Here is a 57,458-nt window from a genome sequence, read left to right on the forward strand (position 1 = left end):
TGTCCTTGGCCGACACGTGCAGGATGCCGTTGGCGTCGATGTCGAAGGACACCTCGACCTGCGGCATGCCGCGCGGCGAGGGCTCGATGCCGGACAGGTCGAAGCGCGCCAGCGACTTGTTGTAGCGGGCTTGCTCGCGCTCGCCCTGCAGCACGTGCACGGTCACGGCCGACTGGTTGTCCTCGGCGGTGGAGAAGGTCTGCGAGGCCTTGGTCGGTACCGTGGTGTTCTTCTCGATGATCTTGGTGAACACGCCGCCCAGGGTTTCGATGCCCAGACTCAGCGGGGTCACGTCCAGCAGCAGCACGTCCTTGACCTCGCCGGCCAGCACGCCGCCCTGGATCGCCGCGCCGACAGCCACGGCCTCGTCCGGGTTGACGTCCTTGCGCGGTTCCTTGCCGAAGAACTCGGCCACGGCCTGCGCGACCTTGGGCATGCGGGTCTGACCGCCGACCAGGATCACTTCGCTGATGTCGCCCGCGCGCAGGCCGGCGTCGTTGAGCGCGATGCGGCAGGGTTCGATGGTCTTCTTGACCAGGTCCTCGACCAGCGACTCCAACTTGGTGCGGGTCAGCTTGATGTTGAGGTGCTTCGGGCCCGAAGCGTCGGCGGTCACGTAGGGCAGATTGACTTCGGTCTGCTGGGCACTGGACAGCTCGATCTTGGCGCGCTCGGCGGCGTCCTTCAGGCGCTGCAGGGCCAGCGGATCCTTGCGCAGGTCGATGCCCTGATCCTTCTGGAACTCTTCGACCAAGTAGTCGATGACGCGCTTGTCGAAGTCTTCGCCGCCCAGGAAGGTGTCGCCGTTGGTGGCCAGCACCTCGACCTGCATTTCGCCGTCGACCGAGGCGATCTCGATGATCGACACGTCGAAGGTGCCGCCGCCCAGGTCGTAGACCGCGACCTTGCGATCGCCACCCTTCTTGTCCATGCCGTAGGCCAACGCCGCCGCGGTCGGCTCGTTGATGATGCGCTTGACCTCCAGGCCGGCGATCTTGCCCGCGTCCTTGGTGGCCTGACGCTGGCTGTCGTTGAAGTAGGCCGGCACGGTGATGACCGCCTCGGTGACGGTCTCGCCCAGGTAGGCCTCGGCGGTCTTCTTCATCTTGGCCAGCACTTCGGCCGAGATCTGCTGCGGCGCCATCTTCTTGCCGTCGGCGGTCGCCACCCAGGCGTCGCCGTTGTCGTGCTGGGCGATGCCGTAGGGCACCAGGTCCAGGTCCTTCTGCACTTCGGCGTCGGTGAACTTGCGGCCGATCAGGCGCTTCACCGCGTAGAAGGTGTTCTTGGGATTGGTGACGGCCTGGCGCTTGGCCGAAGCGCCGACCAGGACTTCGCCGTCCTTGGTGAAGGCCACGATGGACGGCGTGGTGCGATCGCCTTCCGCGTTCTCGATGACCTTGACGTTGCCGCCTTCCATGATCGCGACGCAGGAATTGGTCGTGCCCAGGTCGATGCCGATGATCTTGCCCATGGTGTTGCTCCCTCTCGAATGCTTTAGATGTTGCGGCTGCCGTTGCGGCGCCGATGTGCGTTATTTGGGGTCCGGTCGCGGGCGGTTCAAGCGCCCCCGCCCTCGCCCGCGCGCTCCGGCGCGCTCGCGCCGGCGACGGTTCAGGCGTCCTGGGCGACCACGACCAGGGCCGGGCGCAGCAGCCGCTCGTTCAGCAGCCAGCCCTTCTGGTAGACCTGGACCACGTGGTTCGGGGCGACGCCCGGGGCCGGGACCATGCTCATGGCCTGGTGTTGTTCGGGGTTGAACGGCTGGCCGGTGGGGTCGACCGCGATCAGGCCGTTGTCGCCGGCAACCTTGAGCAGCTGGCGCAGGGTCAGTTCCATGCCCTCGCGCAGCGCGCTGGCGTCGCCGCCGGCCGCGGCCAGGCCGGCTTCCAGGCTGTCGATCACCGGCAGCAGGTCGCCGAGCAGGCGCTCGTTGGCGAACTTGCGCGCCGTGTCGATGTCGCGCGCCAGGCGCTTGCGTTGGTTGTCGAGTTCGGCGCGCTCGCGCAGCGCGTCCTCGCGGACCTGGGCCAGTTCGGCGCGCAGGGTCTCGACCTCGTTCGGCGCGGCGGCGGAAGCCGGGTCCTGCGCGTCGGGGTGGAGTTCGGTATTCGGATCGTGGTGGCTCATGCTGGGCTGGTCCTGGCGGTATATCCGCGACAGGGGCAGCTATTGGGGCCAAGCCCGGACCGTTCAAGTGCGCGCCGCACAGAAGTGCCGGCATCTGCGGCGATCGTGCGGCAACGGCGGCGACCGGGGCGGTTCGATGCCGTTTTTGGGACGATGGGCATAGCCGCAGGGGCTATCGCACCGCCATCGGCATCATTGAGCGCGAGCGGCGCAAGCCGCGACCACGCCTTCCCAGCAACGACGACATCCCGCCCTTCCCCTGTAGGAGCGGCGCAAGCCGCGACCACGGGAGTCGGCGACCGACGCGGGCCCGGCCTCGGCTGGAACCTCGGTGATCGGCGGACTTCGGCTTCGGGCATCGCGGCTCACGCCGCTCCTACCCCAAAGCGGCGATCGGCGACGGCGATGGCCTTGGGCAGCAGCGACGCGAGTCGCGGCCTAAGCCACCAATGGCGACGCCCACCCCGCCTCGCCCGCTTCCTGTGGGAGCGGCGTGAGCCGCGATCGCGAAAGCCGTCGTGCTGCGGGTATTGGCTTCGGGTTTGCCTGCCACTCTCGGCGCACTGCCGCTTCGGCATCGCGGCTCACGCCGCTCCCACAGAAAGCCAAGGCCCGCGCCCGCGGATAGAAGGCCAAATCCCCAGACGCACGCCCCCGCTCAAGCCTCGGGCTTGAACGCATCCCCCAGGGCATCCGCCGCGGCCTGCACCACCGGAATCACCCGGTCGTAGGCCATCCGGGTCGGCCCGATCACGCCCAATACACCCAGCACCTGGCCGCCGGCGGTGTACGGCGCGGTCACCAGCGACACGCCTTCCAGCGGCGCCAGGCCGGTTTCCTCGCCGATGAAGATGCGCACGCCCGGGGCGTGGATGGTGCGCTCCAGCAGCTGCAGGATCTCGCGCTTGCGCGCGAAGGCCTCGAACAGCTCGCGCAGGCGATCCACGTCGGACAGCTCCTGCACGCCCATCAGCCGGGTCTGCCCGGCCAGCACCATGTCGTCGTCGCGGTCCGGCGCCAGCGCCTGCTCGGCCAGCTCGACCGACTGCGCCAGCAACGCGGCCATTTCGGACTGCGCGCTGCGCAGCTCGTGCAGCAGGGTCGCGCGTATGTCGGCGACCGGGCGCCCGGCGAAATGGCTGTTGAGGTAGTTGGCGACCCGTTCCAGCTCGCCGGCGTCGTAGGGCCGCTTGGTCTGGATGATGCGGTTCTGCACGTCGTGATCGGCGAACACCAGGATCGCGAGCACGCGCTGCGCGTCCAGCGGGACGAAATCGATGCGCCGGAACGCGAACTGCTCGCGCTTGGGCACGCTGACCACGCCGACGAAATGGGTCATCGCCGACAGCAGCTCCGAAGCGCTGCCGAGCAAGGCCTGGGTGCCCGAACCGGTCGGCAGCTCGTTGCGCAGGCGCGCCAGGTCGCCCTCGGGCAGCGGCCGCACCTGCAGCAGCGAATCCACGAACAAACGATAGCCCTGCGCGGTCGGGATGCGTCCGGCCGAGGTATGCGGCGCGCTGAGCAGGCCGGCGTCCTCCAGGTCGGACAGGATGTTGCGGATGGTCGCCGCGCTCACGTCCAGGCCGGCATGGCGCGCCAGCGTCTGCGAGCCCACCGGTTCGCCACTGTGGATGTAGCGCCCGATCAGCGTGCGCAATAACTGGCGCGCGCGCGGGTCCAGGCTGAGGTCGGAAGAACGGCGATTCATCGCTGTCGATATAAGCGCGCCGGGCGGTGGGCGCAAGCGCGGCGATGCGCGCGCGCCGTTCATGCAGCCGGAGACCCGTGTGAGAGCGCACCCGGCTGGCTGGCCTGCGGGGCCTGGCAGCCACGCAATCGCGGCTCACGCCGCTCCCACAGGAAGCGTGCCTGCACGCACCGCTAGTCGGTCGGGTTTGCGGTAGGAGCGACGCAAGTCGCGACCGCGCCATCGAGCCACGACGTAGCTTCCGTTCGTCGCCCTCCTCCCCAAGCTCGATGCCTAACGGGTTCCGCCCTCCCGTCGGAGCGACGTAACCCGCGATCGCGCCGCCCGCACTCGAAACTCGCCTGCCGCCGCCAATCTCAACCCTGGAGACTAATCCGACACAGATTGGCGGCATTCCCTGCTAGCCCGGTCACCCCCGACCCGGCACAATCGCCGCTCCACAACGCCGCCAGCGCATGCTCACCCACCTTTCTCTCAAGCATTTCGTCGTGGTCAGCGCGGCCGAACTCTCGTTCGGCCCGGGCTTGACCGTGATCTCCGGCGAAACCGGCGCCGGCAAGTCGCTGCTGGTCGACGCCCTGGGCCTGATCAGCGGCCTGCGCGCCGACAGCGGCGTGGTCCGCCACGGCGCCGACCGCGCCGAACTGGTCGCCGACTTCTCGCTGGCAGACGCCGCGCCGGCCGCGGCCTGGCTGCGCGAGAACGAACTGGACGAGGACGACAGCTGCCAGGTCCGGCGGGTGATCCGCGCCGACGGCGGCTCGCGCGCCTGGATCAACGGCCGCCCGGCCACCCTGGGCCAGCTCGCCGACCTGGCCTCGCGCCTGGTCGAGATCCACGGCCAGCATGAACATCAGGCCCTGCTGTCCAAGGCCAGCCAGCTCGCCCTGCTCGACGCCTACGCGCGCAACGATGCCGCGCGCGCCGCGGTCGAAACCGCCGCGCGCGACTGGAGCGCCCTGCTGCGCGAACGCGACGCCCTGATCGCCAAGGGCGACGTCTCCGAACGCATCGGCTGGCTGGAACACCAGCACGCCGAACTCGAACGCGAAACCCTGGAACCCGAGGCGATCGCGCGCCTGAACGCCGATCACAAGCGCCATGCCCACGCCGCCGGCCTGATCGCCGCCTGCGACGACGCCTTCGCCCGCCTCGGCGGCGAGGACGGCCCCTCGCTGTCGCGCAATCTGCAGCAGGTGCGCGCCGAACTGCAGCGCGTGGTCGAGCACGAGGCGCGCCTGAGCGACGTCGACGCCATGCTCGACGCCGCCGCGATCCAGGTCGACGAAGCCTTGGCCCTGCTAGGCCGCGTGCGCGACGACCTCGACCTGGACCCGTCCGCCTTCGACACCCTGGAACAACGCCTGGGCCGCCTGCACGAGCTCGCGCGCAAGCACCGCGTCGCCCCCGAACAACTGGCCGCGCACCGCGACGGCATGGGCGCCGAACTGGACGTCCTGCGCGGCGCCGGCGAACGCCTGACGCGCCTGGACGGCGAGATCGCCGGCGCGCGCAAGGCCTGGCGCGGCAACGCCGACGCCCTGACCGCCTCGCGCAAGAGCGCCGCCCAGGCCCTGTCGGCCGCGACCACCGGCCTGATCGGCGAGCTCGGCATGGGCGGCGGCCGTTTCGAGATCGCTCTGGAGCCCATCGACGAAGACCGCCCCGATCCGCAGGGCGGCGAGCGCGTCGAGTTCCTGGTCGCGGCCAACCCCGGCCAGCCCGCGCGCGCCCTGCGCAAGGTCGCCTCCGGCGGCGAGCTCTCGCGCGTCTCGCTGGCGATCGAAGTCGCCGCGTTGGGCCTGGATACGGTCCCCAGCATGGTCTTCGACGAGGTCGACTCCGGCATCGGCGGCGCCGTGGCCGAGATCGTCGGCCAGAAGCTGCGCGCCCTGGGCGCGAGCCGCCAGGTTCTGTGCGTGACCCACCTGCCCCAGGTCGCGGCCCAGGGCCACGCCCACTACCGGGTCAGCAAGTCGGCCAGCGAAGGCGTCACCCAGAGCGCGGTCCAGCGCCTGGACGCGAAGCAGCGCGAAGAGGAACTGGCGCGCATGCTCGGCGGCGTCGAGCTGACCAAGGAAGTGCGCGCGGCGGCCAGGCGGCTGCTGGCGGATGTGGTTTAAGGCCGGGATTCGGGATTCGGGATTCGGGATTCGGGATTCGGGATTCGGGATTCGGGATTCGGGATTCGGGAATCGGGAATCGGGAAGAGCTTTGCGGCCCGTGGCCACTCTCGATTCGTCATCCCCGCGAAGGCGGGGATCCAGTGACTTGCTCGGCCTATCGCCGACGACGCAAGCGCCCTAGAACCTCTCGGTTCCAGACTGGGCGCCACCTACGCGCCGAGTGGAGTCAGCGCGCGAATGACGCCGCGGACGCGTCCCGTATTGGACCTAGGCCTGTCGCGGCAACACAGCCCGCACCAAAGCAAAGGCCCGCCATGAGCGGGCCCTTCTAGTCTGGCGGCACCGGCAAGCGCTGCGCTCCACCGATCCCGCACCGCGCCCCTCAGCGCTTCTTGCGCACGTACAGCACCAGCGAATGCTCTTCGATCTCGTAACCGTGCTTGGCCGCGATCTTGCGCTGCAGCTCTTCGATCTCGGCGCTTTCGAACTCGGTGATCTTGCCGGTCTCGATGTCCACCATGTGGTCGTGATGATGGCCGCGGTCGAGCTCGTACACCGACTGCCCGGCCTCGAAGTTGTGCTTGAGCACCAGGCCCGCGGATTCGAACTGGGTCAGTACGCGGTAGACCGTGGCCAGGCCGATGTCCTCGCCCTTTTCCAGCAGCAGCCGGTAAATGTCCTCGGCGGTCATGTGGCGCGGCTTGGACTGCTCCAGCAGCTCCAGGATCCGCATGCGCGGATGGGTGACCTTGAGTCCGGCGTTGCGCAGGTCCTGCGATTCCATCTGATCGTCCTTCTTTATCGTGCTGACTGGGCGGCCCGGGTCGGCGTTCGCGCGCCGGCGGCGCGGCGGCCGCGGCCGGAACGGCGGATGAACGCGTCTCGGCGCGCCCCGGCCCACCCCTTGTGGATGCGGCCTTCAGTGTATCATCGGCGCGTTACCCGCCCGTCGCAGACATAGGTCCCAGCACACGATGCGCAAGCTCCTGCTCGTCCTTTCGATCGCCTTGATCACCTCCGGTTGCGGCATTCTCTATAAGCAGCCGATCTACCAGGGCAACCTGCTCGAGAAGACCGCGGTCGACCAGCTGCAGACCGGCATGACCAAGCAGCAGGTGCAGTTGCTGCTGGGCAGCCCTTCGATCGAAGACCCGTTCCACCACGATCGCTGGGACTACACCGCGACCCAGCGCACCGGCCGCCTGGCGCGGACCGAGAAGAAGAACCTGGTCCTGTACTTCGAGAACGACGCCCTGGCCCGCTGGGACGGCGACTACTTCCCGGAGCAGGACGAGCAGATCGCCAAGGCCGCGCCGAAGCAGTTCGGCCGCAACCTGGCCAAGGAAAAGGACAAGAAGCGCCGCCGCTGAGGCCGCGCTTCTCCGGTTTCCAGCGTTTCCGGCACCGCCAAGCGGTGCCTGCCCCTTACTTGGACGAGCCGCCCTTGAGCGGACCGCGCGCCTGCGCGCGGCGCCGACGCGCGTCCTTGGGATCGGCCAGCAGGGGCCGCAGCAACTCGACCCGGTCGCCATCGCGCAGGACCGCGTCGGGCTCCGCGCGCACCCCGTACACCGCATAGGCGACCGCCTCCTCGTCCCGCGCCCAGCCCGCCGCGGCCAGCGCGTCGCGCACGCGCGCGCCCTCGGGCAGGTCCAGCGCGCAGGTCTCGAACCGCCGCGGCCAGGCGCGGACCAGCTCGATCTTCACGCCTCGTCCCCGCGATCGGCGACCCGCACGAAGTCGTCGACCATGCGGTCGGCCAGGCTTTGGAAGCCGATCGCCATCGCCGGGCCCAGCAGCTTCACCGCCGGCTCGAACTCCAGGGTCAGGGTGACCTTGCAGGCCGACTCGTCCAGGGCGTGGAACTCCCAGCGCCCGCCGAGCTGGCGGAACGGGCCGTCGACCAGCTTGAGCTCGATATGGTGCGGCGGCGACAGGGTATTGCGGGTGGTGAACCAGGTCCGCAGCGCCCCCAGGCCCAGGTCCAGCCGCGCCACCATGTGGCTGTCGCTGGCCTCCAGCACCTGCGCGTTCTCGCACCAGTCGAAGCGCCGCGGATAGGCCGCGACGTCGTTGACCAGCGCGTACATGCGCGCGGCGGAATGTTCGACTAGGGCGGAACGACGGATGGTCGGCATGGAATATTCGCTAGCGGCCGCGCAATCGGGGACAATGGCGCGATGGCTAAAAATGCAAACAACAAGGCCGGCAAGGATAAAGGAAAGGGCGGCGCCGGCGGCACCATTGCCCTGAACAAGCGCTCGCGCCACGACTACCACCTCGAGGAACGCTTCGAGGCGGGCCTGGCCCTGCAGGGCTGGGAACTCAAGTCGATCCGCGCCGGACGCGCCAACATCACCGACGCCTACGCGGTCATCCGCGCGGGCGAGATGTTCCTGTACGGCTCCCAGATCAACCCGCTGATCTCCGCCTCGACCCACGTCGTGGCCGAGGAACGGCGCACCCGCAAGCTGCTCCTGCACCGGCGCGAGATCGACAACCTGATCGGCCGGATCCAGCGCGACGGCTACACCGTGGTGCTCACCGCGCTGTACTGGAAGGGCAACAAGGTCAAGGCCGAGATCGCCCTGGCCAAGGGCAAACAGAGCCACGACAAGCGCGAAGCCAGCAAGGAAAAGGATTGGGCGCGCGAAAAGCAACGCACGATGCGGCGCCATAACCGCGACGCTTGAGGGCCGGATTCGGGATTCGGGATTCGGGATTCGGGATTCGGCCAGAGCCTAGACCGCTGAGTCACTCCCGATCCGTCATCCCCGCGGAGGCGGGGATCCAGTGACTTCAGCGCCATGCCGCGATGCAGGCCCCTACTCATCGAAGCGACGCAAGCCGGCCGCCGACACTTCGACCAGTTCACCGAGACCTACTCGGGGAGCATTGTCGCGATAGCGCTTCCTCCCCCTTTGAAAAATGGGGATCGAGGGGGATTTGCTTTTGGAACGGGGCGAACCCACGCAGGGCCCTACGGGCTTAGCTCGAACGATTCCGCACACATTAGCGACACGGCAAATCGCAAACGATGCGCAGCACCGCTAAACGTTCAAACCCCTACTCCCCCGGCAAGGTAAACGTAAACGTCGCCCCCTGCCCTTCCACGCCCTCGGCACGGATGCTGCCGCCGTGGCGTTCGACGATGCGCTTGACCGAGGCCAGGCCGATGCCGTGGCCGGGAAAATCGCTGTCGGTGTGCAGGCGCTGGAACGGCCGGAACAACTTGCCCACGTATTCCTGGGCGAAGCCCGCGCCGTTGTCGCGTACGTGGAACTCCGTCAGCCCCTGCGCATTGGTGGTGGCGCCGAACGCGATGCGCGCCTGAGCCTGGCCGCGGGTGAACTTCCAGGCATTGCCTAGCAGGTTCGCGAGCAGGTTACGCAGCAGCGGCGCATCGCCGACCACGGTCAGGCCGGGTTCGATCTCGACTTCGACGCTGCGCTGCGGGTCGGCGGTGCGCAGCTCCTCGACGATTTCTCCGGCCATCCTGCTCAGGTCGATGCGATCGAACTTGAGCTCGCTGCGCGCCAGACGCGACATCTGCAGCAGGGCGTCGATCAGCTCGCCCATCCGCCCGGCCGCCTTGCGCACCCGGCTGAGGTAGTCGCGGCCGGACTCGTCGAGTTGCGCGGCGTGTTTCTCGATCAGGATGCGGCTGAAGCCCTCGATCGCGCGCAAGGGCGCGCGCAGATCGTGCGAGACGCTGTAGGCGAACGCCTCCAGCTCCTGGTTGGCCACGCTCAGCTCGCGCGTGCGCAAGGCCACGCGCGCCTCCAGGGTACGGTTGAGCGCGTGCACGCGTGCCTCCGCGCGCAAGCGCTCGGTCACGTCCTCGATCTGGACCAGGCCGGTGATGTCCTGACCGACGTTGCCGGGCACCGGCGAATAGGTCAGTTGGACCTGACGCACCAGCCCGTCCCCGCGATGCAGGCGCCGCGTCGCCCGGTGCACGCCGTCGGTGTCGGTGCGGCCGGTGGCCTTGCCGATCAGTTCGTGGTCCTCGTTATCGAACAGGGCATCGAAACGCGTCCCCAGCAAGGCCGCTTCGTTGTTGCCGACGATCGCGACCAGGGCCGGATTGGCCTCGACGATGCGGCCTTCGCTGTCCAGCAGGGCCTTGCCGATCGCCGAATAGCGCATCGCGCTGCGGAAACGGGTTTCGCTGCGGCGATAGTCCTCGGTCATGCGCAAGGCGATCTTGCGGGCGCGCGCCTCGGTGCGGGCCAGGGTCAGCGCTACCGCGTACAACAGCAGGGAGGCGAACAACCCCAGCGCCAGCATGTTCTGCAGACTGGCCAGGCGCGGCGCCGACTGCGCCTGCGGGCTGGATTCGAACTCCAACCGCCAGCGCCGCCCGTAGACGTCCAGCGTGGTCGAGTGGCGGAACGCCGACTCCACCTCGTCGCGCCCGCGCGGGCTGGCGTACAGCAAGGTGCTGCGGGCGCCTTCGACGTCGTAGACGCGGAAGCGCGCGTCCTTGAAGGCGCCGCCCATCGAATTCTCGGCGAAGCGCTGCATGCGGAACGGCACGTAGACCCAGCCCTGCATCGAGCTGCGACGCGCGTCCAGGCTCTGCGGCCGATCGCCGCCGCGGTACACCGGCAGGTACAGCACCAGCCCGGTCTGCTTCTCGGCTCCGTCCTGGATGAGTTGCAACGGCCCGGTCAGCTGCGGTTGGCCGGACTCCAGCGCCGCCAGCATCGCGGCCGCGCGGGTCGGCTCGGAGTACATGTCGTAGCCGATCGCCGCCACGTTGGCCGCGGTCTTGGGTTCCAGGTACAGGATCGGACCGTAGTCGCGGCGCACGCCGCGTGGCCGCACCTCGAGCAGGCCGTAGCCGGATTCGCGCCATTCGGTCTGCAGATCCGGCAGACGCGAGCTGCGCACGTAGCCGCCAAAGCCCAGCCCCAGCATCGCCGAGAAGCGCTGGCTCAGGTTCATGCCCTCGACGTAGGCGCGCCACTGTTGCGGGGTCGGCCGCGCCACCGAGGCGAACAGCGACACGCCGCCGCCGGCGACCAATTCGTAATAGATCAGGCGCTGCCGCATCAGGTCGGTGATGACCTTGGTCTGGACCTGAAACTCCGATTCGGCGGTGCGCAGTTCGCGATCGCGCGCCACGGTCCAGGTGGTGAACACCAGCACCAGCGCGCCGATCAGCACCAGCAAGGCCAGCAGGTAGCTGCGACGCGGCACCAGGCCGGACAGCTGTGCCGCGGCGGAATCGTCCGAATGGGTTGAGCTCATAGCGCGAGCATACAAGCCGAGCCAGCGCCGAGGCACGTTTGCGGCACGCCCGCCGCTTAGGGTTCGGCCGCCTCGCGCCGGGACGGCGACGGCGCCTCGCGGCGCAGGCCCTCCAGCATCAAGGCGTTCACGCACTCCAGATGTTCGCCGGCGATGCGCCGGCACAGGCGCGCCCAGCGCCGCTGCTCGCCGGCGTTGCGTCCGGCCTGCTCCGACTGCGCGACGTGACGCTCGATCTCGCGCGCCAGCCACAACAGCGTGTCGCCGTTATCGCTTTCGCGTTCAGCCAGCTCCGGCAAGCTGGGTTGGCGCCGCATCGACACCGCCAGCGCGCAGGCCGCGGCCGCGATCAGCAAGGCCAGCGCCGCGGCCAGACCGGCCGCCACGGACGAGGCATCGGCCCAGTCCGCGCGCAGCGGCGACGCCGGTTCGGCCGCCGCGACCGCCACCAGGGCGGTGGTGTCGGATTCGCGTCCGGGCGCCTCGACCCGCGGATCCGGCCGGCCCATCGGCATCAGCCCCGCCCGGCCCGACGCGGCAGCGCCATCAACTCGACCGCGCTGACCCGCCCGGCGCAAGCCTCGGCCATGCGCAAAGCTCGGTTGCGCGTAGAAACGAAGCCACGAATACGCATTTGACGCAGCATTTCTGTGGACACACCGGCGGCCTTGGCCGCCAACCCGACTGTCGCGAAGCAGGCGACATAACGCTGGATCGGGTTTTCGCGGGAATTTCCGCCTTCCGCGCTTGCGGCTGGTACTGCACGAGCTGTATCGGCCACGACATCCCTATCGTCGTCTACGCCACTGCAATATACAACTTGAAATAGCGAAATACAACACCCAAAAAGTGTGATTCGTTTCCACAAGATGCGCAAGAATGAGTTGCGCTCTCCCGCGCAAGAACGAGTGGACACCCGGTGACGGACAACCGATCGAGCCTGGCAGGACGCACAGGCGGTACCGCATGAGCAATACACCCCACGACGAATTCGCCCGCCGCCTGCATCAGGCGCTGGATTTCTCCGGCTTCGCCAAGGGCCGCGCCCGCACCGGCGCGCTCGCCTCCTACTACGGCGTCAGCCGCGAGACCGCGCGCAAATGGCTGATCGGCCTGGCCCTGCCCGAGCTGGAGCGCATGCTCTCGATCGCGGTGCAGCAGCATGTGAGCTTCGAATGGCTGGCCACCGGCCGCGGCACCATCGAAGGCAAGTCGCTGTCGGTGCGCGACCAGACCACCAAATACAGCGACCCCGACGAACTGCGCCTGATGGGCCTGATGCGCAAGCTGTCGCGCAAGAAGCGGCGCGCCCTGATCGAGCTGCTGGACGGCCATTGAGCCAGCGCGGGGCCTGACCGGCGCGGATCGCACCTCCCTGCCATCGGCACGACGGCCGTTGCGTCGAGGCTGCGCCGTGCGCGTCGCATGGGGCGAGATCAGGCGCGCAGTTCCGCGCGTGGGACCGACCACGCAGCCGCGGATAGGCGCCGGCGTCGCGGGCGCGGCGTATCCGGACACGACGCGATCGCGATGCGGCTCGTGGCCTGGGTCCGCCCCTGCATCAGGGGTCCGTCGCCCGCCTATCCCAGCATCCACACCGGCGCCACATTTCGCCCGGATTTAACGCGCCCGGATCGAGTCTGTGCGGGCCGCACCGCTCGACCGCCATCGCACCGGCCACCGCACGGATCCGCTCCCCGCCGCCTACGGCTCGACCGATGTCCGCCCGCCAAGGCCGCGCCGACCGGCCCTGCCGGCACACCGTCGGCGCCCCCAACGTCAGGAGAGCGATCATGAGCGGCAAGCCCACGGTGGTGCTGGTACACGGTTTCTGGGGCGGCGCCGCCCATTGGAACAAGGTCATCCTGGAGCTCAAGCGCCAGGGCTATGGCTCGATTCGCGCGGTCGAGCTGCCGCTGACCTCGCTGGCCGACGACGCCGAGCGCACCCGCAAGATGGTCGCCCAGGTCGACGGGCCGGTGGTGCTGGTCGGGCATTCCTACGGCGGCGCGGTGATCAGCCAAGCGGGCAACCTGCCCAACGTGGTCGCCCTGGTCTACATCGCCGCCTTCGCGCCGGATGCCGGCGAAAGTCCCGGCGGCATCACCCAGGAGCACGTGCCGATCGCGGCCTCGAACCTGGCGCCCGACAGCGACGGCTACCTGTGGGTGCAGGCCGACAAGTTCCATGAAAGCTTCTGCCAGGACCTCACGCCCGACGAGGGCTACGTCATGGGCATCACCCAGAAGGCGCCGCTGGCCAGCACCTTCGGCGATGCGGTGAGCGCGCCGGCCTGGAAACACAAGCCGTCCTGGTATCAGATCTCCAGCCAGGACCGCATGATCGCGCCCGAGAACCAAAAGCGCATGTCGGCGCGAATGGGCGCGCGCAAGGTGATAGAGCTGGCGGCCAGCCACGCCTCGCTGGCCTCGCAGCCAGCCGAAGTCGCCGCGCTGATCGACGAGGCCGCCCAGGCCTCGGCCTGAGCCCGCACGCCGCGCGATCTTGCCGATCGCGCGGCGTCTCAAACCGATCTTCGGCTTAGAGCTTGCCTTCCGAACCGGTGTAGCTGACGTTCCAGACCTTGCCCTTGTCGTCGACCATGCAGGCCCACGGCGCGTCGGCGCCCGGCACCTTGACCTTGACCCCGGTGCCGGCCTGACTCCACTCGGCGCTGATCACCGACAGGGTGTTCGCCTGGACCTTGGTGGTCTTGGCGACCGCGGCCAGGCAGGCCTTCTCGGCGGCCGGATGCGATTCGCGCGCGCCGGTCTTGGGCGCGGCCGCGGGCTGCGCGGCGGCGGCGGCACCGAGCTGGCACACGCCGTTAGCGCGGTTCTTGCCGGTGTAGGACAGGCTGGGCGAGCCGTCGGGATTGATGCTGATCGACAAGGTCACGCCGCTGGTGGCGTCCTTGGCTTCGTAGTAGTTGTCGTTGAAGCGCTTGAGCTTGGTTTCCTTGCCGTTGATGTACACCGGGCCGCCTTCGTCGGCGTGCACCGACAGCTTGCCCGGGCAGGTGCCGTTGAGCTGCGGCAGGCCGGCGTAGGCATTGCAGGCGAACAGGGACGCGGCGGCGGCGGTGGAGACGAGGATCCATTTCATCTTGGGAACTCCTTGGGTTGGGGGAAGCGCGTTGCGGCAATCGAACGCACGGAGCTGATGATGCCCGTGCGCCCGCCAATGAAACCCGAACGTCGATGGCGTCGATGGCGGTGCGCGTATTCTTGCCATCTTGCCCACCTCGATCCGGTGAAAACTCGGTACGCATACCTCGGCGCCCGCCGCGAACCGCACCGGCAAGCTCACACGGCGCTCGCGCTCGCGCCCAGCAGGCCGACACCGAACAGCGACCAGTCGTTGATCACATGCGCGCCGAACGACACCCACAGGTTCTTGGTTTTGAGATAGGCCAGCGTAAGCACCAACCGCGCGCTGCCGATCACGACCAGGCACTGCAGTAGGTTCCAGCCGTAGGTGGGCAGATGCAGCGCGCCGAACATGGCCGCGGTCGCCAGCCACGCCGCCAGCAGCGCGCGCGAACGCGACCAGCCCCGCTTGCTGTGCAGGTACCATGTCAGCGCCAGCAAAGGCAGCACGGTCAGCACTTCTTCGCCCAATAGTTGCGGCAGCGTCTTGAGAAAGAACAAGGCGCGTTCGCCTGTGCCTTGCTGGGCCAGGATGGCGAAGGCCGGATTACTGGCGACACCGGTCCCTTTCATGACCAGCAGGCCGACCGCCAGGCTGACCAGCAGATTGAGCGCGGCGAAGGCGAGCATCCACAGCAGCGCTCGCCAGCCGACGCGACGAAAGACGGCGGTCCAGTGATGCGGGGCGACGATCGCCAGGCCCAGCAGCGGAATCGCGAAGAACGCGACCGCGGGAATGAATTGGCCCCAGCCGTCGCGGAACAGCGGGATGGGCGCCGCCAGCACTGCGAAGCCGATCGCGACCATGAGCAGCACGAACAGCCACTGCGCGCCCGAAATCGCGACCGGCCTCGCGTTGTAGTAAGGAAAATCGTCGTTCGGATAGTCGCTGCGGTCGGGCGTGACTTCGGTCATGAGCGGATTTCCGAATGGGCGTGGACCGAACCGAGCGAACGAACCGCGGCGCGCCAGGCGATACGCGTAGGCCTGCCTACGAGCTCCGCGGGCGACCACCGCCCTGCCCCCACCTTCGCGCGCTTAAGGTCGAACCGACTGCGGGTCATGCGGACGTCTCCCTGAGCTCGTGGCGAACTCCGTCTGGGGCGGCACATCGGCGCACCGGGTCGCGCCTGCACCGGCGGCGACCACCCGCAGGGCTTTCGCACGCCCGACCATCGTCCAACGCAAGCCGCGACCGGAAACGGACAGCGAACGCTTACGACCCTAGCGAGGTGTTCCGCGCAAGTTCAAGGCAGTCTCGCTTCATTCGGGGCGCGATCCGTGACTGGGGTCCGGATTCGGCGTTGGCGCAGCGCGCACCGGCGCCCTGGCCTCGCGCCTGTTCTACGGCAGCGTGAACTTGCGCATCGCGCGCAGCGGCCAGATCGAGGTGAAACTGGCGCCGCCGACGAGACGGAAGGCGGCCGACACGCCCTGCACCACGCCCAGCGTCTCCAGCACGCTGCGGGCGCGCCGGAAAGAATGCCGCGGATCGGCCGTGGTCATGAACACATTGATCTCTTTCGGGCTGACGTCGTAGCCCTCCAGCTCCACGGTGTCGCCCAAGGCCGCCTTCAGCTGGCTTTCCAGCGTGGTCAAAAAGGTCTCGTCTGTCAGCGACTTGCGCCACAGCTTGATGATGAGCTGGTAATCCATCCGCGCATTATAGGCCTTACTCGCGCAGCGGCCTGGCGTTCTTCAGCGAAGCTACCGGGCTTGCCAACGACCGGAGTTTCGCCCGCGAACATCGGCTCCCCGACGACCTGGCCCTGAGGCGGTCGTGGCGACCTTCGAAACACGCGCTACGCCGCCACGGCATGCCGCGGAAGATTGATCGTGAATACGCATCCGACGCCCGGCAGGTCGCGCACGCCCAGCGTGCCGTGATTGGCTTCCACGCCGCGGCGCGCGATGGACAAGCCCAGTCCCAAGCCGCTGCGATCCGCGGCGCCCTGCGTGAACGGCGTAAACAGATCTTCGGCGGCACCGGGTGCCAGCCCCCCGCAGTGGTCCTGCACGTCGATGAAGATGCGATCGGACAAGGCGTAGACGTTCAGCACCACCTCGCTGCCCGGATGCGTGAACTTGAACGCGTTCTGCAACAGATTGCCGGCGGCGGACAGCAACAGGTCGCGATCCACGTCCACCGCCAGCAGCGGATCGACGTCCGATACGATCAGGGAACAGCCGACGACCTGCGCTTCCAGCGAGGCCGATTGCTTCACCTCCGCGATGAAGTCGGCCAGCGAGAACAAACGGTGCTGAATCGGCAACCCCGCCGTCATCCGCACCTCCGCCAGCGAACGATCGATCAGATTGCCCAAGCCGACCAGCGCGCGATCCAGCACCCCGCCGGTCGCGCCCGACAAGCCCACGTTGCCTTGCTTGATGATGGAAAGGGCTAGCGTCGCGGTGCAAAGCTGGTTGCGTAGCTCGTGCGCCAGGAATCCGAGGCGCTCGTTCAGATGCATGGCCTGGCGGTCGGCGATCAGGAAGTCGCGTTGGTAGCCGAACTCGGTGACCGCATTGGCGATGGCGTTGTCCAGGCAGCGATTGAGAGTGCGGAATTCGTCGACTTCGATGGCCTGCCCGCGTTCCATCGCCAAATCCGAAATCGATTGGCAAAGATCGCCGTAATCGTGCACCACCTGCTCGGCGGTGAAGCCGTGGCGCTGCAGCTCGCGGCCGTGCTGAGTGGCGGATTCGCCGATCTCCGACAAGTTCGGCTGTCCGCCGCCGGAAGGCCCCGAGACTTCCCGGCTGCGCATCGGCGTGGCGGTCTTTTCCACCACCAGCGTCTTGATCAGCTGATCCAGGAAAGTGCTGATGCCGTATGCGAGCTCTTCCTCGGACGCACCCGGCGTCCCGCGCTGAGCGACCTTCTCACGGCACCGTGCGATCAACTCGATCCGGTTCGCAGTGAGGAATTCGTGCATCATGTCTTGACCATACGCTATATGCGGCCATCCGCCGCACCGTTGATCGCGTAAGCGCGCCTACGGGCGGCGCAGCCTGCATCCACGATGCATGGACCCACGATCGCTAGCGCGGCGATGCCGCGTGCGTTGCGAGCCCGCGCAGGCAAGCGACCGATCGATTTTCACCTTGTTGTACCGCGATAGATGCCAGGATCGAGGCCTCGGCGACTGATCGCCCTTGTTTAGGTCTCCGATGCCTCAGTTATGGAGGATGTTCAGTCATTGGTTGCGCCTGCGCAGGCGCCTATGGCGCTGGCGCCGCGAAGCGACCCAGCGCACGCTGACGTCCGAAGAACCCCTGCGATCGCAACTGTTCAACGCCGAGCAGATGGAACTGCACGGCCGCGCCCTGGCGACTTCGCACCGGCTGCACGCGCGCGCCGGTCCGGAACTGCTGCTGCGTCGCCTGGAAGAGAACGAAGGCCTGCTCGACGACGCCTCCACCCTGCTCACCCGCATGGTGCAGGACGAAATGCGCATCACACCGGCAGGCGAATGGTTGCTCGACAACTATTACCTGGTGGAAGAACAGATCCACACCGCGCGCCGGCATCTGCCCAAGGGCTATAGCAGGCAATTGCCCTCGCTGAGCCAGGGGCCCTCCAGCGGCCTGCCGCGCGTCTACGACCTGTCGCTGGAAGCCATCGCCCACGGCGACGGCCGCATCGACGCCGAAACCATCGGCCGCTTCGTCGCCGCCTATCAGTCGGTCGCCCCGCTGAAGCTGGGCGAGCTGTGGGCCATCCCCATCATGTTGCGCCTGGCGCTGCTCGACAACCTGCGCCGCATGGCGGTGCGGGTCATGCGCGACGGCGCCGACCACCGTCTGGCGCGCGAGTGGGCCGATCTGCTCAATCGCACCGCCGCCGACAACCCCAAGGACGTGGTGCTGATGGTCGCCGACATGGCGCGCTCGCAGCCGCCGCTCACCGGCGCCTTCGTGTCCGAGCTCACGCGCGGGCTGCAAGGCCGCGGCGGCGCGTTCTCGATGCCGATCACCTGGCTGGAACAGTGGGTCGTCGACGGCGGCCAGAGCATCGAGGAACTGGTGCATCTGGAAAGCCAGCAGCAAGCCGCCGACCAGGTTTCGATCAGCAACAGCATCGGCAGCCTGCGCTTCCTGGCCACCATGGATTGGCGCGAGTTCGTCGAAGACATGAGCGTGGTCGAACATCGCTTGCGCGAAGACCCCGCGGGCACCTACGCCCTGATGGACTTCAGCACGCGCGACGGCTACCGCCACGTGATCGAGAAGATGGCGCGCCTGAGCGGCGCCAGCGAACCGGAGGTCGCCGAGCTGGTACTGGGCCTGGCGCGTTCGCGCGCCGCAGCGACCGCGCCCGACGACACCCAGGCGCATGTCGGCTACTACCTGGTCGACGACGGCGTGCCCCTGACCCGGGCGGCGGTGGCCGCGTCCGGGCCCGATCGCCGGCCCTTGCGCCTGCGCCCCGCGCGCATTCCGCTTGGCGCCTACCTGGCGCCGATCGCCGCCGTCACCGGCCTGTTCGCATGGGGCCTGCTCTCGCACCGCTCCGAACTGCCGCAGCAGCCGGCGACGCTGTGGCTGTTGGCCGTGCTGGCGGCGATCGCCTACAGCGAACTGGGCATCGCCCTGGTCAACTGGATCGCGACCCTGCTGGTCGCGCCGCGGCCGTTGCCGCGCATGGACTATTCCGAGGGCATACCGGCGCAGGCCCGCAGCTTGGTGGTGGTGCCCAGCATGCTCAGCAGCGCCGACGCGGTGGACAGCCTGGCCGAGGGCCTGGAAGTGCGCTTTTTGGCCAATCGCGACCGCCACCTGCATTTCGCCCTGCTCAGCGATTTTCTGGATGCCGACCAGGCCAGCCTGCCGGCCGACGATGCGCTGCTGGCGCGCGCCGCGCAGCGGATAGCGACCCTCAACGAGCGCTATGCGCCCGAAGACGGCGACCGCTTCTTCCTGTTCCATCGCGCGCGCCAGTGGAATCCGCGCGAACGCCGCTGGATGGGCTACGAACGCAAGCGCGGCAAGCTGGCGGCGCTGAACCGCCTGCTGCGCGGCGGCGCGCAGGACGAGTTCCTGCGAGTGACCGGCAACACCGAGGCGCTGAGCCAGGTGCGTTACGTGATCACGCTGGACACCGACACCCGCCTGCCGCGCGATGCCGCGCGCGAGTTCGTCGGTACCCTCGCGCATCCCTTGAACCGCGCTCGCTACGACGCCCAGCGCGGCCGCGTGGTGCGCGGCTACGGCATCCTCCAGCCCAGCGTGGGCACCAGCCAGAGCGGACGCCGCAGCACCCGCTACGCGCGCATGTTCGGCAGCGAACCGGGTATCGATCCCTACACCCGCACCGTATCGGACGTGTACCAGGATCTGTTCGGCGAAGGCTCCTTCGTCGGCAAGGGCATCTACGACGTCGACGCCTTCGAAGCGGCGCTGGCCGATCGCTTCCCCGACAACCGCATCCTCAGCCACGATCTGCTGGAAGGCTGCTACGCGCGCGCCGGACTGGTCAGCGACGTGCGCCTGTTCGAGGACTACCCCTCGCGCTACGCCGCCGATGCGAAGCGGCGCTACCGCTGGATACGCGGCGATTGGCAACTGCTGCCCTGGCTGCTGCCCTGGGTGCCGCGCGCGCAGGGCGGCTACGAGCGCAATCCGCTGTCGTGGCTGTCGCGCGGCAAGCTGCTCGACAACCTGCGCCGCAGCCTGGTGCCGGCCGCCGCCACCGCCCTGCTGCTGTGGGGCTGGCTGTACTCGGCGCATCCGCTGGCCTGGACCGGATGGCTGCTGTGCCTGTGGCTGCTGCCGGTGCTGCTGCCGGCGGTGCGCGAAGCCTTCGTCGTGCCGGTGGATATGCCGCTGGAGAGCCATCTGCTCAGAGTGGGCAAGTCCACGCTGTTGCAATTGCAGCGCGCCGCGGTCGGCCTGGCCTGTCTGCCCTACGAAGCCCTGCTGAGCCTGGGCGCGATCGCGCGCACGCTGTGGCGGCTGACGATCAGCCGTCGCCATCTGCTGCAGTGGAATCCGTCCAGCGAGGTCGAACGCAGCCTGGGCAGCGGCATGGGCGCGGAGTTGCGCGGCATGCTCGCCGCGCCGCTGTTCGCCGTCGCCGCGGCGGCGTTGTTGGTCGCCGTGCGGCCCACCTCGCTATGGCTGGCCCTGCCCCTGTTGGGCTTGTGGCTGCTGTCGCCCGCGCTGATGGCCTGGCTGGGCCATCCGCCGCCCCAGCGCGATGCCGATCTGTCGTCCACGCAGCTGGCGTTCCTGGGCCGATTGGCGCGCCGCACCTGGGGCTTCTTCGAAACCTACGTGCGCGCCGAGGACCACTGGTTGCCGCCGGACAATGTGCAGGAGCACCCCGCCCTGGTGGTCGCGCGCCGTACCTCGCCGACCAACATCGGCCTGTCGCTGCTGGCCAATCTGTCGGCCTACGACTTCGGCTATCTGCAGACCGACGGCGTGCTGGAACGCACCCGCCGGGTCTTCGCCACCTTGGAGACACTGCCGCGCCACCGCGGCCATTTCTACAACTGGTACGACACCGAAACGCTGCAGCCGCTGCCGCCGCGCTACATCTCCACGGTCGACAGCGGCAACCTCGCCGGCCATCTGCTGACCTTGCGCCAGGGCCTGCTGGCGCTGATCGAGGCACCAGTACTGGCGCCCAGCACCTATGCCGGCTTGGCCGACACCCTGGGCGTGCTGGAGGAAACCCAACGCGCGGCCGGTCTCGACGGCGAGGCCCTGACGCGCGCCCTGGCCGATCTGCGCGCCACCCTCGATCCACTACTCGAACAGGCGCCCGTCACCGTGGGCGACGCCGGACGCGCTCTGACCGAACTGCTCGCGCACGCCGACCAGGTGCTGGCGGTTTGGCCCGCGAGCGAGGACCCGATCGCCGATCACTGGGTCCACGCCTTGGCCGCCGCCTGTCGCTCCGCGCTGGCCGAGCTGCGGCATTTCGGTCTGCTGCCGCTGCCGACCGATGGCGACGAAAGCCAGCCCATCCCCAGCCTGCGCGAATTGCAGGCCCGATCCTCCAACGCAACGGCGCAGGAGCGCGCGCGCGCACGCGTCCACGAACTCGAACGCCTCGCGCACGTCGCCGGGCAGTTCTCGTTGATGGAATACGAATTCCTCTACGACCGCGCACGCCATCTGCTGTCGATCGGCTACAACGTGGACGAGCATCGCCTGGACGCCGGCTACTACGATCTGTTGGCCTCCGAGGCGCGGCTGTGCAGCTTCGTGGCGATCGCCCAGGGCCAGTTGCCGCAGGACAGTTGGTTCGCGCTGGGACGCCTGCTGACCGAGGTCAACGGCGACGCCACGCTGCTGTCGTGGAGCGGCTCGATGTTCGAGTACCTGATGCCGCAGCTGGTGATGCCCAGCTATCCGGACACCCTGCTCGACCAGACCTCGCGCCACGCGGTGGATGCGCAGATCGCGCACGGCGCGCAGCGCGCCGTGCCCTGGGGCGTGTCCGAGTCCGGCTACAACACGGTCGATGCGCGCATGAACTACCAGTACCGCGCGTTCGGGGTGCCGGGCCTGGGCCTCAAGCGCGGTCTGGGGCTGGACCTGGTGATCGCGCCCTACGCCAGCATGATGGCGCTGATGGTGGCGCCGGAAGCCGCCTGCCAGAACCTGCAGCGGCTGACCGCGCAAGGTTTCGGCGGCGACTTCGGCCTGTACGAAGCGATCGACTACACGCCGGCGCGCGTGCCGCACGGCCAGGACTGCGTGGTGGTGCGCTCGTTCATGGCCCACCACCAGGGCATGGGTCTGCTCTCGCTGGACCATCTGCTGCGCCACCAGCCCATGCAGCGGCGCTTCGTCGCCGACGCCGAGTTCCAGGCCACCTTGCTGTTGTTGCAGGAACGCATCCCGCATACCGGCGTGTTCCATCCGCACGAGGCCGAAACCCTGGGTTCGCGCGGCGCGGCCGGCGAAACCGAAACCCAGCTGCGGATCTTCCGTAATCCCGGCACGACCCGTCCGGCCGTGCAGTTGCTGTCCAACGGGCGCTATCACGGCCTGCTGACCAGCGCCGGCGGAGGTTACAGCCGCCAGCAGGACATGGCGGTCACGCGCTGGCGCGAGGACGGCACCCGCGACCATTGGGGCAGCTTCTGTTACTTGCGCGACGTCGACAGCGGCGAGTTCTGGTCGGCCGCGCTGCAGCCGACCGGGGTGCAGGTGGACCAGTACGAGGCGATCTTCTCCGACGCCAAGGCCGAGTTCCGCGGGCGCAAGCGCGGCTACGAGAGCCACCTGGAAATCGCGATCTCGGCCGAGGACGACATCGAGCTGCGCCGGCTGCGCCTGAGCAATCGCAGCCGGCAAACGCGCACCATCGAAATCACCACCTACGCCGAAGTCGTGCTGGCTCCGGCGATCGCCGACGAACTGCATCCGGCCTTCAGCAATCTGTTCGTGCAGTCGGAGATCCTCAGGCAGAAGCAGGCGCTACTGTGCACGCGACGCCCGCGCTCGCACGACGAAGTGCCGCCGTGGATGTTCCACCTGGTCGCCGCGCACGACGCCGATATCGGAGCGATCTCCTACGAGACCGACCGCGCGCGCTTCCTCGGCCGCGGCAATACCCCGCGCACGCCGCGCGCGCTGTCGATCGACGTGGCGCTGTCGGATACCGAAGGCTCGGTGCTGGACCCGATCGTGGCGATCCGCTGCCGGATCGAACTGGCGCCCGGGCAGACCGCGATGATCGACATGGTCACCGGCGTGGGCGCGGATCGCGACGCCTGCATGGGGCTGGTCGACAAGTACCGCGACCGTCGCCTGGCCGACCGCGTGTTCGACCTGGCCTGGACGCACAGCCAGGTGGTGCGCCGCCAGATCAACGCTTCGCAGGCCGACGCGCAGTTGTACGAACGCCTGGCCGGCCTGATCGTGTACGCCCATCCCCTGCTGCGCGCCGATCCGGTGGTGTTGCTGCAGAACCAGCGCGGCCAATCCGGCCTGTGGGGCCATGCGATCTCCGGCGACCTGCCCATCGTGCTGTTGCGCATCGCCGACGCCGACAACATCGAACTGGTGCGGCAGATGGTGCAGGCGCACGCGTACTGGCGCCTCAAAGGCCTGCGCGCCGACCTGGTGATCTGGAACGAAAGCCAGGCCGGCTACCGCCAGCAGCTGCAGGACCTGATCCTGGGCATGGTCTCGGCCGACCCCGAAGGCAACATTCTCGATCGGCCGGGCGGCATCTTCGTGCGCCCGGCCCAGCAGATCTCGCAGGAGGATCGCATCCTGCTGCAGTCGGTGGCGCGCGTGATCGTCGACGATCAGAAGGGCACCCTGGCGGCCCAGATCGGCCGCCACGTGCCTCCGGAACGGGCGATCCCCGCCCTGCTGCCGGAAGCTACGGCGGAGCTGGCCGCGGTCGCCGATACGGACGCATCGAACGGTCTGCCGCCCAGGCACGACGACCAAGCCGAGGACGTCTGGCCGTTCGACGCAGTGGCTCAAGAGTTCCTGTTCGACAACGGCACCGGCGCGTTCTCCGCCGACGGCCGCGAGTACGTGATCGTTTCGCGCGAAGGCGCGCCGACGCCGGCGCCATGGTGCAATGTGATGGCCAACGCGAACTTCGGCACCGTGGTCAGCGAGAGCGCCCCGGGCTACACCTGGTTCGAGAACGCGCACGAGTTCCGCCTGACGCCATGGCATAACGACCCGGTCGCCGACAGCGCCGGCGAGGCCTTCTACCTGCGCGACGAAGACAGCGGGCGGCTGTGGTCGCCGATGCCGCTGCCTTGCCGCGGGCGCGGCGACTACCGCACCCGCCATGGCTTCGGTTACAGCGTTTACGAACACCTCGAGGACGGCATCGCCAGCGAGCTGTGGGTGTACGTGGGCGTCGAGGACGCGGTGAAGTACTCGGTGCTGAAGGTGCGCAACCTGTCCGGCCGCGCGCGCCGGCTGTCCGCCACCGGCTATGTGGAATGGGTGTTGGGCGACCTGCGCGGCAAGTCGCAGATGCACGTGGTCAGCGAACTCAACGCCGAAAACGGCGTACTGACCGCGCGCAATCCCTACAACACCGAATTCAACGGCCGCGTCGCCTTCTTCGACACCGACGCCAACGGCTGCAGCTATACCGCCGACCGCACCGAGTTCCTCGGCCGCAACGGCAGCCTGGGCGAGCCGGCGGCGCTGCGGCGCGAGCGTCTGTCCGGCCGCCTCGGCGTGGGCCTGGACCCCTGCGCCGCGATCCAGGTGCCGATCGTGCTGGCCGCCGGCGAGCAAAGCGAGACGGTGTTCCGCCTGGGCATGGGCAAGGACCACGGCGAAGCCTTGAGGCTGGCGGCCAAGGTGCGCGGCGTCGGCTGGGCGCACGATGTGCTGGACGGCGTGCGTATCTACTGGCGCACGCTGCTGTCGAGCGTGCAGGTGCAGACTCCCGACCCCAGCGTGGACGCACTGGCCAACGGCTGGCTGCTGTACCAGACCCTGGCCTGCCGCTACGTGGCGCGCAGCGGCTACTACCAGTCCGGCGGCGCCTTCGGTTTCCGCGATCAGTTGCAGGACGTGATGGCCAGCGTGCACGCCAAGCCGGCCCTGACCCGCGAACATCTGCTGCTGTGCGCGGCCCATCAGTTCCCGAACGGCGACGTGCTGCACTGGTGGCATCCGCCCCAGGGCCGCGGCGTACGCACGCGCTGTTCGGACGATTACCTGTGGCTGCCGCTGGCGGCCTGCCGTTACCTGACGGTCACCGGCGACACCGGCGTGCTGGACGAGAAGGTGCGCTACATCGAGGGGCGTCCGGTCAACCCGGACGAGGAGTCCTACTACGACCTGCCGGTGCCGTCCTACCTGCAGCAGTCGTTCTACGAGCATTGCGTGCTCGCCCTGCAGCGCGGCTGCGCCCTGCTGGGCGAGCGCGGACTGCCCCTGATCGGCACCGGCGACTGGAACGACGGCATGAACCGGGTCGGCGAAGCCGGCCGCGGCGAAAGCGTGTGGCTGGGCTTCTTCCTGTTCGAAACCCTGGAGGCCTTCGCGGAGGTCGCACAGGCGCGCGCGGACCACAGCTTTGCCGGCTATTGCCGCGAACAGGCGCAACGCCTGCGCGGGAATCTCGAAGCCAACGCCTGGGATGGGCAGTGGTATCGCCGCGCCTGGTTCGACGACGGCACGCCGCTGGGGTCCACCGCCAGCGACGAATGCACGATCGACTCGATATCGCAAAGCTGGTCGGTGTTGTCGGACGCGGCCGATCCCGAGCGCGCGCGCCAGGCCATGGCCTCGCTGGATCGCCACTTGGTTCGGCGCGACGCCGGATTGATCCAGCTGCTGGACCCTCCGTTCGACAAGACCGTCAAGGACCCCGGCTACATCCGCGGCTACGTGCCCGGCGTGCGCGAGAACGGCGGTCAGTACACGCATGCCGCGGTATGGGCGGCGATGGCCTTCGCCCACCGCGGCGATGCCGGGCGGGCCTGGGAGCTGGCGCGCATGATCAACCCCATCCACCACGCACGCGACGCCGATGACGTGCAGCGCTACAAGGTTGAGCCCTATGTGCTGGCTGCGGACGTGTACGGGGTGGCGCCGCACGTGGGCCGCGGCGGCTGGACCTGGTACACCGGTTCGGCCGGCTGGATGTACCGCCTGCTCACCGAATCCCTGCTGGGCCTGCACCGCCAGGGCGACCGGCTGTCGCTGCGTCCCTGCCTGCCCGCCGAATGGCCGGAGTATCGCCTGCAGTACCGCCACGGCAGCAGCGCCTACTCGATCCGCGTGCGCCAATGCGACGGCGGCTCGGCGTCGCTGCGATTGGACGGGGTGGAACAGGCCGACCTCGCATTCCCGCTGATCGACGACGGCGCCGCGCATGAGGTCGAGCTGCAATGGCCGCGCCCACCGGCATGAGCGTGCGCGCGGAGCTGGATGCCGAACTGGATCATCTGGCCGACATGCTTCCGCCCTGGCTGGAGAGACTGCGCCACCCGGCGCAGTTCTGGCCTCAATTCGACGCGCTGGCCTCGCAGATCCTGGCGCGCGCCGGTGCGGAAGATCAGCCGCACGTAGTGCGACGCGTGGACGCGATGCTGCTCGCGCACGGCTTGGCCAGGCACGCCGACGCCGGCGACCGGAGCACGCCCCTGCCTTGACGCGCGCGCGCGCCTTCGCCGCTGCGATTCGCAAGCGCGCTGCGCGCACGACTCAAGGGTGTCGGCCTCGCAAAAAGAAACGGGACCGCATGGCGGTCCCGCAACTCCACCGAGCTTCCGCTGCCGCGCGCTTAGCGGCCGTCTTTGTCGGCGTCGCCCGGCATCGCGCGCTCGATGTAATGCCAGCCATCGCGCACCGCATGCCTGGCCTCGTCCCAGGGCAGACGCGAGGCGTGACGGGTTTCGTCCCATTTGCGCTGCAGGTCGCTTTCGACCGCATCGTAGGTTTGCCCGCGGTACTCGCCGTAGGTGTCGTAGCCGTACTGATAGGCCGGCTGGTAATCGCTCCATTCGCGGCCCGCCACATAGGACGGCGACTTTTGGTACTCGCTCTGGAAGTGGGCGGTGTATTCGGTGGGATTGACCGCTTCGGCGATCGAATCGCCGGCCTTGGCGCCTACCACGCCGCCGACGACCGCGCCGACCGCGCTGCCGATGGGACCGGCGGCGGAACCGACCGCGGCACCTGCGATGGCGCCCGCTACCGCACCCGTGCCCGCGCCGACGCTGTGGTCTTTTTTGACATCGCTCATCTTGCTTACTCCTGTGGGGCCGACGCCCATCGGCGTCGGTAATCCACAGTAGGCTCGCGCGAGTACGAGGGCGTGAATTGCGCGCGCGGTTATATGAAGGGTTAAGACTCGACCGGCGAACGAAGGCGGCTAAGCACAAGGCGGATGGCGCGGACATGCGCGGGCGGCGCAATGGCGGCCGCGCGCTCGGCTGGGCTAGAAGATTCGCTTCTTCTTTCTCTTTCTGATTCGGCTCAACCAATCCGAATCGGGCACGACCTCGCTTCCCACGGCCGGCGGCGGCGCGAGCGATCCGATCTTGTCGTGCTCGGCCAGCAGCTCCTCCAGCCGTCTTTGCGCGTGTAGCAGCGCCTGCTCGCTGACCACGCCCGCGTCTTGAACGATGGGGCTGGAAACACGGACGTAGGCCGCCCAAAAATCGCCCTCATCCGGGTGATCGGCGACCAATTGCGGCATCCGCTCGGCCAGCTCGTCCAGACGCTTGGCGATGGATTTGGGAGTGTGCTTGCACATCGTGTGTACATCGTAGCAATCGCCGCCTGTATCCGCGCGTTACTGGCGGCCGCGGTCGGCCCGTGCGTCTCGAGTCGGGCGCATGGCGCTCAACCGGCCTCTTGCGCATCCAGCAGCGCGAGCAACTGCATCACCCGGTACGGCTTGGGCAAGAACAGCACGCCTTCCGGCATCGGCGGCAATTGCGATTTGGCGTAGCCCGAGGCGAGGATGAAACGCAGGTTCGGTTTGAGAACGCGCAGGGTATAGGCCAGGTCGATGCCCGACACGCCCTGCGGCATGCTGACGTCGCTGAAGATCACATCGATCTCGGCATGGGCGTCGATCATGGCCAGGGCCTGCGGGCCGTTGCACGCCGACAATACGGTGTAGTGCGTTTCCTGCAAGGCCTCGACCACGACCTCGCGCAACAGATCGTCGTCTTCCACTATCAGGATGCAGGACGAGGACACGGCTCAGTCCTCCAAGGCCGGGAAATACAAGGTCACGCGCGTACCCTGCCCCGGTTCGCTGGTGATATGCAGATAACCGCCCGACTGCGCCGCGAAGCCATGCGCCTGGCTCAGCCCCAGCCCGCTGCCGCGCCCTACTTCCTTGGTGGTGAAGAACGGCTGCACCGCCTGCTGCACCACCTCATCGCTCATGCCGGAGCCATCGTCGACCACGCACACACAGACGAAGTCGCGGGCCGCCGATTCGATTTCCGGCGGGCGGCGATCGGCCAGACCGGTGGCGACGGTGATGGTGCCGCCCTCGGCGAACGAGTCGCGGCTGTTGATCACCAGGTTGAGCAGCGCGGCTTCCAGCTGGGTCGGATCGACCCGGATCGGCGGCAGGTCCTGCGCCAAGGACAGTTCGATATCGACGCCCAAGCCGCAGGACCGCATCAGCACGTCCTTCATGCCCAGCACCAGCTCGTTGATGTCGCGCACCTCAGGCGCCAAGGCCTGGCCGCGGGCGAAGCTCAGCAATTGGCGGGTGAGCAGCATGCCGCGGTCGGCGGCGCGCAATGCGCCCTCCACCAAGCGGGTCACGCGCTTCTCATCGTCGCGATGGGCGCTGATCAGGTCCAGGCTGTTGACGATCACCCCCAGCAGGTTGTTGAAATCGTGGGACAAGCCCAGGGTGAGCTTACCGATCGCCTCGATCTTCTTGGCCTGCAACAGCGCTTGCTGCGCCTCAGCCAGTCTCAGCGCGGACTCGTGCCGTTCGGTGATATCGCGGGCGACCTTGGCGTAACCGATCAGTTGGCCGTCCACCCGGATCGGGTCGATCACCACGCTGGCCCAGAAGCGCGAGCCGTCCTTGCGCAAGCGCCAGCCTTCCTTCTCGTAGCGACCGTTCTCGCGCGCCATACGAAGGCCGTACTCGGGCTCGCCCGCGTCGCGATCGACCAACTCGTAGAAGCGTGAGAAGTGCTGACCGATGATCTCGGCATCGTCGTAGCCCTTGATCCGGCGCCCGCCTTCGTTCCAGTTGCAGATGTAGCCGTCGGGATCGAGCATGTAGATCGCGTAATCGACCACGCTCTGAACCAGCAGTTGGAACTGCTGTTCGGCTTCGAATGCGCGTATCGCCGGGGTACGTTTGTCGTGCATAACCCCTACTCGGTCGGTGCGCAGCAGGCGACGCTAACCTTGCACCGGTTAACGGCCCGTTACGCCGGGCAAAGCCGACCGACACCGATGCCGGCCGACAAGGCATGGCAAAGACACCGAACCGAAAGTCCGGCTCGGCGACACTGGCTATCAGTTCTTTTTCAACATCTGGTCGCGCGCCTGTTCGGCGCGCGCGGCGCCGATCGCCGTCTCGACTTGCTTGATCTCCTCTGGCGGCGGCAGCACCGCCGGGAAGCCCAGCGACTGAATCCACAGCTCGCGGGTCCAACCCTGCGTGTGATAAAGGTGGTGATCCTCATCCTGCTCGACGGCGTCGAAGGCGGCCTGCAGGATCTCCACTTCGGGTCCCTTGCCATGCTTGGCGACGTGGCCGATGAGTTCCCAGTTCAGATGGTCCTTGGTTTCGGCCAGCACCACGCATTCGCACGCGACCCGCTCGGCCGCGGTCGCATCGCCAGCGGCCAACGCCATTTCCATGGCCCTGACCAGGGAGCTGCCGATATGCGCGACCACCTCGCGACCGGGCGTCACGGCATCCGGGTCCAAGCCCAGGGACTCGAACACCTGCATCAGCACTTTGCGATGCGTGCGCGTCTGTTGCAGATACTCGCCCCACTCCGCGCGCAGATCTTCGTTCACCGCGCACCGAATGGCCGCCCCATAAATCTGAATTCCGCCCAGTTCGGTCTCGAGTGCCTGATACAGCAGTTCTTCGACTTGGACGGAATCTTGTGCTGTCTTGGCCATCGGGGTCTCCTTAAAGAGCGTCGGACGACGCAGACCCAGGCCCGACCATAGGAGCGGCGCGATGCGCGCACCGTGAATTGCGAAGCTGGTTTCGTGAACGGTTCAGACCTGGAATGCGCGGCCTGCCATCGCGTCATCGCTCGTCACTGCGATTGCACATACGCGTGACACACTCGCTCGCCTACAAGCATTCGCTTGCGAACAAGGCCCACGCGATGTCGCCCCCGCACAACCGCACGTCCCGACAACTGTCCGCCATCGCCCAGGCATCGCCCTTCGTGGCGGCGCAACGCCTCATGGATCTTTCGCTGGCGACGCAGCCGCTGTCCGGCCGCGACCTGCGCGAGTGGAACCGGATGATCGCCGAGAAGGGCGCGGCCACGATGGAAGGCTGGTGGGGCATGTTCAATGCCCTCTGGCTGGCGCCGCTATCGACGGGCGCGTGGTCGTTCTGGTCGCCGTGGTCGAGTCCGTGGCAACGCTGGTCCGGACTTACGCTAGCCGGCGACCGCATTCTGGCCGCCGGACTCAAACCGGTCGCACGCACCGTGACCGCCAACAGGGCCCGGCTCGCCAGGCGCTGAGCTCCGCGGCGGCGGTCGGACGCCGTTGCGGGGCTTACGCGAGGGTCCGGATTCACCCGCCCTGTTCTGCCGTTCGCGGCACGATCGGCAGTTGCTGGTGCAAGTGGGTGGCCGCGATCGCGGCCTGCCCCACCGCCACCGAGATCTGGTTGAGGCCGCTGACCATGTCGCCTATGGCGTACAGGCCGGCGACGCGCGTCATCTGATTCGCATCGACCACGGTCTCGCCCGGCTCGTCGGGCCAGGCGCCTGCGGACGCCACCAACGGATGCGCCTCCTGGGTACCGAGGAAGGGATAGACGGTGTCCAACACCGTCTCGGATCCGTCGCTCGCCCGATAGCGGCAGCGCGTTCCGTCGAACATAAGCTCGCCCCCGGGAGGAAGCACCAGCACGGTCTCCTCCCGATAAGGCGGCGGAAACCGATCGTCGAACGCCCGATCGATCGGCATCAGCACCAGGCGTGACGTGTAGCCCCGCAGAAAGCGCGCATGGGAGGCGACGGCCTCGCGTGGGCCGTACACGCCGATGCGCAGATCGGTGGCTTCGAACGCGTCGCAGATCGCGCACAGTCGAATCGCGCCGCAGGAGATCGCCTGCTCCGCCCAGCCCACGTCAGGCAGCACGTCGCGCACGCCCGTGGCCAGCACCACCGCGCGGGCGCGCCAACTGCGCCCGCCGGCGACGGCGCGAAAGCCCTCGCCCTCCCGCAGCAGCGCATCCACCACGACCGGCTCGATGCGCACGCCCGCCTCCAGCGCCTGCGTGCGCATGCGCCGCAACAGATCGGGGCCGGACACGCCGTCGGGGAAGCCCGGACAATTGTGGCTCTCCGGAATGCGCCTGGCCCGACTGTCGCCGCCGTCCAACACCACGCAACTGCGATGAAAACGACGCAGGTAGGTGGCGGCCGTCAGGCCCGCCGGACCGCCGCCCACCACTACGACGTCGATGATGTCCATGAGGCGGTCCTCCAGGCGTCAGGCCATGTTCCGATAGCGACGGCCACAAGCACCGGATCCTACGCCGACAGCAGTGCTCGGACGTGGCGGGCAATGGTCGGCGCGTGCCTCGACACTGCGCTGCCGAAGCGTGGCTAACTCAGCCGCACCTCGCCGACCTTGTCCTCGTAGTCCTTCTTGGGATCGATGCCCAGCAGCATCTTCACCCCGGCGAGCAAGCTGTTCTCGTTGAGCCACACCTCCGCCTCGGTGGCATCGAAGCGCAGCAGGGCCAGTTTCGGATCGTCCTTGCCGCCCTCGAACCAAGCCGCGATGAAGGGATTCCACAGGCGCTCGATCACGGTTCTATCCTGGTCGCGGCGCAAGCTGCCGCTGATGCTGGCGAACAGATCGTGGCCCTTGGAGGAAAACGCCGCGATGGCGGCATGGCTGGAGTTCAATTTCTGCACCAGCGCATTGTCGGTCGAGGTGAAGAACCAGATCGGGCCATGGTGGTCTTCGGCGATCGCGGTCATGGGGCGGGTATGACCGGACTCCACGCCATCCAGACCCAGCATTACCGTGCGATCGGAAGACAAGGCTTTCCACAGCTTTTCTTTCAGATCTACCGTGTCGCTCATATCCAACTCGTATTCAGGCGCCAGCTTCGCGTGGCGAGGCCAAGCTAATTCCGGATACGTCGGCAGCGCGTGATGCGACCCATTTTAATGCGAGCGTCTTTTCGCAATGGAACACGCGACTGTCGGCGCGCGGCGAAGCATGAACCGTTCAGGTGATCCAGCACCTGTGCGAAAACCGGATGCGGGCTGCAACGCGAGCATATGAATGCGCACACTCGCTCGCACGACGCGATGTTCACCGCAGGCGCCGCATGATCGAACCATCGGCAGCGATCGCCGCCCGCTCATCCGCTCAGGAGTTGCGCCATGGCCACCAAGAAAGCCGCTAAGACCCGTACCGGCGGAACCACGCGCGACAGTCGTGGAGTGGGCGACGAACTGCACCAGAGCGCTGGCGGCAAGCATCCGCCACTGACGACCAATCAGGGCCTGCCCTTGTCGGACAACCAGAACTCGCTGCGTGCGACCGAGCGCGGTCCGGGCCTGCTCGAAGACTTCATTCTGCGAGAGAAGATCACCCACTTCGATCATGAACGCATTCCCGAGCGCATCGTGCATGCGCGCGGCTCGGGCGCGCACGGTTACTTCGAGCTGAGCAAATCGCTCAGCCGCTACACCACGGCGGATATTCTGACCAAGGTGGGCGAACGCACGCCGCTGTTCTGCCGCTTCTCCACCGTGGCCGGCGGTGCCGGCTCGATCGATACCCCACGCGATGTACGCGGCTTCGCGGTCAAGTTCTACACCCAGCAAGGCAATTGGGACCTGGTGGGCAACAACATTCCGGTGTTCTTCATCCAGGATGCGATGAAGTTCCCGGATGTGGTGCATTCGGTGAAGATGGAGCCCGACCGTGGCTTTCCACAGGCCGGCAGCGCCCACGACACGTTCTGGGATTTCATATCGCTTACGCCCGAAGCCATGCACATGATCATGTGGGCGATGTCGGACCGCACCATCCCGCGCTCGTTGCGCATGATCGAAGGTTTCGGCGTGCACAGCTTCCGTCTGATCAACGCCAAGGGCGCCTCGACCTTCGTCAAGTTCCATTGGCGGCCCAAGCTGGGCCTGCAATCGACGCTGTGGGACGAAGCCTGCAAGCTGGCCGGCGCCGACCCGGACTTCCATCGTCGCGACCTGTTCGAGGCGATACAGAACGGCGACTTCCCCGAATGGGAACTCGCGGTGCAGCTGTTCACTCAGGAACAGGCGGACGGCTTTCCGTTCGACCATCTCGATGCGACCAAGCTGATCCCCGAGGAACTGGTGCCGCTGACGGTGATCGGCCGCATGGTCCTGGATCGCTGGCCGGACAACTTCTTCGCCGAGACCGAGCAGGTCGCCTTCTGCCCCTCGCATGTGGTGCCGGGCATCGACTTCTCCAACGATCCGCTGCTGCAGGGGCGCCTGTTCTCCTACCTGGATACGCAACTGTCGCGGCTGGGCTCGCCCAACTTCCACCAGTTGCCGATCAACGCCCCCAAATGCCCGTTCGCCAATCTGCAGCGCGACGGCCACATGCAGATGCGGGTGCCGCGCGGCCGGGTGAACTACGAACCCAGTTCGCTGGATCCGCAATCGCCGCGGGAGACGCCGGCCGGTTTCCGCAGCGCCGGCGTGCCCAGCGACGACGGCGTCAAGGGCCGCGTGCGTCCGGAAAGCTTCGCCGACCACTACAGCCAGGCGCGCCAGTTCTACCGCAGCCAGACCGACTACGAGCAGGCGCATATGGCTTCGGCGCTGGTGTTCGAGCTGTCCAAGGTCGGCACCGCGCACGTACGCGAAGCCGTCGTGGGCCACTTGCGCCATATCGACGCCGCGCTGGCGCGCCGTGTCGCCGACGGCCTGGGCCTGGCTGCGCTGCCCCCGGCGCCGCCGGCCGCGGTCGCGGTCCAGGACCTGCCCGCGTCGCCGCCGCTGCAGATCATCGGCAAGATGAAACCGACCCTGCAGGGGCGCTGCGTCGGCGTGTTGATCGACGACGGCTCCGATGCCGCCACGGTGCGCGCATTGCGCAAGGCGGTCGAAGCCGCCGGCGCGCGCGTCAAGATCGTCGCGCCGCGCATCGGCGGCGCCAAGCTGAGCGACGGCAAGACCCTAGCCGCAGACGGCCAGTTGGCCGGCACGCCATCGCTGGTATTCGACGCGGTCGCCCTGGTGTTGAGCGACAAGGCCGGCAAGCGCCTGGCCAAGGAAGCCGCCGCGGTCGACTTCGTGCGCGACGCCTATGGCCACCTCAAGGCGATCGCGGCCGATGCCGGCGCGCAAGCGCTATTGAATGCAGGCGGCGCGGAGCGCGACGCGGGCGTGGTCGACGCGGGCGATACGCGCTCGTTCATCGATCAGGCCATGAAGCGCCAGTGGGCGCGCGAGGCCAAGCTGCGTACGCTGGCGTGATTCGCACAGGCACAGCGCATTCCGGTCGGACGCCGGCGCGGGATACGAAAAAAATCCGACGCCCAAACGGCTTCGGCTTGAATCAATGTTAAGGCTCGTCGGGCACGCGCGAGAAGAATGCAGTGCGCTGCATGGGAGTTCCATCTTCTTTGAAGTACGTTTCGGTCTCGGTCAGGACTTTACCGTCCGAGCTCACCGAAAAAACTCGCGTCGATCTTGGAACCCCCTGATAAACCATTTGCATTACCAGGACGTTCGGAGCGGGCATTTTTGCCGCGAGCACATCGACCCAGTAGTTGCCAGAAGCTCGTCCAGGGGTGCCATCGAGAGACAACGTGGACTGCGCGAACATCTTGTTGTTGTTCTGGTCGACTATCTCGACGCGAGTTTCCCACCTCCCCTCAGGCGCATCGCGGAAATCGAGATGGACACTCTTTGGGCGCGCCGCTGGCGGCATCGGCAAGCTAGCTACATCCAGAGCCCATTGACCTATCAATGGCGATTTTTCCGGCGACGCAGCAAGTGCCGGCGTAACGTGGAGCATAGCGACAGCCAGCGCCGCGATGAATGCTATTTTCATGCTGCCTTCCTTGTCGATTAGTCATCCTGCTCTGATCATGCCTTTTTTGCTGGCAGCACGACCAATGCGGCGACAGAGCCCTAACATCTGAGCGTTGTGTGCCGCGAGCCTGATTTTTTGCGAGATCTGCCCCCCATGACCGAGTCGATGCTCACGAGGGGCCCTCAGCCCCACGCGGTTCGGTCTGAATGAATAACCAGATCTCACCGAGGGAAATTAAGGGCGGAAGCGAAACATGGAAACATTTTCGCGAGGCATTGGCGTTTCCGTCGTCACGTCCTCGCCGGTGGTCAGATCGCGAAGCCAGAACACGAACCCTGTTCTCCACGTTCCCCGGAACGCCACTTCGTAGCTGTGTCCTTCCAGGAACTCATACGTAGCGGCCGCGTTGCCTATGTACTGTGCCTGCAAGAAACCGATATCGATCTGGCGCTCGCCGGGCTGAACACAAAGGCCAACATCCCATTTCTTCTTCGCGCGTTCGATTTTGGTTCCATCAACGGCGGCGACGAACATGATTGGGTCAACGAGAAGGGCACCAGCCTCGATCTTGCTTCCCTTTAGCGAAGTAGTGCACTGGGCGATAGGGCTCGCGACGTCTGCTCCCGCGAAAGCCTGCAGTGGCAGCATCATCAGAAGAAACGGTAATAGGCCTGTCTTCATAAATCCCTCGTAAGCTCTAACGCCTGAACCAAGTCGAACCGCGAGACGGGCTCGACCTGAATGAGTTTTTAAACCTTACGGATACTTTTCCCGATCCCGATACGTCAGGCTGTCACTGACCCCGGCCTTCACAAGGCACTGATCGAATCGAGACTTGAGCTCGGTGACCCTAATGCCACCAGGCGACGCAAGAAGAAATTGGCCCGTAAGGCATTCTCTTGGGAATGCTGATCCACGATCCACCAAGCCCAATGGCTTGCCCTTGGGTGGCGCCGGATTGGCACCTGCGAAATTGTGAGGAATGTAGGTATGCCCAGCCACCAGCTCGAGCTCGATGACGTTCGAATATTCGATTTTTCTCGGGAAGAGGCCGGCGGTAATCGCAACATGCTTAAGCAGGAACGTGTGCTTACCGGGAAGAACAAAAAATGTATACGGCGCGTATTCTTTTCTAGAGTACGTCAGCTGATCGTCGATCTCGACAACAGTGGCCCCGGAGTCGGGCGCTTGCCCTTCAACTAACGCCAAATCGGACTGCTTGAACACTTTTCCATCGATCGTGATCGTCATGTCCGGATTTCGCACCAACGACTGAGCTTCGTTGAGCTTTTGCATCGATGGACCTCCCGCGACAGCTACGCTGGCGACAAGAGCAACTCCGAATAGCAATGGGGAAGATTTTCGCATACCTATCACCGAAGGCCTGATCCTGCTTTAAGTCGACCCGCGGCGCGGGCGCAATGAACTGTCAGGGCTCGCCGAGCCGGAATATCTCGCCTTATTCCAACCAGGCAACGAGCGGTGGCGTGATCCCATGGGATGCTCGCTCCAGAGATCTCGATACGCTTCATAGGAGCCCTGACGCCTGAGCTAAGCCTTCGGCTTGAATGGCTGATCAAACCACGTCGGCACTGGCGCTTCCGAATTTTACGAGGCCGCATTGCCCCATGGCACCGGCCCGCCGTTCGATTCCACCGGTCCGGCGCATCCCCACCGATGGCGGCCAAGGCGCAAGAGCCGTGCTGCGGCTACGCAAGACACAAAAAAGGCCGGATGCCCGTGGGCGATCCGACCTTTCTTGTTCCGTCTTGCGACGGCGGTATTGGTGGAGGTGGGCGGAATCGAACCGCCGTCCGAAGGCACTCCATCCCCGGCACTACATGCTTAGCGCTCCGTTAGATCTCGCCCCCGAACAGCACGGCGCGCAAAGCGCATCCGGGAACCAGCCTGTTTTGGGTTAACCGGGGTTTGACAGGCAACCGACCCCAGCGATTCCGTGATGATGACCCTACGCTGCGAGCACGGACACAAGCAGTTTCGGGGCTTACGCCTTAAGCGGCGAGAGCGTAGTTGTCGTCGTTGGCAACTAAAAGTTTGCAGCTGGATTTACGAGGAAAGCTACCCCCTCGGCATGCACCAGGCGATTTCGCAACCCCCGTCGAAGCCAGTGCACCCCCGGGGACAGCTAACGCTGACCCGGTCAGTATAGGGGCGGCGGGCGCATTCACAAGCGCGGCGATGGGCGCCGTTCATGCCGCTGGCGGGGCGAGGTCGGGCTTGCCGGCGCGGCCTGCGGCCGCCCGACCGGCCGCGTCGCTGGAGCGCGCCGTCCTTATCCAGGTTAGATTTCATCCAGGGACGGCGCCAGGAAGGCCAGGACGCCGTCCTGGGGAGCGGCCCGCTTCGCGCGGCAAGCGAACACGGGCACGAACCGTCAATACACAGGAGCGCGGCAGGCAGCATGGACGATCTGATCATCGAACTCTCGGACAGCCGCTATCAGCGCCACGGATTCGACCGCAGAAGCGGCAGCGAAACCGTCTCCCACGAGCCACCGCTCCCGCAGCAGACGCGCAGTCGGGAAATCGCCGGGCGCCTGCAAGGTTTGGCTACGGAGCATGCCGCCAATGTGGACCGTCGCGAGGTCCGGCACCAGGACAGCCGAAAGCACTACGACGGCGGAATGGGCAACCACGTCTACGAAACACTGGCCATCGCGTTCTCAGCCTCCGGCGGCGCGATCGCCTTTCTCAAGTTCGCTCGGGAGTTGCTGATCGAATGGATGAAGGCTTCGGCCGGAAAATCCATCCGCATCAAATTCAAGGACACCGAAGTACAAGCGCGCACCCTGGCGGAACTGGAAGCCGCGCTGGCCCTGATCGACAAGCACACCGAAACGCAGGCGCCCGCCGAGCCGCGCGACCCGACGGGGTGAATCGACGCGCGATCGAGCGCGGCACAGGCAGCGACGTCTAGAATCGGGGTGCCCGCGATCGGGCCGCAGCCAGCGATCAGTCCCATGCCCCCTGCCCTGTTCTCGGACCTTGAGTTCCCGCTGATCCAGGCCCCCATGGCCGGCTCGCAGGGCAGCGCCCTGGCGGTCGCGGTCTGCGAGGCCGGCGGCCTGGGCTCGTTGCCGGCGGCCATGTTGAGCGCGCAAAGCCTGAGCGAGGAACTCGCGGCGATCGCGGCACAGACCGACCGCCCCTACAACGTCAACTTCTTCTGCCACACCTCGCCTGCGCCCGATGCCGGCGTCGAAGCGGCCTGGCGCGAATCGCTGGCGCCTTACTACCGCGAGTTCGGGATCGACCCCGCCACGGCGGCCCCCGGCGCGGGCCGGCGCCCCTTCGATGCGGAAGCGGCGGAGCTGCTGGCGCAGTTCCGGCCGCGCGTGGTCAGTTTCCACTTCGGCCTGCCCTCGCCCGCGCTGCTCGCGCAGGTGCGCGCCTGGGGCGCGAAGGTGCTGTCCTCGGCGACCACGCTGGAGGAAGGACGCTGGCTGCAGGCGCAAGGCGTGGACGCGGTGATCGCGCAGGGCCTGGAGGCCGGTGGGCATCGCGGGCATTTTCTGGATGCCGATCTGAGCCGGCAGTCGGGCACGTTCGCGCTGTTGCCGCAGCTGGTGCGCGCGCTGCGGATACCGGTGATCGCCGCCGGCGGCATCGCCGATGCGCAGGGCGTGGCGGCGGCGATGCGCCTGGGTGCGGCCGGCGTACAGATCGGCACGGCCTACCTGCTTTGCCCGGAAGCCAGCACCAGCGCCGTGCATCGCGCCGCCTTGAAGGGCGCGGGTGCCGAGCACACGGCGCTCACCAATCTGTTCAGCGGACGTCCCGCGCGCGGCATCGTCAATCGCTACATGCGCGAGCGCGGACCGATCAGCGAGCTGGCGCCGCCGTTTCCGCTCGCGGGTGGCGCGTTGGCGCCTGTCCGCGCGCGCGCCGAGGCGCTGGGCAGCGGCGATTTTTCGCCGTTGTGGTCGGGACAGAATCCCAGTGGGTGTCGCGAGGTGCCAGCGGGCGAATTGACGCGGGAGTTGGCGAAGGGGTTTGAGGGGCGGTACTGAAACGGGGGCGCGGGGGCGGCGCTGGACGACGTTAAGAGCAAATCCCCCTCAATCCCCCTTTTTCAAAGGGGGAAGACCGGCATGCTGTTCTTGCGTGGCATCGTGTACCGCGGGCCGTGAACGCTGGCGCCTATACCGGCGCCAGGCGCGCGTAGAGGTCGGCTTCAGGCTCTACGGCTGTACCGCGCCGGCGCACCAGTGCCTGGCGCGCGCGTTCGGCGTCGGCTGGCGCCAGGTCGGTTTCGATCAGCTCGACCTTGCCCGCGCTCAGGCAGGCGATCGGCACGCCGTCGCGGAACAGCACGCGCGCGCCCGGCAGGCGCGCGACGCGTTCGCCGGCGAGCACGGTGCCGGCCAGGTTGAGCGGGTCCATCGCCGAGACGCAGACCAGTTCGCCGCTGTCGGGGCGCTGGCGCAACTTGCGCAGCGCGCCGATCGCGTCGGGCAGCGCGAACTGCTCGCCGGACATGCCGCTGACGAAGCGCCCGCCGCGGATCTCGCCGCGCGCTTCCCAGCGCCGGTACACGCGCAGCAGCTCGCGCCAGGGCGGCAGCCAGTGGGCTTCGCGCTCGATCAAACGCCAGAACACCACGCCGTAGCGATCGAGCAGGCTGCGCGCGGCGTGCTCGACGGTCTCGGCATCGATCGCGGGTACGGGCGCGTCCTCGGCCGGGCGCGGGGTGAGCGACCAGCGCCCGGCGTCCTGGATGCCGAACAGCGGCGTGCGCCGGCTGCGTCCGCCGCGCGCGCCGTCGCGCTTGGACGGCGGCACCAGCAGCGCGCGCAAGCCGGCGTAGCTGTCGCAGGTCACGCGCCCACGCGCGACCAGTTCGCCCAGGGCCTCTTCCAACTCGGTCTTGAGCAGGTGCGCGCCGCGTTCGAGTTCGTCGAAGAAAGACGCGCCGCGCACGCGCAGGCAATCGACCACGCGGGTCGCGCGCGAGGACAGCGGCGCGTCGTCGCTGCGGCCGGCGGTCAGCGTGGACCACACCGCCAGGTCGCGCCGCGGCAGCAGCACGATCGGCGTCTGCCGCACCGAGGGCGCGGCTGCGGTGCCGGCCTCGACGCGGTTCGGGCGCAGGCGCGCCCAGGTCACGCGACCGGCGCCGCACAGGTCGTCCAGCCAGGCGGGGCTGTAGTCGGCGATGCGCGCGCTCAACAGCTCGCTCTCCCACACCGCCGCCGGCGCTTCGTAGCCCTGCAACTGGCTCAGCACCGCTTCGACCGCATCGCGGCCGCTCATGCGGTTAGCCGCGGACACGCGTTGCCAGTCGAACAGGAAACGCACGAAATCGCGCGGCGAAACCGGTTCGATCTCGCGCCGCAGGCGGCCCACGGTGTAACGGTGGATGCGCGCGAGCAGGTGGCGCTCGCACCATTCCTCGGCGCCGCCTTCGCTGCTCTCGCGGGTATAGCGGCCGCGCATCACATAGCCCTCGCCCTCCAGGCGCGCCAGCGCGATCTCCACCGCCAGCGCCGGTTGTCGCAGCGAGCCCGCAAGGACAGCCACGGTCGCCGGGCCCAAGCCGGTCAGGCGCGAGCGCAGCCATTCGGCCAGCACGCCGTCGGCATCCCAGGCGGTGGCGGCGTACTCGGGCGGGACCACGACTTCAGGCGCCCAGCTCGCGTCCGGAAACAGCGCGCGCGCCTGCGGCAGGGTTTCGGTGGCGATCCACAGCGCCGCCTCGTCGCCGAGTTCGGCGGCAGGCCGCAGCCGGGTCGCACGCCCGGCCTCAGCCAGGATGCGCAAGGCATCCAGCCAGCCGTGCGTGCGCGCCTCCTCCGCCTCGACGTAAGCCAGTCCGATCAGCGCCTCGTGCATCTCGTCGGCGTTGCGTACCTCCGGCCAGGCCTCGGCGCGCACGGCGGAGATCGCCTGCGGATCCAGGCGCCCCAGATCGTCGGCGCTGTCCGGATCGGCGTAGCGGCGGCTCATCACCGCCTGGGTGCGGCGCTCTTCCAGCGGCGCATCGTCGAGGAAGGCATAGGGCCGCGCATTGATGGCCTCGGCCGCGATCGGCGACGGACCGGTCACGTCGCGCGCGATCACCTGCACTTCGCCGCGCTCCAACCGGCCCAGCAAGCGCAGCCAGCCCCGCGCGTCCATGGCTTCGTACAGACAGTCGTGCAGGGTCTGCGCGACCAGGGGATGGTCCGGCACCTCGCGTTCGCCGACCAGGTTCTCGGCGCAGGCGACCTGGTCGGGGAACACCGTGGCCAGCAGGTCCTCGCTCTTCATGCGCTGCAGCTGCGGCGCGACCTTGCGCCCGCCCACGTAGCGCGGCAGGGCCAGCGAGGTGGTCGCGTTCCAACGCCAGCGCACGCCGAACAAGGGCGCGTCGAGCAAGGCCTGGATCAATACGTCCAGCGCGCTGGCGCTGTGCAGATAGCGCGCGACTTCGATCAAAGGGAAGCTGTGGCTGGTCGACAGCGACAGCACGATCGCATCCTCGGTCGCGGCCGCCTGCAGCTCGAAATTGAACTTGCGGCAGAAGCGTTTGCGCAGGGCCAGGCCCCAGGCGCGGTTGACGCGGCTGCCGTACGGCGTGTGGATCACCAGCTGGGTGCCGCCGGATTCGTCGAAGAAGCGCTCCAACACCACGGTGTCCTGGGTCGGCACCGCGCCCAGGGCGTAGCGCGTGCGCGCCAGATAGTCGACCAGCTGGGCGGCGGCGTCCTCGCCTAGCCCGAGTTCGCGCGTGATCGCGGCCGCGACCTGCGCGTGCACCTGCGCCAGGCTCGCCGGATCGGGCTCGCCGAACGCGGCCAGTTGGGCGTCGATCAGGCCGCGCAGACGCGATACGCCCAGCGAAAGTTCGTCGGTGCGGCCCGGCGCTTCGCCCAGCCAGAACGGAATGTTCGGCGGCGCACCCTGTGCATCCTCCACCCGCACCCGCCCCGGCTCGACGCGCAGGATGCGGTAGCTGGCGTTGCCGAGCTGGAACACGTCGCCGGCCAGGCTTTCGATCGCGAAGTCTTCATTGACGTTGCCGATCGTGGTCGCCTGCGGCTCCAGCACCACGGCGTAATCGCCGGTGTCGGGGATGGTGCCACCGGAAGTGACCGCGGTCAGGGCGCCGCCGCGACGCGCGCGCAGACGCCGGTGCACGGCATCGCGGTGGACGTAGCCGGCGCGCGCGCCGCGACGGGTGGTGAAGCCCTCGGCGAGCATGCGCACCACCGCGTCGAAGTCCGGGCGCGCTAGGCCCGCGTACGGCCAGGCCTGGGTCAGGCGCGCGTACAGCGCGTCCTCGTCCCATTCGCGCGAAGCGACTTCGGCGACGATCTGCTGCGCCAGCACGTCCAGCGGCGCGACCGGGATTTCCAGCGCGTCCAGCTCGCCGCGGCGCACGCAGTCCAGCAGCGCCGCGCACTCGACCAGATCGTCGCGCGACTGCGGGAACAAGCGCCCCTTGGGTACGCCGCCGACGTGGTGGCCGGCGCGGCCGACGCGCTGCAGGAAGGCCGCGATCGCGCGCGGCGAGCCGAGCTGGCAGACCAGGTCGACATCGCCGATGTCGATGCCCAGCTCCAGCGATGCGGTCGCGACCAACACGCGCAGCTCGCCGCGCTTGAGGCGTTGCTCGGCGTCCAGGCGCAACTCGCGCGACAGGCTGCCGTGGTGGGCGGCCACCGCGTCCTTGCCCAGGCGTTCGCCGAGATGGCGCGCGGCGCGTTCGGCCATGCGCCGGGTGTTGACGAATACCAGGGTGGTGCGATGCTCGGCGACCAGCTCGGCCAGGCGCAGATAGACCTGGTCCCATTGTTCGTGCGACATCACCGCGCTCAGCGGCGACGGCGGCAGTTCCAGGGCCAGATCGCGCTGCTTGGCGTAGCCGATATCGACGATCTCGCAGTCCGGGCGGCCGTCGGCATCGACCGCCGCTTTGCCGACCAGGAAGCGCGCGACCTCCTCGATCGGCTTCTGCGTCGCCGACAGGCCGATGCGCGCGATCGGGTGTTCGCACAGCGCTTGCAGGCGCTCCAGCGTCAGCGCCAGATGGCTGCCGCGCTTGCTCGCGGCGACGGCGTGGATTTCGTCGACGATCACCGTGCGCACGGTCGAGAGCATCGCGCGTCCGGATTCCGAGCCCATCAGCACGTACAGCGATTCGGGCGTGGTCACCAGCAGATGCGGCGGTTGCTTGCGCATGCGCGTGCGCTCGCTGGCGGTGGTGTCGCCGGTGCGCACCGCGCTGCGGATGCCGGGATCGGCACGGCCCATGCGTGCGAGCTGTTCGCGGATGCCGGCCAGCGGCGCGTCGAGGTTCAGATGGATGTCGTTGGACAGCGCTTTCAGCGGGGAGACGTAGACCACCGTGGTCTCGTCGGGCAGGCCGCCCTGCGCCTCGGCCTGGCGGACCAGGGCGTCGATCGCGGCCAGGAAGGCGGTCAGGGTCTTGCCCGAGCCGGTCGGCGCCGCCACCAGCGTATGCCGCCCGGCACGGATCGACGGCCACGCCAGGATCTGGGCCTGGGTCGGCGCCGGGAAGGTCGCCGCGAACCAGGCGGCGACGGCGGGATGGAAGGCGGACAGTGGCATGGCGCGCGGGCGCGATCGCTGCGGCGAAGTTCCGGTGGGGGGCCGCACCCGGTATGGGGGCGGACGGGCGCTTAGGGAATGGTAGCGCTGCCGCGACGGCCCCGGCCGGGCCGGCCGCCGGCCGTCGTTCAGCCTACCCGCGACCTCGCGATCGCAAGGCCAGCCTGCCGTGGTCGCGTCTCAACCGCTGCGACGCTGCGACGCTCATCGCGGCGGCGCGGAGACCTCGCGCACGACCTCGGCGATGGCCCGGCTCTGGCCGACCAGGGCGATATCGGCCAGCGACACGATGCCCGCCAGGCGCCCGTCGGCGTCGACCACCGGCACGCGTCGGATGCGGGCGCGTTCCATCAGTTCCACACAATCGCGCAGATCGGCATCCAGCCCGACGCATAGTGCCGGCATCGTCATCGCATCGCCGGCGGTCGCGTTGCCGTCGCGGCCGACCGCGACCACGCGTACCGCGATATCGCGATCGGTGACCACGCCCAGCGGCACGCCGCGTGCGTCCAGCACGGGAATCTCGCCGCAGTCGTGGTCGGCCATCATGCGGGCGACCTCGCGCAGCGGTGTGGTGACGTCGCAGGCGGCCGGGTTGGGTGTCATGAAAGCGCTCACGTTCGCCATAGCGGTCTCCTTGGAGTGTCGGATGGAAGGTCTATCGTTCGTCGGCACCGTCGTGTGATCGCGGCGTGAAACGCAAGTCGGCGCGAACAGCGGCCACGCAATTGCGCGCGCGGCGCCACGCCGCAGCCGCGCCGGCCGTTGTATCCTCGGCCCGGTATGCGTCCTTGACGCGATACGCCCCGCGATGCGACATCAACGGAGAACGCCATGACGACCAAGTTGGACAAGCCGCTGCGACGCGAACTGGAAATCGGCGACAAGCTCTACACCCTCACGATCGACGGCCACGGTTTGAAGCTCACCGAGAAAGGACATCGCAAGGGTGTCGAGTTGAGCTGGAACGAAGTGGTCGGCGGCGACGACGCGGCTACGCCGCCCGGCGCCTGACCGCTGCGGCCGCGACGGCGGAGACGCCGTCGCGGCCCGATCTACTGCGGCATCGGTGCCGGCATAGACCGTCTCTGTCAGTGGCCGCCGTGCTTGGCGGCCATCAAGCCCTTGGTGTCCACGCTGCGTACGCCCTGCACGGACTTGGCTACGGCCATCGCTTTGTCGACCTGGGCCTGACTGTCCACCTTGCCCGACAGCGTGACCACGCCGTTGACGGTGTCGACATCGATCTTCAGGCCCGACACGTCCTTGGCGGCGAGCAGTTCGGTCTTGACCTTGGTGGTGATCCAGGTGTCGCTGACCGGCTGATTCGATTCGCCGGTCTGCGGCGTCGGCGTTGGTTCCTGGGCGAAGGCGACGACCGGCAGGCCGGCCAGCAGGACCACGGCGAGCGCGGAAGCGAGGCGATGGGAGATGAGGTTCATATGCGTACTCCTAAGGGGTGTAGCGGCGAAGCGGCCACGCCGTCGCGATGCGCGGCGTAGCCTGGGGCGCGCGGTTGCGCGCGAGTGACGATGGGGAGGCGGCGCGCAACGGTTGCGCACGCACGGCGGGGCGCGGCATTCAATGGTGACGCGCGCGCCCTGAGCCGGATTTTTTGCCGCCGCCGTCGAGCTTGTTGACGGTGGCCCAGGCGCGCTGTTCGGCGGTCTTCTCGGGCACGCCCTCCTGCCGGTAGCCCTGTTCGATATGGCGGGCCTGGCGCTTTTGTTTGTCGGTATAGGTGGATTTGTCTCCACGAGGCATGGATGCATCTCCGGTCGGAACCGTTCCGACGCATGGCCGAGGCTAGGCCGCAGGGAGTAAACGCAAGGGCAGTATTTCGTTAGCCTGCGGTCGAGGTATGGCCTGCGCTCATGTAAGTGAATCGCGTGGAGAGCGTTCCCCGCAGCGCCACGGCCGTGCCGTCGCGCTCACTCCGCGACGACGGCCGATGGAGTGTGCTGTGCCCGTCGCTTCCCAACGAGCCCCTCGCATGCCCAGGCGCCGCGCATGGATCTGAAGAGCGGTTATCCCTACTGGGCCGTGCGCAACGGCCTGATGCATGCGTTCCCGGCCCTGGACGCCGATGCGCGCTGCGACGTCGCGGTGATCGGCGGTGGCATCAGCGGCGCCCTGATCGCCGACGAATTGAGCCGTCACGGCCACGACGTGATCGTGATCGAGCAACGCGACATCGGCTGGGGCAGCACCGCGGCGAGCACGGCGCTGCTGCAGTACGAGATCGACACTCACATGATCGACTTGGCCCAGCGCTACGGCGAGGACGCCGCCGCCCTCGCCTACCTGGCCTGCGGCGAGGCCGTGGACACTCTGCGCGAACGCGTGCGCGGCCTGGGCGGCGTCGACTTCGCGCGCAACGACAGCGTCTACTGCGCCAGCAAGCAACGCCATGTGTATGCGCTCAAGCACGAACTGGCGCTGCGGCGTCGGCACGGCTTCGACGTGCGCTGGCTCAATGCGGCCGACCTGCACGAGCGCTACGGTCTGCATGCGCCGGGCGCGATCCTGAGCCGCCTGGGCGCGCGCGTGGATCCGTATCGGCTGACCTATCGGCTGTTGATGCGCCTGGCGCGACAGGGCGTGCGCGTGCACGACCGCAGCGAGATCGCGGCGCTCGAACCCGGCGCGCGCTCGGTGCTGCTGCGCACCCCGCAAGGGCATACGATCCGGGCGGCGCAGGTGGTGCTGGCGCTGGGTTACGCGGGACAGCGCTGGCTGCGCCAGCGGGTGGCGCGCAACCGCAGCAGCTACGCCTTCGTCACCGACCCGATGGCGGCGGATGCGACCCGCGGCCTGGAGCGCACCCTGGTCTGGGAGTCCGCGCGCCCCTACCTCTATCTGCGCGGCACCGGCGACGGCCGCGTCATGGTCGGCGGCGAGGACGATGCGGTCGACATCCCGGCGCGGCGCGACGCGCGCCTGGATAAAAAAGCCCGACGCCTGGTGCGGGCGGTGGCGCAGCGTTTCCCTGGCCTGGAACTCACGCCGGCCTTCGCCTGGGCCGGGACCTTCGCCGAAACCGACGACGGCCTGCCCTACTTCGGCCCGCACGAGCAGTACGGGCCGCGGGTGCATTTCGCGATGGCCTACGGCGGCAACGGCATCACCTATGCGCAGATCGGCGCGGGGCTGCTGCGGGCGCTGATCGAACGCAAGGCGCATCCGCTGGCGCGGCTGTTTTCGTTTCAGCGCAGCCAGTGAGCGGCGCTTGCATCGCAAAGCGGCGATACGCGTTTCGGGGTGGCGGCGGCGCAAGCCGCGAGCCGAAACCGCGCACGCTGCGCAAGGGCGACCCGGTCGCTTGATCTAAACGACCGCACTTGCCTTGCCGGGGCGTCGCAGGGTCCGTCGCGGGTGCAGGGGCGCGGTTGCAGCTTGCGCCGCTCCTACCGCCGGCATGCCGCTGCGGTGGGCTCGGCGAAATGCGAACGGGCCGCTCGCGCGGCCCGTTCGGCGGGACGTTCGGGATCCGGACTCGACGCGCGCGACGCCGAGTTCCGAATCGATACGCCTCAGGAGCGCAGCGGCACCAGGGTGATCTCGACGCGGCGGTTCTGGGCGCGGCCTTCCTCGGTGTCGTTGCTGGCGATCGGGCGGGTCTTGCCGGCGCCGGTGAGGATGAAGCGATCGCGGACCAGGCCGCGCGACATCAGGTAGTTGCCGACCGAGGCCGCACGCTGCTCGGACAGGCGCTGATTGACCGCGTCGGTGCCGATGCTGTCGGTGTGGCCGGCGACCTCGACGATGGTCTGGTTGTACTCCTGCAGGGTCGAGGCGACGTTGTCCAGCACCGGATAGAACTGCGATTCGAGCGAAGCGCTGTTGAAGGCGAAGGTGATGTTGCTGGGCATGTTGAGGGTGATGTTGTCGCCCTGGCGCACCACGTCGACGCCGGTACCGGCCATGCGCTCGCGCAGCGCGCGCTCCTGCCGGTCCTGGTAGTTGCCGATCGCGCCGCCGGCCAGGCCGCCGACGCCGGCGCCGATCAGGGCGCGCTGGCGGCGCTCGGTGGCGTCGTCGCCGCTGAGCAGGCCCGCGGCGACGCCGGCCAGCGCGCCGATCAGGGCGCCCTTCTGGGTGCGGCTCATGCCTTGGCGTTCTTGCGGGTATTGGCCTTGCGGGTACTGGCCCTGCGGCTGACCGCCGTAGTATCCGCCGCCGCCCGTGGCGCAGCCGGCGAGCAAAGCGGTCATCGCGGCGGCGGCCATCGCAATCTTGATCTGGGCTTTCATGGGGCGTCCTCGGCTGAATTCGGCGGAGCCAAAGCTAATCACGCAAGCGTCACGGGTGGGTGACGAGGGCTTGCCGCAGTTCAGCTGTCGGCAGGGTGCGTAAGGGGCGTCGTGCGCTCGAGGCAACGCTCACTTGGCGTTGCTGCGCGATGGTTGGGGTTCGATCGCGGCTCACGCCGCTCCCACAGCATGCGGGGACCCTTGAGCTGCGACGCGTGTGAGGTGGCGTGGTCGCGGCTTGCGCCGCTCCTACCCGGAGCGTGGGCGATGGCACGGCGCGGTGCGATTCGGAGCGCACCGCGCCTGCGGGCGGCGCTTAGTCGCCGGCCGCGACCAGGGCGTCGGCGCCGGCGGCGTCGAGGGTGTGGTCCCAGTTGCCCATCAGCGCCAGGTACAGCAGCTTGTCGAACTCGGCGCCGAAACGGCTGATCACCGCGTCGGGATCGGGGATCAGTTTGGCGTCGGCGATCAGGCCGAAGTGGACGCGGCCGTTGTAGCTGAGGATGGAAATGCCGACGCCGATCGAACCGGTCTGCGGCACCCAGAACATCATCTCGCGCAGGGTGCAGCCGGCCAGGTACAGCGGCTGCTGCGGCCCGGGCACATTGGTCGCCACCGCGGTGGCCTTGCGGCTGAACAGCTCCAGCGCCAGCCCCTGCACCTGCGAAGGCGCCATACCCAGCGCAGCCAAAAGTCCAAATGCAACAATGGCTTGCCGTGAATTCTTAAGGTTATTCATGCACTCGGCGACGCGCTCGACCCGGCGGATCGGGTTGTGCTCGCCGACCGGCAGCTCCAGGAACACCAGGCCGAAATGGTTGCCGAGCTTCTTGGCGTGTTCGAGCGGACGCAGGTTGACCGGCACGGTCGCGCGCAGGGTCACGCCGTCGACGTTGTCGCCGCGTTCGATCATGTAGTTGCGCAAGGCGCCGGCGGCGGTGGCCATCAGCACGTCGTTGACGGTGCAGTCGCAGGCGCGACCGACCGCCTTCACCTCCTCCAGATCCAGGGGCTCGGCCCAGGCCACGCGCTTGCTCACGCCGAGCTTGCCGCGCAGCAGCGAGGGCGGATCGTCGGACAAGGCCAAGGCATTGAGCAGTTCGCGCGCGATCTCGCCGCCCTCTTTGGCCAGCATGCCGGCCAGGGTCGGGTCGCGGTACATCTCCATACCCTTCTCTAGCGCGCGCGAGCCCAGCTTCATGTAGCGGTCGACCGCACCGACCCGGCGCGCGACCTCGACGCCGTCGGTCTTGAGCCAGGCGTGCGGCAGATCGCTGCCCTTGGCCGGCTCGCGAGTGGTGTCGGTCAGCGACAGCAGCACCTGGACCAGGGCGATGCCGTCGGCGTAGCTGTGGTGGATGCGCGCGATCAGGGCCGAGCCGCCGTCGTAGCGTTCGACCAGATGGAACTGCCACAGCGGCCGGCTGTGATCGAGCGGGCTGGACGCGAGCTGGCTCACGAAGCGCTCCAGGCCGCGCTTGCCGCCGCGCCCGGGCAGCGCGGTCAGCTGCACATGCCAGTCGAGATCGAAATCCTCGTCGGTCTGCCAGGACGCGCCGGCCGGCGTGTCCACCGCCTTCTGGCGGAACCGCGTATAGGCCAGGAAGCGTTGTTTGACCACGCGCCGCAGGGCGTCGATCGACATCGGTTCGGCGAACATCAGCACGCCGGTAATCATCATAGGATTGGTCGGTCGCTCCATGCGCAACCAGGCCGTATCCACTCGCGACATCGGTTCGCGACGCGCTCGCTTGCGCGGTTCTGCTGTGGCCATGCGCCCTCCAAGCGTCTGCGCCGAGTGAATCACGCAGCCGCGAGCGGCGTCAACGCGGCTGAGGCCGGATTCGAGATCGGATCGCGAGACCGCCGCTGGCCATGAACTCCGGACGCATGCGCCCAGGCCCCTACCCGCGCTGTTTCCGGTAGGCGGCCAAGGCGGCGTCGCGGCCTGCCGCCAGATCGACCAACGGCTGCGGCGGGTAGTCCGGCGCGAAGCGGCGCAAGGTCGCCGGCTCGCGCCAGGGCGCATGGCGCAGCGGCAACGGCAGCGCCGCCAGCTCCGGCACCCAGCGCGCGATGTAGCGACCGTCGGGATCGAACTTTTCGGACTGGGTGACCGGATTGAACACGCGGAAGTACGGCGCGGCGTCGGCGCCGGTGCCGGCGACCCACTGCCAGCCCAGGGTGTTGTTGGCCAGGTCGGCGTCGACCAGGGTGTCCCAGAACCAGCGCGCGCCGTGGCGCCAGTGGTAACGCAGGTGCTTGGTCAGATAGCTGGCCACGATCATGCGTACGCGGTTGTGCATCCAGCCGGTGTGCCACAGCTCGCGCATGCCGGCATCGACGATGGGCACGCCGGTGCGGCCGTGCTGCCAGTCCTGCAGGCGCGGCTGGACCAGACGCGCCCAGTCGAAGTCGTCGAAGCGCGGATTGAAATTGCGCTCCGGGGTGTGCGGGAAGTGGTGCAGCAGATGATGGGCGAATTCGCGCCAGCCCAACTCGCGGATCGCCGCGTCGATGTCGCCGGCGCGCGCGGCGTTGCGCTGCGTCTCCAGCGCGGCGACCACGCGCCAGGGCGCGATCTCGCCGAAATGCAGGTGCGGCGACAACCGCGAGGTGCCGACGCGATCGGGCCGGTCGCGCTGTTGGGCATAGCCCTCCAGCGCGCCTTCCAAGAAGGTCTCCAGGGTCTCGCGCGCGCCGGCTTCGCCGGGCGTCCAGTGCTCCCAGAAGCCGCTGTCCCAGTCCCGCGACGGCAACAGCTTGAGCGCCTCCAGGGCCACGCCCTCCGGCCCCTGCATGCTGCTGGGCAGGCGGGCCGGCGGCTCCCAGGTCGGCTGCAGGCGCCATGCGGCCAGGGCCGTGCGCCAGAACGGCGTGAACACGCGATAGGGATCGCCCTGCTTGGTCGCCAGTTGCCAGGGCTCGAACAGCAGCGCGCCGTTGTGGCTTTCCGCGCGCACGCCCTGACGGCGCAGGGTCTGCTTGATGCGGGTATCGCGCTTCTCGATCGCCGGTTCGTAGCGGCGGTTCCAGTACACCGCCTCGGCGTCGGTGGCCAGCAGCAGCGATTGCAGGGTCGGCAGGCTGGGGCCGACGAAGCGGCGCAGGTGCGAGCCGCGCGCGCGCAGTTCGCGGTCCAGCGCGGCCAGGGAATGATGACGCCAGGCGTCGGAGGCGGCACCGGGCCGCCAGTCGCCCTGCTCGTCGGGCGCATGGATGTAGATCGGGATCGGCGTGTAGCCGTCGTCCAGCGCCGCCCGCAGGGCCGGGTTGTCGGCCAGGCGCAGGTCGTTGCGGAACCAGACCAGCGCGGTGGCGGCGGCAACGTCGGACATCGCGGAACCGGGGCAGTCCAGGGAGTGCCAGTATGCCGCCCCGCCGGCCTCAAAGAGACGGGGCCCGCGTGGGGCCCCGTCCGGGTCTTGCCAGGCTTACGGCGACTGCAGTTCGGTGATCGCCGACTGGGTCTGGACCAGGCCCCAACCGGTGTTGTTGTCGTAACCGGCGGCGTCGATGTCCTGCGCCGTGGTCAGCAGGGCGTCGCGCACCTGCGCCGCGGTCGCGGTCGGCTTGGCGCTCCACACCACCGCGGCCGCGCCGGACACGTGCGGGGTGGCCATCGAGGTGCCGCTCATGGTCTGGTAGGCGGTGTTGGACACCGACGGGGTAGCGTCGACGGTCGCGGTCTGCCCGGCCAGATTGGCCACGATGGTCTGGCCGTCGGCCTGGCTGATGCCCACCGCCGGCAAGGTGGTGGTGACCGGATTGCCGTTCGCATCGTACATGCCGATGCGCAGCTCGCCGGCGACGTTGTTGTAGATCACCACGCCCAGGGCACGGCCGGACTTGGCCTTGGTGATTTTGTCGACGAAGGTGTTGGTGCCGCGCTGGCAGATCACGATCTTGTTGCGCCAGGTGCTGGACGAGGTCTGGCACAGGCCGCCGTTGACCCAGCCGGCGCTGGCGGTGGTCTGCTTGGAACCGGCGACCGGAATCGCGGCGAAGCTGGAGCTGCCGACCAGCAGCGGGTCGTTCTTCAGCGGATAGGTGCTGAGCGTGTCCACGCCCGGCGCGGCGATGTCGACGGCGCTGTTGAACTGCGAGAAGTCGGCCTTGACGTTGGCCGAGTCCACCGCCGCCACCGACACCACCGAGCTGTAGGACGCCGGGTAGCTGAGGCTGGAATCGCCGTCGTTGCCGGCCGCGGCGATGCTGAGCACGCCGTTGTTGGCCAGGGTCTGGAAGGCGTTCTGCTCGGTGGTCGAGCTGGTCGGGCCGCCCAGGCTCATGCTGATGATCTTGGCGCCGGCGGTGTTGCAGCGGTTGGCCGCGTCGACCAGGGTCGACGAATAGGTCCAGTTGCACTGGCCGTGGCCGCCGCCGTTGGTGCCGTTGGTGCCGAAGATCTTGATGATGTGCAGCGAGACCTTGCCCGGGCTTACGCCGACCACGCCGGTGCTGTTGTTGGCCGCGGCGATGGTGCCGGCAACGTGGGTGCCGTGGCCGCAGGTGTCGGTATCCCAACCGGTCGGATAACCGGTGATGGTCATGCCGGCGAAATCTTCGTGGGTCTTGTTGATGCCCGAATCGATCACGCAGACCTTGATGCCGGCGCCGGTGGCCGCACCGGTGTCGAGCACGCCGTCGTGGTTGGCGTCCCACACGTTGCGGGCCTGCACCTGATCGATGCCGTAGGGCACGCTCTGCGCCTGCAGGTAGCGCGGCTGGTCGATCTCGACCGACTCCACGTCGGGGTTGCTGCGCAGGGCCTTGATGGCCTCCGGCGAGGACAAGGTCATCACCGCGCTGTTGAGGCGGTCGAACTGATAGTTGACCACGGCATCGCCGCCGCGCGCGGCGGTCAGCTTGCCGCGCAGCGTCTGGATGCGCTGACCCAGGCTCAGGGTCGAGGCACCGGCGCTCTTGCCGGCGGCGGCGCTGGCGGTGCCGGCCTTGAACTTGACCCAGACGCGGTTCGGGTTGGGCTGTTCCTGCGCCGCAGCGGTGCTGGCAGCGACCATCGTGGCCAGGCCCAGGCCCAGCGCGTACATCAACTTGCTCTGCTTCATCGATCCCCCAATGGAAGGTCGGTCGCGCTCCGGGCGGAGCGGCCTTGTGGCTTGAGCGTGCCGTAAGCGCTCAATCGACCGACTAATCCAAACGGGGGCAGTCGCCTGCCCCCCTACCCATCAGGGAAAAAGCGTGCCGTTTTATGCTGGACTTCTCAGTTCTGGACAGCCTGTAGAGATACCCGCTGCATCAACTGGCACCAATAATCCGTATTTATTGCGCCATAAAACCAGGCGCCCCGGACGGGGCCCGAGGCATCGGGCCCCGTCCGGGGCTGGGCGGGCTCAGGGCGACAGCAACTCGTCGATCGCGGACTTGGTCTGGACCAGGCCCCAGCCAGTGTTGTTGTCGTAACCGGCGGCGTCGATGTCCTGCGCCGTGGTCAGCAGCGCATCGCGCACCTGCGCCGCGGTCGCGGTCGGCTTGGCGCTCCACACCACCGCGGCCGCGCCCGACACGTGCGGGGCCGCCATCGAGGTACCGTTCATGTTCTGGTAGGCGGTATTGGACAACGACGGCGTAGCGTCGACCGTCATGGTCTGACCGGCCAGACCGGCCAGGATGGCTTCGCCGCCGGCCTTGCTGATGCCGACGCCCGGCAGCGTGGTGGTGAGCGCGTTGCTGTTGGCGTCGTACATGCCGATGCGCAGCTCGCCGTCGACGTTGTTGTAGATCACCACGCCCAGAGCGCGGCTGGACTGGACCTTGGTGATCTTGTCGACGAAGGTGCTGGTGCCGCGCTGGCACAGCACGATCTTGTTGCGCCAGGTGGTGGACGTGGTCTGGCACAGGCCGCCGTTGACCCAGCCCGCGCTGGCATTGGTCTGCTTGGAACCGCCGATCGGTATCGCGGCGAAGCTGGAGCTGCCGACCAGCAGCGGGTCGTTCTTCTGCGGATAGGTACTGAGTACGTCCACGCCCGGCGCGGCGATGTCGACGGCGCTGTTGAACTGCGAGAAATCGGCCTTGACGTTGGCCGAGTCCACCGCCGCCACCGACACCACCGAACTGTAGGACGCCGGGTAGCTGAGGCTGGAATCGCCTTCGTTGCCGGCCGCGGCGATGCTGAGCACGCCGTTGTTGGCCAGGGTCTGGAACGCGGTCTGCTCGGAGGTCGAGAAGGTCGGGCCGCCGATGCTCATGCTGATGATCTTGGCGCCGGCGGTGCTGCAGCGGTTGGCCGCGTCGACCAGGGTCGACGAATAGGTCCAGGTGCACTGGCCGTGGCCGCTGCCGTTGGTGCCGTTGGTGCCGAAGATCTTGATGATGTGCAGCGAGACCTTGCCCGGGCTCACGCCGACCACGCCGGTGCTGTTGTTGGTCGCGGCGATGGTGCCGGCAACGTGGGTGCCGTGGCCGCAAGTGTCGGTGTCCCAGCCGGTCGGGTAACCGGTCATGGCGACGCCCGCGAAATCCTCATGGGTCTTGTTGATGCCCGAGTCGATCACGCAGACCTTGATGCCCGCGCCGGTGGGCGCGCCGACGTCGAGCACGCCGTCCTGGTTGACGTCCCACACATTGCGCGCCTGCACCTTGTCGATGCCGTAGGGCACGCTCTGCGCCTGCAGGTAACGCGGCTGGTCGATCTCGACCGATTCCACATCGGGATTGCTGCGCAGGGCCTTGACGGCCTCAGGCGAGGACAGGGTCATCACCGCGCTGTTGAGGCGGTCGAACTGGTGGTTGACGACCGCGTCGCCGGCGCGCGCGGCGGTCAGCTTGCCGCGCAGGGCCTGGACGCGCTGGCCCAGGCTCAGGGTCGAAGCGCCGGCGCTCTTGCCGGCGGCGGCGCTGGCGGTGCCGGCCTTGAACTTGACCCACACGCGATTCGGGTTGGGCTGGTCCTGCGCTGCGACGGCGGTGGTGGCCACCATCGTGGCCAGGCCCAGACCCAGCGCGTACATCAACTTGCTCTGCTTCATCGATCCCCCTAGTGGAAAGTCGGCCGCTTCCGGACGGAGCGGCCGTTGGCTTGGGCGCGAAACGCGCCCGATCAGCCAAACTTATCCAGATAGGAAAATAAAGCGCACGCCGGGACACGGGGTTTCGCCCCACGTAGCGTGACGCTGGTCACGATTCAGAGCGGCTCACGTCGCCGCGCGCACCGGCATTCCACGGCCAGCATGCCAGCGACCGCGACCGCTCAGGTCTCGACGAAACGCACCCGACGCGTGATCGAGCAGGTCAGCTCGTAACCGATCGTGCCCGAGACCTCGGCGATGCGTTCCACCGGCAGCTCCGGGCCCCACAGCGTCACCGGATCGCCGACGCGGGCGTCGGGGATGCCGCGCAGGTCGATGGTCATCAGGTCCATCGAGACGCGGCCGATCACCTGGGTCGCCTGGCCGCCCACCAGCACCGGCGTGCCCGAGGGCGCGGCGCGCGGATAGCCGTCGCCGTAGCCGATCGCGGCCACGCCGACGTTCATGTCTTCCGGGCATTCCCAAGTCGCGGCATAGCCGATGCGCTCGCCGCGGCGCACGCGGTTGACCGCGATCAGGCGCGTGGACAGGGTCATGGCCGGGCGCAGGCCGAAGTCGGCACCCGTGGTGCCCTCCACCACCGAGATGCCGTACAGGGCGCCGCCGGGGCGGATCCAGTCGGCGTGCGCGTCGGGCCAGCCCAGCACGGCGGCGGAATTGGCCAGCGAGCGCGCGCCGCCGAGCCCGGCGGTGGCGTCGCCGAACGCGCGCAGCTGCGCGGGCGTTTGCGGATTGGCGAATTCGTCGGAGCTGGCGAAATGGTTCATCAGCACGATGCCGTCGGCCACGCCCGCCAAGGCGGACAGGCGCGCGTAGGCCTCGCGCACCTGCTCGGGCGCGAAGCCGAGCCGGTGCATGCCGGTGTCGACCTTGAGCCAGCAGCGGATCGGCTCGCCGTCGGCGGCCTGCTCCAGCATTTCGATCTGGCTGAGGTGGTGGACCACGGTTTCCACGCCGAGACGGCGCAGTTGCGGCAGATCGTCGGCTTCGTCGAAGCCCGACAGCAGCACGATGGGCTGCGACAGGCCGGCCGCGCGCAGGCGGTCGGCGTCGGACAAGGCCGCCACGCCGAAGGCGTCGGCGCCTTCCAGGGCACGGGCGACGCGCTCCAGGCCGTGGCCGTAGCCGTCGGCCTTGACCACCGCCATCACGCGGCTATGCGGCGCGCGCGCGCGCGCCTGGGCGAGGTTGTGACGCAGGGCGTCGGTGTGGATGCTTGCGGAAGTCGGACGTGCCATCGCGCTAGTTTATCGGCTGGCGGGCGTGCGCAGGCTGTCGGGTTGGGGTATCCCTGCTCCCGCTTACCGCAGCCGAAGGAAGTGCAAAGCTGTGAAGGTGCTTGGAGGGCGCTGAAGTTGGCGTTGCACGGCTGCGGCGGCCCTCACCCCAACCCCTCTCCCGCAAGCGGGAGAGGGGCTAAGCAAGGTTGCGATGGAATGAGCGAGTGCCTGCTGTTCCTGCTCGCGCTTGCGACGACCGAAAGAGTGCAAAGTTGGGAAGGTGCGCGGAGGGCGGATGAGGGCAGCGGCGGAGGTTGGCGCTGCACGGCTGCGGCGGCCCTCACCCCAACCGCTCTCCCGCAAGCGGGAGAGCGGTTAAGCAAGGTTGCGATGGAATGAGCGGGTGCCTGCTGTTCCTGCTCGCGCTTGCGGCGACCGAAAGAGTGCAAAGTTGGGAAGGTGCGCGGGGGGCGGATGAGGGCAGCGACTGAGGCTGGAGTTGCACGCCTGCGTCTGCCCGCACCCCAACCCGCATCCCGGCCCGACCGCACAGCGCTCGGGCGTTCGGTGCGGCGTGAGCCAGTGGTTCGCAAGCGACGCCCCTCACTCTACAAGCGAGAGAGGGCCTAAGCGCACTGCGAGCAGCTAAAGGCGCGTGCTTAGTCCTCGAACTCCAGCACCGTATTCGGCGCCGGCCGCTCGCGTTCGCGCGTCAGCCGTTCGGACGCCTGCGGCGGCGTCCACGGCGTCTTGCCGAGCTGAGACAGATCCGGATAGCGGCCCAGCACGCGGAAACCCTGCAGTTCGAAGGCGACGCCCTCCGCGCCCAGCGGCGAATTGCGGTCGGAGACGTGGAAGTGCAGATGCGGGCCGGTGGAGTCGCCGGTGAAGCCCAGCGCGGCCAGGACCTCGCCACGGCGCACGCGTTGGCCGGTTCGCACGCGCGCGCTGCCGGTCTTGAGGTGCTCGTAGAACGCGTAGCGGCCGTCGCCCAGGTCCAGCGCTACATAGTTGCCGGTGGCCTCGCCCAGGGTCTGCTTGCCGTGTTCGGAGATGCGCACGGTTTCGGCGACGTCGTCGCGCACCGCCACCACGGTGGCGTCGGCCACCGCCACCACTTCGGCGCCGTAGCCGTAGGTGTTGGCGACCAGGTCCTTGTCGCCCTGGCTGGTGCGGCCCTGGGCATCGAGCTTGACCCAGTCGATCGCGTGGCGCCCTGGGATACGCGCCTTGCCGTCGACGGTGTACAGCACGCGACGGTGACCGCGCGCCCAGTCCGGATGAT

The 57,458-nt window shown here is 68.1% G+C and carries 46 protein-coding genes and 1 other RNA gene (2 of these 47 cut by a window edge); 13 read left to right on the forward strand and 34 right to left on the reverse strand.

Annotated features, from left to right (window positions below; translation table 11 throughout):
- The 3 genes from dnaK to hrcA form a co-directional block, all read right to left on the reverse strand.
- Positions 1 to 1,474: the 5' portion of a molecular chaperone DnaK gene (dnaK, locus tag ASE43_RS02985; RefSeq protein WP_056174962.1), read on the reverse strand. It extends 440 nt beyond the left edge of the window; only the first 1,474 of its 1,914 coding nucleotides appear in the window; its start codon is at positions 1,472 to 1,474; its stop codon lies off the left edge, out of view.
- Positions 1,475 to 1,614: 140 nt separating this feature from the next.
- Positions 1,615 to 2,130 (reverse strand): nucleotide exchange factor GrpE, encoded by a 516-nt coding sequence (grpE, locus tag ASE43_RS02990; protein WP_056174966.1) that lies wholly within the window; start codon positions 2,128 to 2,130, stop codon positions 1,615 to 1,617.
- 658 nt (positions 2,131 to 2,788) lie between these two features.
- Positions 2,789 to 3,838 (reverse strand): heat-inducible transcriptional repressor HrcA, encoded by a 1,050-nt coding sequence (hrcA, locus tag ASE43_RS02995; RefSeq protein ID WP_056174969.1) that lies wholly within the window; start codon positions 3,836 to 3,838, stop codon positions 2,789 to 2,791.
- Between the two features lie 455 nt (positions 3,839 to 4,293).
- Between hrcA and recN the strand changes: the two genes are divergently transcribed.
- Positions 4,294 to 5,961 carry a DNA repair protein RecN gene (gene recN / locus ASE43_RS03000; RefSeq protein WP_057159424.1) on the forward strand — a complete coding sequence of 556 codons (1,668 nt, stop codon included), beginning with the start codon at positions 4,294 to 4,296 and terminating at the stop codon, positions 5,959 to 5,961.
- 385 nt (positions 5,962 to 6,346) lie between these two features.
- Here recN and fur read toward each other — a convergent pair whose 3' ends face one another.
- Complete coding sequence (gene fur, locus ASE43_RS03005) at positions 6,347 to 6,748, reverse strand: ferric iron uptake transcriptional regulator (RefSeq protein ID WP_056174976.1); 402 nt, start codon at positions 6,746 to 6,748, stop codon at positions 6,347 to 6,349.
- A 190-nt stretch (positions 6,749 to 6,938) separates the two neighbouring features.
- Here fur and ASE43_RS03010 point away from each other — a divergent pair, with 190 nt between their 5' ends.
- Positions 6,939 to 7,334: an outer membrane protein assembly factor BamE gene (locus tag ASE43_RS03010; protein WP_056174978.1), complete on the forward strand. Its 396-nt coding sequence runs from the start codon at positions 6,939 to 6,941 to the stop codon at positions 7,332 to 7,334.
- 55 nt (positions 7,335 to 7,389) lie between these two features.
- On the opposite strand, the gene ASE43_RS03015 is transcribed toward ASE43_RS03010, so the two are convergent.
- Positions 7,390 to 7,671: an RnfH family protein gene (locus ASE43_RS03015; RefSeq protein ID WP_057159425.1), complete on the reverse strand. Its 282-nt coding sequence runs from the start codon at positions 7,669 to 7,671 to the stop codon at positions 7,390 to 7,392.
- Positions 7,668 to 8,102 carry a type II toxin-antitoxin system RatA family toxin gene (locus tag ASE43_RS03020; RefSeq protein ID WP_056174984.1) on the reverse strand — a complete coding sequence of 145 codons (435 nt, stop codon included), beginning with the start codon at positions 8,100 to 8,102 and terminating at the stop codon, positions 7,668 to 7,670. The genes ASE43_RS03015 and ASE43_RS03020 overlap by 4 nt, the downstream gene beginning before the upstream one ends.
- A gap of 42 nt (positions 8,103 to 8,144) precedes the next feature.
- On the opposite strand from ASE43_RS03020, the gene smpB reads away from it, so the two are divergent.
- A complete protein-coding gene (smpB, locus tag ASE43_RS03025; protein ID WP_056174987.1) occupies positions 8,145 to 8,657 on the forward strand; it encodes an SsrA-binding protein SmpB in 513 nt (170 codons plus the stop codon).
- 373 nt (positions 8,658 to 9,030) lie between these two features.
- Here the strand turns inward: smpB and ASE43_RS03030 are convergent, their stop codons facing one another.
- Positions 9,031 to 11,220: a CHASE domain-containing protein gene (locus ASE43_RS03030; RefSeq protein WP_057159426.1), complete on the reverse strand. Its 2,190-nt coding sequence runs from the start codon at positions 11,218 to 11,220 to the stop codon at positions 9,031 to 9,033.
- Positions 11,221 to 11,276: 56 nt separating this feature from the next.
- Entirely contained in the window at positions 11,277 to 11,735 is a 459-nt protein-coding gene (locus ASE43_RS03035) for a hypothetical protein (protein WP_057159427.1), read from the reverse strand.
- Between the two features lie 451 nt (positions 11,736 to 12,186).
- On the opposite strand from ASE43_RS03035, the gene ASE43_RS03040 reads away from it, so the two are divergent.
- Both ASE43_RS03040 and ASE43_RS03045 read left to right on the forward strand, forming a co-directional pair.
- Entirely contained in the window at positions 12,187 to 12,558 is a 372-nt protein-coding gene (locus ASE43_RS03040; RefSeq protein ID WP_056174996.1) for a helix-turn-helix domain-containing protein, read from the forward strand.
- Between the two features lie 455 nt (positions 12,559 to 13,013).
- Positions 13,014 to 13,706, forward strand: coding sequence for an alpha/beta hydrolase (locus tag ASE43_RS03045; RefSeq protein WP_057159428.1), 693 nt, complete (start codon positions 13,014 to 13,016; stop codon positions 13,704 to 13,706).
- Positions 13,707 to 13,761: 55 nt separating this feature from the next.
- Here the strand turns inward: ASE43_RS03045 and ASE43_RS03050 are convergent, their stop codons facing one another.
- From ASE43_RS03050 to ASE43_RS03065, 4 genes are all read right to left on the reverse strand, one after another.
- Positions 13,762 to 14,325, reverse strand: a complete 564-nt coding sequence (locus ASE43_RS03050) for a hypothetical protein (protein WP_057159429.1) — start codon at positions 14,323 to 14,325, stop codon at positions 13,762 to 13,764.
- Between the two features lie 200 nt (positions 14,326 to 14,525).
- A complete protein-coding gene (locus ASE43_RS03055; RefSeq protein ID WP_057159430.1) occupies positions 14,526 to 15,284 on the reverse strand; it encodes a CPBP family glutamic-type intramembrane protease in 759 nt (252 codons plus the stop codon).
- 429 nt (positions 15,285 to 15,713) lie between these two features.
- Positions 15,714 to 16,025 carry a hypothetical protein gene (locus ASE43_RS03060; RefSeq protein ID WP_057159431.1) on the reverse strand — a complete coding sequence of 104 codons (312 nt, stop codon included), beginning with the start codon at positions 16,023 to 16,025 and terminating at the stop codon, positions 15,714 to 15,716.
- A 146-nt stretch (positions 16,026 to 16,171) separates the two neighbouring features.
- Positions 16,172 to 17,308 (reverse strand): HAMP domain-containing sensor histidine kinase, encoded by a 1,137-nt coding sequence (locus ASE43_RS03065; RefSeq protein WP_200956203.1) that lies wholly within the window; start codon positions 17,306 to 17,308, stop codon positions 16,172 to 16,174.
- A gap of 367 nt (positions 17,309 to 17,675) precedes the next feature.
- Between ASE43_RS03065 and ASE43_RS03070 the strand changes: the two genes are divergently transcribed.
- Positions 17,676 to 26,234 carry a glycoside hydrolase family 94 protein gene (locus ASE43_RS03070; RefSeq protein WP_057159851.1) on the forward strand — a complete coding sequence of 2,853 codons (8,559 nt, stop codon included), beginning with the start codon at positions 17,676 to 17,678 and terminating at the stop codon, positions 26,232 to 26,234.
- Positions 26,213 to 26,476 (forward strand): hypothetical protein, encoded by a 264-nt coding sequence (locus ASE43_RS03075; RefSeq protein WP_235568634.1) that lies wholly within the window; start codon positions 26,213 to 26,215, stop codon positions 26,474 to 26,476. The genes ASE43_RS03070 and ASE43_RS03075 overlap by 22 nt, the downstream gene beginning before the upstream one ends.
- A gap of 131 nt (positions 26,477 to 26,607) precedes the next feature.
- Here ASE43_RS03075 and ASE43_RS03080 read toward each other — a convergent pair whose 3' ends face one another.
- The 5 genes from ASE43_RS03080 to ASE43_RS03100 all read right to left on the reverse strand — a co-directional run bounded on the left by ASE43_RS03080 (position 26,608) and on the right by ASE43_RS03100 (position 29,948).
- Positions 26,608 to 27,069, reverse strand: coding sequence for a hypothetical protein (locus tag ASE43_RS03080; protein WP_057159432.1), 462 nt, complete (start codon positions 27,067 to 27,069; stop codon positions 26,608 to 26,610).
- 195 nt (positions 27,070 to 27,264) lie between these two features.
- Positions 27,265 to 27,582, reverse strand: coding sequence for a hypothetical protein (locus ASE43_RS03085; RefSeq protein WP_056175010.1), 318 nt, complete (start codon positions 27,580 to 27,582; stop codon positions 27,265 to 27,267).
- An 89-nt stretch (positions 27,583 to 27,671) separates the two neighbouring features.
- The gene (locus ASE43_RS03090; protein WP_057159433.1) at positions 27,672 to 28,034 is read right to left on the reverse strand and encodes a response regulator; all 363 of its coding nucleotides are present in this window, start codon (positions 28,032 to 28,034) and stop codon (positions 27,672 to 27,674) included.
- Between the two features lie 3 nt (positions 28,035 to 28,037).
- Entirely contained in the window at positions 28,038 to 29,180 is a 1,143-nt protein-coding gene (locus tag ASE43_RS03095) for a PAS domain S-box protein (RefSeq protein WP_057159434.1), read from the reverse strand.
- Between the two features lie 150 nt (positions 29,181 to 29,330).
- Positions 29,331 to 29,948, reverse strand: a complete 618-nt coding sequence (locus tag ASE43_RS03100; protein ID WP_057159435.1) for a ferritin-like domain-containing protein — start codon at positions 29,946 to 29,948, stop codon at positions 29,331 to 29,333.
- Positions 29,949 to 30,112: 164 nt separating this feature from the next.
- On the opposite strand from ASE43_RS03100, the gene ASE43_RS03105 reads away from it, so the two are divergent.
- Complete coding sequence (locus tag ASE43_RS03105; protein ID WP_057159436.1) at positions 30,113 to 30,532, forward strand: hypothetical protein; 420 nt, start codon at positions 30,113 to 30,115, stop codon at positions 30,530 to 30,532.
- 52 nt (positions 30,533 to 30,584) lie between these two features.
- Here the strand turns inward: ASE43_RS03105 and ASE43_RS03110 are convergent, their stop codons facing one another.
- Positions 30,585 to 31,493 (reverse strand): NAD(P)/FAD-dependent oxidoreductase, encoded by a 909-nt coding sequence (locus ASE43_RS03110; RefSeq protein ID WP_057159437.1) that lies wholly within the window; start codon positions 31,491 to 31,493, stop codon positions 30,585 to 30,587.
- A 134-nt stretch (positions 31,494 to 31,627) separates the two neighbouring features.
- Positions 31,628 to 32,113, reverse strand: a complete 486-nt coding sequence (locus ASE43_RS03115; protein ID WP_056175028.1) for a pyridoxamine 5'-phosphate oxidase family protein — start codon at positions 32,111 to 32,113, stop codon at positions 31,628 to 31,630.
- Positions 32,114 to 32,419: 306 nt separating this feature from the next.
- Here ASE43_RS03115 and ASE43_RS03120 point away from each other — a divergent pair, with 306 nt between their 5' ends.
- Positions 32,420 to 34,510, forward strand: coding sequence for a catalase (locus tag ASE43_RS03120; RefSeq protein ID WP_057159438.1), 2,091 nt, complete (start codon positions 32,420 to 32,422; stop codon positions 34,508 to 34,510).
- Positions 34,511 to 34,598: 88 nt separating this feature from the next.
- Here the strand turns inward: ASE43_RS03120 and ASE43_RS21055 are convergent, their stop codons facing one another.
- The 4 genes from ASE43_RS21055 to ssrA all read right to left on the reverse strand — a co-directional run bounded on the left by ASE43_RS21055 (position 34,599) and on the right by ssrA (position 37,210).
- Positions 34,599 to 35,066 (reverse strand): LuxR family transcriptional regulator, encoded by a 468-nt coding sequence (locus ASE43_RS21055; protein WP_082607132.1) that lies wholly within the window; start codon positions 35,064 to 35,066, stop codon positions 34,599 to 34,601.
- 240 nt (positions 35,067 to 35,306) lie between these two features.
- Positions 35,307 to 35,753, reverse strand: a complete 447-nt coding sequence (locus tag ASE43_RS03125; protein WP_057159439.1) for a hypothetical protein — start codon at positions 35,751 to 35,753, stop codon at positions 35,307 to 35,309.
- Between the two features lie 75 nt (positions 35,754 to 35,828).
- Positions 35,829 to 36,368: a hypothetical protein gene (locus ASE43_RS03130; RefSeq protein ID WP_057159440.1), complete on the reverse strand. Its 540-nt coding sequence runs from the start codon at positions 36,366 to 36,368 to the stop codon at positions 35,829 to 35,831.
- A 488-nt stretch (positions 36,369 to 36,856) separates the two neighbouring features.
- Positions 36,857 to 37,210: a transfer-messenger RNA gene (gene ssrA / locus ASE43_RS21060) on the reverse strand.
- Positions 37,211 to 37,494: 284 nt separating this feature from the next.
- Here ssrA and ASE43_RS03135 point away from each other — a divergent pair.
- Entirely contained in the window at positions 37,495 to 37,968 is a 474-nt protein-coding gene (locus tag ASE43_RS03135) for a hypothetical protein (RefSeq protein WP_057159441.1), read from the forward strand.
- An 84-nt stretch (positions 37,969 to 38,052) separates the two neighbouring features.
- On the forward strand, positions 38,053 to 39,102 hold the full coding sequence (locus ASE43_RS03140) for a nitronate monooxygenase (protein WP_057159442.1): 1,050 nt from the start codon (positions 38,053 to 38,055) through the stop codon (positions 39,100 to 39,102).
- A 130-nt stretch (positions 39,103 to 39,232) separates the two neighbouring features.
- On the opposite strand, the gene ASE43_RS03145 is transcribed toward ASE43_RS03140, so the two are convergent.
- Positions 39,233 to 43,645: a DEAD/DEAH box helicase gene (locus ASE43_RS03145; protein WP_057159443.1), complete on the reverse strand. Its 4,413-nt coding sequence runs from the start codon at positions 43,643 to 43,645 to the stop codon at positions 39,233 to 39,235.
- 204 nt (positions 43,646 to 43,849) lie between these two features.
- Positions 43,850 to 44,272 carry a CBS domain-containing protein gene (locus tag ASE43_RS03150; protein WP_082607067.1) on the reverse strand — a complete coding sequence of 141 codons (423 nt, stop codon included), beginning with the start codon at positions 44,270 to 44,272 and terminating at the stop codon, positions 43,850 to 43,852.
- A 207-nt stretch (positions 44,273 to 44,479) separates the two neighbouring features.
- On the opposite strand from ASE43_RS03150, the gene ASE43_RS03155 reads away from it, so the two are divergent.
- Positions 44,480 to 44,659, forward strand: coding sequence for a hypothetical protein (locus tag ASE43_RS03155; RefSeq protein ID WP_056175049.1), 180 nt, complete (start codon positions 44,480 to 44,482; stop codon positions 44,657 to 44,659).
- A 77-nt stretch (positions 44,660 to 44,736) separates the two neighbouring features.
- On the opposite strand, the gene ASE43_RS03160 is transcribed toward ASE43_RS03155, so the two are convergent.
- Positions 44,737 to 45,087 (reverse strand): BON domain-containing protein, encoded by a 351-nt coding sequence (locus ASE43_RS03160; RefSeq protein WP_057159444.1) that lies wholly within the window; start codon positions 45,085 to 45,087, stop codon positions 44,737 to 44,739.
- 139 nt (positions 45,088 to 45,226) lie between these two features.
- Positions 45,227 to 45,409 carry a hypothetical protein gene (locus ASE43_RS03165; protein ID WP_057159445.1) on the reverse strand — a complete coding sequence of 61 codons (183 nt, stop codon included), beginning with the start codon at positions 45,407 to 45,409 and terminating at the stop codon, positions 45,227 to 45,229.
- A 246-nt stretch (positions 45,410 to 45,655) separates the two neighbouring features.
- Between ASE43_RS03165 and ASE43_RS03170 the strand changes: the two genes are divergently transcribed.
- Positions 45,656 to 46,867, forward strand: coding sequence for an FAD-binding oxidoreductase (locus ASE43_RS03170; protein WP_056175062.1), 1,212 nt, complete (start codon positions 45,656 to 45,658; stop codon positions 46,865 to 46,867).
- Between the two features lie 311 nt (positions 46,868 to 47,178).
- Here the strand turns inward: ASE43_RS03170 and ASE43_RS03175 are convergent, their stop codons facing one another.
- The 7 genes from ASE43_RS03175 to ASE43_RS03205 all read right to left on the reverse strand — a co-directional run.
- On the reverse strand, positions 47,179 to 47,898 hold the full coding sequence (locus ASE43_RS03175; RefSeq protein ID WP_082607068.1) for an OmpA family protein: 720 nt from the start codon (positions 47,896 to 47,898) through the stop codon (positions 47,179 to 47,181).
- Positions 47,899 to 48,214: 316 nt separating this feature from the next.
- Positions 48,215 to 49,672 (reverse strand): wax ester/triacylglycerol synthase family O-acyltransferase, encoded by a 1,458-nt coding sequence (locus tag ASE43_RS03180; RefSeq protein WP_057159446.1) that lies wholly within the window; start codon positions 49,670 to 49,672, stop codon positions 48,215 to 48,217.
- A gap of 130 nt (positions 49,673 to 49,802) precedes the next feature.
- The gene (locus ASE43_RS03185; protein ID WP_057159447.1) at positions 49,803 to 51,236 is read right to left on the reverse strand and encodes a deoxyribodipyrimidine photo-lyase; all 1,434 of its coding nucleotides are present in this window, start codon (positions 51,234 to 51,236) and stop codon (positions 49,803 to 49,805) included.
- Positions 51,237 to 51,332: 96 nt separating this feature from the next.
- Positions 51,333 to 52,970: a S8 family serine peptidase gene (locus ASE43_RS03190; RefSeq protein WP_057159448.1), complete on the reverse strand. Its 1,638-nt coding sequence runs from the start codon at positions 52,968 to 52,970 to the stop codon at positions 51,333 to 51,335.
- Positions 52,971 to 53,255: 285 nt separating this feature from the next.
- Positions 53,256 to 54,893, reverse strand: coding sequence for a S8 family serine peptidase (locus tag ASE43_RS03195; protein WP_057159449.1), 1,638 nt, complete (start codon positions 54,891 to 54,893; stop codon positions 53,256 to 53,258).
- Positions 54,894 to 55,114: 221 nt separating this feature from the next.
- The gene (gene alr, locus ASE43_RS03200) at positions 55,115 to 56,191 is read right to left on the reverse strand and encodes an alanine racemase (protein WP_056175079.1); all 1,077 of its coding nucleotides are present in this window, start codon (positions 56,189 to 56,191) and stop codon (positions 55,115 to 55,117) included.
- Positions 56,192 to 56,832: 641 nt separating this feature from the next.
- Positions 56,833 to 57,458: the 3' portion of a M23 family metallopeptidase gene (locus tag ASE43_RS03205; RefSeq protein ID WP_057159450.1), read on the reverse strand. 517 nt of this gene lie beyond the right edge of the window; the window shows 626 of its 1,143 coding nt (coding positions 518–1,143); the start codon falls outside the window, past its right edge; its stop codon occupies positions 56,833 to 56,835.

The organism is Lysobacter sp. Root983, from assembly GCF_001429345.1.
Lineage (GTDB): Bacteria > Pseudomonadota > Gammaproteobacteria > Xanthomonadales > Xanthomonadaceae > Lysobacter.

Excerpts from the sequence above, each read along its gene's own strand:
- ASE43_RS03070 (WP_057159851.1), top strand. The coding sequence starts at position 17,676 with ATGGAACTGCACGGCCGCGCCCTGGCGACTTCGCACCGGCTGCACGCG.
- ASE43_RS03100 (WP_057159435.1), bottom strand. The coding sequence starts at position 29,948 with ATGGCCAAGACAGCACAAGATTCCGTCCAAGTCGAAGAACTGCTGTAT.
- ASE43_RS03130 (WP_057159440.1), bottom strand. The coding sequence starts at position 36,368 with ATGCAAAAGCTCAACGAAGCTCAGTCGTTGGTGCGAAATCCGGACATG.
- fur (WP_056174976.1), bottom strand. The coding sequence starts at position 6,748 with ATGGAATCGCAGGACCTGCGCAACGCCGGACTCAAGGTCACCCATCCG.
- ASE43_RS03095 (WP_057159434.1), bottom strand. The coding sequence starts at position 29,180 with ATGCACGACAAACGTACCCCGGCGATACGCGCATTCGAAGCCGAACAG.
- ASE43_RS03125 (WP_057159439.1), bottom strand. The coding sequence starts at position 35,753 with ATGAAGACAGGCCTATTACCGTTTCTTCTGATGATGCTGCCACTGCAG.
- ASE43_RS03135 (WP_057159441.1), top strand. The coding sequence starts at position 37,495 with ATGGACGATCTGATCATCGAACTCTCGGACAGCCGCTATCAGCGCCAC.
- ASE43_RS03055 (WP_057159430.1), bottom strand. The coding sequence starts at position 15,284 with ATGACCGAAGTCACGCCCGACCGCAGCGACTATCCGAACGACGATTTT.
- ASE43_RS03020 (WP_056174984.1), bottom strand. The coding sequence starts at position 8,102 with ATGCCGACCATCCGTCGTTCCGCCCTAGTCGAACATTCCGCCGCGCGC.
- ASE43_RS03145 (WP_057159443.1), bottom strand. The coding sequence starts at position 43,645 with ATGCCACTGTCCGCCTTCCATCCCGCCGTCGCCGCCTGGTTCGCGGCG.
- ASE43_RS03115 (WP_056175028.1), bottom strand. The coding sequence starts at position 32,113 with ATGAGCGACACGGTAGATCTGAAAGAAAAGCTGTGGAAAGCCTTGTCT.
- ASE43_RS03065 (WP_200956203.1), bottom strand. The coding sequence starts at position 17,308 with ATGATGCACGAATTCCTCACTGCGAACCGGATCGAGTTGATCGCACGG.
- ASE43_RS03080 (WP_057159432.1), bottom strand. The coding sequence starts at position 27,069 with ATGAGCGATGTCAAAAAAGACCACAGCGTCGGCGCGGGCACGGGTGCG.
- alr (WP_056175079.1), bottom strand. The coding sequence starts at position 56,191 with ATGGCACGTCCGACTTCCGCAAGCATCCACACCGACGCCCTGCGTCAC.
- ASE43_RS03160 (WP_057159444.1), bottom strand. The coding sequence starts at position 45,087 with ATGAACCTCATCTCCCATCGCCTCGCTTCCGCGCTCGCCGTGGTCCTG.
- ASE43_RS03040 (WP_056174996.1), top strand. The coding sequence starts at position 12,187 with ATGAGCAATACACCCCACGACGAATTCGCCCGCCGCCTGCATCAGGCG.
- ASE43_RS03150 (WP_082607067.1), bottom strand. The coding sequence starts at position 44,272 with ATGGCGAACGTGAGCGCTTTCATGACACCCAACCCGGCCGCCTGCGAC.
- ASE43_RS03170 (WP_056175062.1), top strand. The coding sequence starts at position 45,656 with ATGGATCTGAAGAGCGGTTATCCCTACTGGGCCGTGCGCAACGGCCTG.
- ASE43_RS03045 (WP_057159428.1), top strand. The coding sequence starts at position 13,014 with ATGAGCGGCAAGCCCACGGTGGTGCTGGTACACGGTTTCTGGGGCGGC.
- ASE43_RS03010 (WP_056174978.1), top strand. The coding sequence starts at position 6,939 with ATGCGCAAGCTCCTGCTCGTCCTTTCGATCGCCTTGATCACCTCCGGT.
- ASE43_RS03185 (WP_057159447.1), bottom strand. The coding sequence starts at position 51,236 with ATGTCCGACGTTGCCGCCGCCACCGCGCTGGTCTGGTTCCGCAACGAC.
- ASE43_RS03190 (WP_057159448.1), bottom strand. The coding sequence starts at position 52,970 with ATGAAGCAGAGCAAGTTGATGTACGCGCTGGGCCTGGGCCTGGCCACG.
- ASE43_RS03155 (WP_056175049.1), top strand. The coding sequence starts at position 44,480 with ATGACGACCAAGTTGGACAAGCCGCTGCGACGCGAACTGGAAATCGGC.
- hrcA (WP_056174969.1), bottom strand. The coding sequence starts at position 3,838 with ATGAATCGCCGTTCTTCCGACCTCAGCCTGGACCCGCGCGCGCGCCAG.
- ASE43_RS03110 (WP_057159437.1), bottom strand. The coding sequence starts at position 31,493 with ATGGACATCATCGACGTCGTAGTGGTGGGCGGCGGTCCGGCGGGCCTG.
- ASE43_RS03060 (WP_057159431.1), bottom strand. The coding sequence starts at position 16,025 with ATGGATTACCAGCTCATCATCAAGCTGTGGCGCAAGTCGCTGACAGAC.
- ASE43_RS03030 (WP_057159426.1), bottom strand. The coding sequence starts at position 11,220 with ATGAGCTCAACCCATTCGGACGATTCCGCCGCGGCACAGCTGTCCGGC.
- ASE43_RS03140 (WP_057159442.1), top strand. The coding sequence starts at position 38,053 with ATGCCCCCTGCCCTGTTCTCGGACCTTGAGTTCCCGCTGATCCAGGCC.
- ASE43_RS03050 (WP_057159429.1), bottom strand. The coding sequence starts at position 14,325 with ATGAAATGGATCCTCGTCTCCACCGCCGCCGCCGCGTCCCTGTTCGCC.
- recN (WP_057159424.1), top strand. The coding sequence starts at position 4,294 with ATGCTCACCCACCTTTCTCTCAAGCATTTCGTCGTGGTCAGCGCGGCC.
- ASE43_RS03075 (WP_235568634.1), top strand. The coding sequence starts at position 26,213 with ATGGCCGCGCCCACCGGCATGAGCGTGCGCGCGGAGCTGGATGCCGAA.
- ASE43_RS03120 (WP_057159438.1), top strand. The coding sequence starts at position 32,420 with ATGGCCACCAAGAAAGCCGCTAAGACCCGTACCGGCGGAACCACGCGC.
- ASE43_RS03035 (WP_057159427.1), bottom strand. The coding sequence starts at position 11,735 with ATGCCGATGGGCCGGCCGGATCCGCGGGTCGAGGCGCCCGGACGCGAA.
- ASE43_RS03195 (WP_057159449.1), bottom strand. The coding sequence starts at position 54,893 with ATGAAGCAGAGCAAGTTGATGTACGCGCTGGGTCTGGGCCTGGCCACG.
- ASE43_RS03175 (WP_082607068.1), bottom strand. The coding sequence starts at position 47,898 with ATGAAAGCCCAGATCAAGATTGCGATGGCCGCCGCCGCGATGACCGCT.
- smpB (WP_056174987.1), top strand. The coding sequence starts at position 8,145 with ATGGCTAAAAATGCAAACAACAAGGCCGGCAAGGATAAAGGAAAGGGC.
- grpE (WP_056174966.1), bottom strand. The coding sequence starts at position 2,130 with ATGAGCCACCACGATCCGAATACCGAACTCCACCCCGACGCGCAGGAC.
- ASE43_RS03085 (WP_056175010.1), bottom strand. The coding sequence starts at position 27,582 with ATGTGCAAGCACACTCCCAAATCCATCGCCAAGCGTCTGGACGAGCTG.
- ASE43_RS03165 (WP_057159445.1), bottom strand. The coding sequence starts at position 45,409 with ATGCCTCGTGGAGACAAATCCACCTATACCGACAAACAAAAGCGCCAG.
- ASE43_RS03180 (WP_057159446.1), bottom strand. The coding sequence starts at position 49,672 with ATGGCCACAGCAGAACCGCGCAAGCGAGCGCGTCGCGAACCGATGTCG.